The organism is Flavobacterium sp. GT3P67 (assembly GCF_004349155.1).
Lineage (GTDB): Bacteria > Bacteroidota > Bacteroidia > Flavobacteriales > Flavobacteriaceae > Flavobacterium > Flavobacterium ranwuense.
On sequence record NZ_SMLF01000010.1, the window covers coordinates 57672 to 115342 of the forward strand.

57 protein-coding genes (2 of these 57 cut by a window edge) are annotated in these 57671 nt (G+C 33.7%); 22 read left to right on the forward strand and 35 right to left on the reverse strand.

Annotation, left to right across the window (positions count from 1 at the left end):
* The 6 genes from E0H99_RS14905 to E0H99_RS14930 all read left to right on the forward strand — a co-directional run.
* Positions 1-41 carry the final stretch of a DUF1015 domain-containing protein gene (locus tag E0H99_RS14905; protein WP_131997307.1) on the forward strand. 1180 nt of this gene lie to the left of the window's left edge, so only the last 41 of its 1221 coding nucleotides appear in the window; its start codon lies beyond the left edge, outside the window; its stop codon occupies positions 39-41.
* A 33-nt stretch (positions 42-74) separates the two neighbouring features.
* The gene (locus E0H99_RS14910; protein ID WP_131997310.1) at positions 75-728 is read left to right on the forward strand and encodes a YggS family pyridoxal phosphate-dependent enzyme; all 654 of its coding nucleotides are present in this window, start codon (positions 75-77) and stop codon (positions 726-728) included.
* A gap of 91 nt (positions 729-819) precedes the next feature.
* Entirely contained in the window at positions 820-2181 is a 1362-nt protein-coding gene (locus tag E0H99_RS14915) for an exonuclease domain-containing protein (RefSeq protein ID WP_131997313.1), read from the forward strand.
* 27 nt (positions 2182-2208) lie between these two features.
* Entirely contained in the window at positions 2209-3039 is an 831-nt protein-coding gene (locus E0H99_RS14920) for an ion transporter (RefSeq protein WP_131997316.1), read from the forward strand.
* A gap of 159 nt (positions 3040-3198) precedes the next feature.
* Positions 3199-4125 carry a tRNA (adenosine(37)-N6)-dimethylallyltransferase MiaA gene (gene miaA / locus E0H99_RS14925; protein WP_131997319.1) on the forward strand — a complete coding sequence of 309 codons (927 nt, stop codon included), beginning with the start codon at positions 3199-3201 and terminating at the stop codon, positions 4123-4125.
* A gap of 58 nt (positions 4126-4183) precedes the next feature.
* Positions 4184-4924 carry an acyl-[acyl-carrier-protein] thioesterase gene (locus E0H99_RS14930; RefSeq protein ID WP_131997322.1) on the forward strand — a complete coding sequence of 247 codons (741 nt, stop codon included), beginning with the start codon at positions 4184-4186 and terminating at the stop codon, positions 4922-4924.
* 54 nt (positions 4925-4978) lie between these two features.
* Here the strand turns inward: E0H99_RS14930 and E0H99_RS14935 are convergent, their stop codons facing one another.
* The 13 genes from E0H99_RS14935 to E0H99_RS14995 all read right to left on the reverse strand — a co-directional run bounded on the left by E0H99_RS14935 (position 4979) and on the right by E0H99_RS14995 (position 17827).
* Positions 4979-5695, reverse strand: a complete 717-nt coding sequence (locus tag E0H99_RS14935; protein WP_091170468.1) for a response regulator transcription factor — start codon at positions 5693-5695, stop codon at positions 4979-4981.
* Positions 5696-5698: 3 nt separating this feature from the next.
* Entirely contained in the window at positions 5699-7282 is a 1584-nt protein-coding gene (locus tag E0H99_RS14940; RefSeq protein WP_131997325.1) for a sensor histidine kinase, read from the reverse strand.
* 59 nt (positions 7283-7341) lie between these two features.
* A complete protein-coding gene (gene coaE, locus E0H99_RS14945) occupies positions 7342-7938 on the reverse strand; it encodes a dephospho-CoA kinase (RefSeq protein WP_131997328.1) in 597 nt (198 codons plus the stop codon).
* A 1-nt stretch (position 7939) separates the two neighbouring features.
* Entirely contained in the window at positions 7940-8941 is a 1002-nt protein-coding gene (locus tag E0H99_RS14950) for a glycosyltransferase (protein ID WP_131997331.1), read from the reverse strand.
* A 121-nt stretch (positions 8942-9062) separates the two neighbouring features.
* Positions 9063-9872, reverse strand: a complete 810-nt coding sequence (locus tag E0H99_RS14955) for an enoyl-ACP reductase (protein ID WP_205728699.1) — start codon at positions 9870-9872, stop codon at positions 9063-9065.
* Positions 9873-9988: 116 nt separating this feature from the next.
* Positions 9989-11179 (reverse strand): enoyl-ACP reductase FabV, encoded by a 1191-nt coding sequence (gene fabV, locus E0H99_RS14960; RefSeq protein ID WP_131997337.1) that lies wholly within the window; start codon positions 11177-11179, stop codon positions 9989-9991.
* A gap of 95 nt (positions 11180-11274) precedes the next feature.
* A complete protein-coding gene (gene recN, locus E0H99_RS14965) occupies positions 11275-12927 on the reverse strand; it encodes a DNA repair protein RecN (RefSeq protein WP_131997340.1) in 1653 nt (550 codons plus the stop codon).
* Between the two features lie 54 nt (positions 12928-12981).
* Complete coding sequence (locus tag E0H99_RS14970; RefSeq protein ID WP_131997343.1) at positions 12982-13866, reverse strand: DUF4835 family protein; 885 nt, start codon at positions 13864-13866, stop codon at positions 12982-12984.
* Between the two features lie 62 nt (positions 13867-13928).
* Complete coding sequence (gene coaBC, locus E0H99_RS14975) at positions 13929-15155, reverse strand: bifunctional phosphopantothenoylcysteine decarboxylase/phosphopantothenate--cysteine ligase CoaBC (protein WP_131997346.1); 1227 nt, start codon at positions 15153-15155, stop codon at positions 13929-13931.
* 8 nt (positions 15156-15163) lie between these two features.
* The gene (locus tag E0H99_RS14980; RefSeq protein WP_026709525.1) at positions 15164-15481 is read right to left on the reverse strand and encodes a DNA-directed RNA polymerase subunit omega; all 318 of its coding nucleotides are present in this window, start codon (positions 15479-15481) and stop codon (positions 15164-15166) included.
* A gap of 8 nt (positions 15482-15489) precedes the next feature.
* Positions 15490-16284, reverse strand: a complete 795-nt coding sequence (locus E0H99_RS14985; protein WP_131997349.1) for an outer membrane protein assembly factor BamD — start codon at positions 16282-16284, stop codon at positions 15490-15492.
* A 129-nt stretch (positions 16285-16413) separates the two neighbouring features.
* Positions 16414-17301 (reverse strand): 4-hydroxy-tetrahydrodipicolinate synthase, encoded by an 888-nt coding sequence (dapA, locus tag E0H99_RS14990; protein ID WP_131997352.1) that lies wholly within the window; start codon positions 17299-17301, stop codon positions 16414-16416.
* A 7-nt stretch (positions 17302-17308) separates the two neighbouring features.
* Positions 17309-17827, reverse strand: a complete 519-nt coding sequence (locus E0H99_RS14995; RefSeq protein WP_131997355.1) for a DUF6913 domain-containing protein — start codon at positions 17825-17827, stop codon at positions 17309-17311.
* A gap of 47 nt (positions 17828-17874) precedes the next feature.
* On the opposite strand from E0H99_RS14995, the gene E0H99_RS15000 reads away from it, so the two are divergent.
* Together E0H99_RS15000 and E0H99_RS15005 are read left to right on the forward strand one after the other, a co-directional pair.
* Positions 17875-18654, forward strand: coding sequence for a 5'-nucleotidase C-terminal domain-containing protein (locus E0H99_RS15000; RefSeq protein ID WP_131997358.1), 780 nt, complete (start codon positions 17875-17877; stop codon positions 18652-18654).
* A 164-nt stretch (positions 18655-18818) separates the two neighbouring features.
* Positions 18819-19730: a bifunctional metallophosphatase/5'-nucleotidase gene (locus E0H99_RS15005; protein WP_131997361.1), complete on the forward strand. Its 912-nt coding sequence runs from the start codon at positions 18819-18821 to the stop codon at positions 19728-19730.
* A 700-nt stretch (positions 19731-20430) separates the two neighbouring features.
* On the opposite strand, the gene E0H99_RS15010 is transcribed toward E0H99_RS15005, so the two are convergent.
* The 5 genes from E0H99_RS15010 to E0H99_RS15025 form a co-directional block, all read right to left on the reverse strand.
* Positions 20431-20616 carry a hypothetical protein gene (locus tag E0H99_RS15010; RefSeq protein ID WP_131997364.1) on the reverse strand — a complete coding sequence of 62 codons (186 nt, stop codon included), beginning with the start codon at positions 20614-20616 and terminating at the stop codon, positions 20431-20433.
* A 28-nt stretch (positions 20617-20644) separates the two neighbouring features.
* Positions 20645-20755, reverse strand: a complete 111-nt coding sequence (locus tag E0H99_RS17660) for a hypothetical protein (RefSeq protein WP_410503714.1) — start codon at positions 20753-20755, stop codon at positions 20645-20647.
* Positions 20756-20985: 230 nt separating this feature from the next.
* On the reverse strand, positions 20986-21357 hold the full coding sequence (locus E0H99_RS15015) for a VOC family protein (protein ID WP_131997528.1): 372 nt from the start codon (positions 21355-21357) through the stop codon (positions 20986-20988).
* Between the two features lie 280 nt (positions 21358-21637).
* The gene (locus E0H99_RS15020) at positions 21638-22723 is read right to left on the reverse strand and encodes an acyltransferase family protein (RefSeq protein ID WP_131997367.1); all 1086 of its coding nucleotides are present in this window, start codon (positions 22721-22723) and stop codon (positions 21638-21640) included.
* Between the two features lie 28 nt (positions 22724-22751).
* Positions 22752-23258, reverse strand: coding sequence for a tetratricopeptide repeat protein (locus tag E0H99_RS15025; protein WP_131997370.1), 507 nt, complete (start codon positions 23256-23258; stop codon positions 22752-22754).
* 553 nt (positions 23259-23811) lie between these two features.
* Here E0H99_RS15025 and E0H99_RS15030 point away from each other — a divergent pair.
* The 5 genes from E0H99_RS15030 (at position 23812) to E0H99_RS15050 (ending at position 28030) form a co-directional block, all read left to right on the forward strand.
* Complete coding sequence (locus E0H99_RS15030) at positions 23812-25365, forward strand: response regulator (protein ID WP_131997373.1); 1554 nt, start codon at positions 23812-23814, stop codon at positions 25363-25365.
* A gap of 68 nt (positions 25366-25433) precedes the next feature.
* Positions 25434-25841, forward strand: a complete 408-nt coding sequence (gene tsaE / locus E0H99_RS15035) for a tRNA (adenosine(37)-N6)-threonylcarbamoyltransferase complex ATPase subunit type 1 TsaE (RefSeq protein ID WP_131997376.1) — start codon at positions 25434-25436, stop codon at positions 25839-25841.
* Positions 25842-25851: 10 nt separating this feature from the next.
* Positions 25852-26325, forward strand: a complete 474-nt coding sequence (locus E0H99_RS15040; RefSeq protein ID WP_131997379.1) for a GNAT family N-acetyltransferase — start codon at positions 25852-25854, stop codon at positions 26323-26325.
* 94 nt (positions 26326-26419) lie between these two features.
* Positions 26420-27619 (forward strand): alanine dehydrogenase, encoded by a 1200-nt coding sequence (locus E0H99_RS15045; RefSeq protein WP_165930236.1) that lies wholly within the window; start codon positions 26420-26422, stop codon positions 27617-27619.
* A 36-nt stretch (positions 27620-27655) separates the two neighbouring features.
* Complete coding sequence (locus E0H99_RS15050; RefSeq protein ID WP_131997382.1) at positions 27656-28030, forward strand: DUF4258 domain-containing protein; 375 nt, start codon at positions 27656-27658, stop codon at positions 28028-28030.
* A gap of 5 nt (positions 28031-28035) precedes the next feature.
* On the opposite strand, the gene E0H99_RS15055 is transcribed toward E0H99_RS15050, so the two are convergent.
* Positions 28036-28215, reverse strand: coding sequence for a hypothetical protein (locus tag E0H99_RS15055; protein ID WP_131997385.1), 180 nt, complete (start codon positions 28213-28215; stop codon positions 28036-28038).
* 43 nt (positions 28216-28258) lie between these two features.
* Positions 28259-28939 carry a uracil-DNA glycosylase gene (ung, locus tag E0H99_RS15060; protein WP_131997387.1) on the reverse strand — a complete coding sequence of 227 codons (681 nt, stop codon included), beginning with the start codon at positions 28937-28939 and terminating at the stop codon, positions 28259-28261.
* Between the two features lie 113 nt (positions 28940-29052).
* On the opposite strand from ung, the gene E0H99_RS15065 reads away from it, so the two are divergent.
* Both E0H99_RS15065 and E0H99_RS15070 read left to right on the forward strand, forming a co-directional pair.
* The gene (locus E0H99_RS15065; RefSeq protein WP_131997390.1) at positions 29053-31218 is read left to right on the forward strand and encodes an endonuclease MutS2; all 2166 of its coding nucleotides are present in this window, start codon (positions 29053-29055) and stop codon (positions 31216-31218) included.
* Positions 31219-31296: 78 nt separating this feature from the next.
* Complete coding sequence (locus tag E0H99_RS15070) at positions 31297-31710, forward strand: thiol-disulfide oxidoreductase DCC family protein (protein ID WP_131997393.1); 414 nt, start codon at positions 31297-31299, stop codon at positions 31708-31710.
* Between the two features lie 90 nt (positions 31711-31800).
* On the opposite strand, the gene ettA is transcribed toward E0H99_RS15070, so the two are convergent.
* The 5 genes from ettA to holA all read right to left on the reverse strand — a co-directional run bounded on the left by ettA (position 31801) and on the right by holA (position 38503).
* A complete protein-coding gene (gene ettA / locus E0H99_RS15075) occupies positions 31801-33495 on the reverse strand; it encodes an energy-dependent translational throttle protein EttA (RefSeq protein WP_131997396.1) in 1695 nt (564 codons plus the stop codon).
* A 104-nt stretch (positions 33496-33599) separates the two neighbouring features.
* Positions 33600-35417, reverse strand: a complete 1818-nt coding sequence (locus E0H99_RS15080) for a cytochrome-c peroxidase (RefSeq protein WP_131997399.1) — start codon at positions 35415-35417, stop codon at positions 33600-33602.
* Positions 35418-35486: 69 nt separating this feature from the next.
* A complete protein-coding gene (locus tag E0H99_RS15085; RefSeq protein ID WP_131997402.1) occupies positions 35487-36962 on the reverse strand; it encodes an alkaline phosphatase PhoX in 1476 nt (491 codons plus the stop codon).
* Between the two features lie 278 nt (positions 36963-37240).
* On the reverse strand, positions 37241-37423 hold the full coding sequence (locus E0H99_RS15090) for a CAL67264 family membrane protein (protein WP_131917268.1): 183 nt from the start codon (positions 37421-37423) through the stop codon (positions 37241-37243).
* Between the two features lie 75 nt (positions 37424-37498).
* Positions 37499-38503, reverse strand: coding sequence for a DNA polymerase III subunit delta (holA, locus tag E0H99_RS15095; protein WP_131997405.1), 1005 nt, complete (start codon positions 38501-38503; stop codon positions 37499-37501).
* 102 nt (positions 38504-38605) lie between these two features.
* Between holA and E0H99_RS15100 the strand changes: the two genes are divergently transcribed.
* The 3 genes from E0H99_RS15100 to E0H99_RS15110 are packed head-to-tail and all read left to right on the forward strand — an operon-like array spanning position 38606 to position 40954.
* Positions 38606-39055: a type I restriction enzyme HsdR N-terminal domain-containing protein gene (locus tag E0H99_RS15100; protein ID WP_131917266.1), complete on the forward strand. Its 450-nt coding sequence runs from the start codon at positions 38606-38608 to the stop codon at positions 39053-39055.
* A gap of 13 nt (positions 39056-39068) precedes the next feature.
* Positions 39069-40076 (forward strand): glycosyltransferase family 2 protein, encoded by a 1008-nt coding sequence (locus tag E0H99_RS15105; protein ID WP_131997408.1) that lies wholly within the window; start codon positions 39069-39071, stop codon positions 40074-40076.
* Between the two features lie 44 nt (positions 40077-40120).
* On the forward strand, positions 40121-40954 hold the full coding sequence (locus E0H99_RS15110; RefSeq protein WP_131997411.1) for a flagellar motor protein MotB: 834 nt from the start codon (positions 40121-40123) through the stop codon (positions 40952-40954).
* Positions 40955-41062: 108 nt separating this feature from the next.
* Here E0H99_RS15110 and E0H99_RS15115 read toward each other — a convergent pair whose 3' ends face one another.
* From E0H99_RS15115 to E0H99_RS15125, 3 genes are all read right to left on the reverse strand, one after another.
* Complete coding sequence (locus tag E0H99_RS15115; RefSeq protein WP_131997414.1) at positions 41063-41683, reverse strand: L-threonylcarbamoyladenylate synthase; 621 nt, start codon at positions 41681-41683, stop codon at positions 41063-41065.
* Between the two features lie 114 nt (positions 41684-41797).
* Positions 41798-44137 (reverse strand): ATP-dependent helicase, encoded by a 2340-nt coding sequence (locus tag E0H99_RS15120; RefSeq protein ID WP_131997417.1) that lies wholly within the window; start codon positions 44135-44137, stop codon positions 41798-41800.
* A gap of 165 nt (positions 44138-44302) precedes the next feature.
* Positions 44303-45070 carry a sulfite exporter TauE/SafE family protein gene (locus E0H99_RS15125; RefSeq protein WP_131997419.1) on the reverse strand — a complete coding sequence of 256 codons (768 nt, stop codon included), beginning with the start codon at positions 45068-45070 and terminating at the stop codon, positions 44303-44305.
* Positions 45071-45200: 130 nt separating this feature from the next.
* Here E0H99_RS15125 and E0H99_RS15130 point away from each other — a divergent pair, with 130 nt between their 5' ends.
* The gene (locus E0H99_RS15130) at positions 45201-45722 is read left to right on the forward strand and encodes a hypothetical protein (protein ID WP_131997422.1); all 522 of its coding nucleotides are present in this window, start codon (positions 45201-45203) and stop codon (positions 45720-45722) included.
* A gap of 87 nt (positions 45723-45809) precedes the next feature.
* Here E0H99_RS15130 and E0H99_RS15135 read toward each other — a convergent pair whose 3' ends face one another.
* Together E0H99_RS15135 and E0H99_RS15140 are read right to left on the reverse strand one after the other, a co-directional pair.
* Positions 45810-47873, reverse strand: a complete 2064-nt coding sequence (locus E0H99_RS15135) for a M1 family metallopeptidase (protein WP_131997425.1) — start codon at positions 47871-47873, stop codon at positions 45810-45812.
* Positions 47870-48469, reverse strand: coding sequence for a transposase (locus E0H99_RS15140; protein WP_131997428.1), 600 nt, complete (start codon positions 48467-48469; stop codon positions 47870-47872). The genes E0H99_RS15135 and E0H99_RS15140 overlap by 4 nt, the downstream gene beginning before the upstream one ends.
* A gap of 98 nt (positions 48470-48567) precedes the next feature.
* Between E0H99_RS15140 and E0H99_RS15145 the strand changes: the two genes are divergently transcribed.
* Positions 48568-49305 carry a diphthine--ammonia ligase gene (locus E0H99_RS15145; RefSeq protein WP_131997534.1) on the forward strand — a complete coding sequence of 246 codons (738 nt, stop codon included), beginning with the start codon at positions 48568-48570 and terminating at the stop codon, positions 49303-49305.
* 69 nt (positions 49306-49374) lie between these two features.
* Here the strand turns inward: E0H99_RS15145 and E0H99_RS15150 are convergent, their stop codons facing one another.
* The 5 genes from E0H99_RS15150 to E0H99_RS15170 all read right to left on the reverse strand — a co-directional run bounded on the left by E0H99_RS15150 (position 49375) and on the right by E0H99_RS15170 (position 54077).
* On the reverse strand, positions 49375-50859 hold the full coding sequence (locus tag E0H99_RS15150; protein ID WP_131997431.1) for an aminopeptidase P N-terminal domain-containing protein: 1485 nt from the start codon (positions 50857-50859) through the stop codon (positions 49375-49377).
* Positions 50860-51112: 253 nt separating this feature from the next.
* Positions 51113-51538, reverse strand: coding sequence for a hypothetical protein (locus tag E0H99_RS15155; protein WP_131997434.1), 426 nt, complete (start codon positions 51536-51538; stop codon positions 51113-51115).
* Positions 51539-51756: 218 nt separating this feature from the next.
* Positions 51757-52302, reverse strand: a complete 546-nt coding sequence (locus tag E0H99_RS15160) for a DUF1697 domain-containing protein (protein ID WP_131997437.1) — start codon at positions 52300-52302, stop codon at positions 51757-51759.
* Positions 52303-52462: 160 nt separating this feature from the next.
* Positions 52463-53053: a HEPN domain-containing protein gene (locus E0H99_RS15165; RefSeq protein ID WP_131997440.1), complete on the reverse strand. Its 591-nt coding sequence runs from the start codon at positions 53051-53053 to the stop codon at positions 52463-52465.
* Positions 53046-54077 carry a DUF262 domain-containing protein gene (locus E0H99_RS15170; protein ID WP_131997444.1) on the reverse strand — a complete coding sequence of 344 codons (1032 nt, stop codon included), beginning with the start codon at positions 54075-54077 and terminating at the stop codon, positions 53046-53048. Before E0H99_RS15170 ends, E0H99_RS15165 begins: the two co-directional genes overlap by 8 nt.
* A gap of 229 nt (positions 54078-54306) precedes the next feature.
* Here E0H99_RS15170 and recG point away from each other — a divergent pair, with 229 nt between their 5' ends.
* Both recG and E0H99_RS15180 read left to right on the forward strand, forming a co-directional pair.
* Complete coding sequence (gene recG, locus E0H99_RS15175; protein WP_131997447.1) at positions 54307-56439, forward strand: ATP-dependent DNA helicase RecG; 2133 nt, start codon at positions 54307-54309, stop codon at positions 56437-56439.
* Between the two features lie 292 nt (positions 56440-56731).
* Positions 56732-57671, forward strand: partial view of an efflux RND transporter periplasmic adaptor subunit gene (locus E0H99_RS15180; protein WP_131997449.1) — the 5' portion only. It continues 119 nt past the right edge of the window; 940 of the gene's 1059 nt are visible here — the first part of the coding sequence; the start codon lies at positions 56732-56734; the stop codon falls past the right edge of the window.

A 57671-nucleotide genomic window follows, 5' to 3' on the forward strand; every position in this document is an offset into this window, starting at 1 on the left:
AACCAAAGTTTAGAAGCGGATTGGTCGTTTATGAACTTTAGGTTTTAGTAACGCTTTAAAATCAAAACATTAAAATGTCAATAGCAAACAACTTACTCAAGATAAAATCAACCTTACCATCAGACGTAACCTTAGTTGCGGTTTCAAAAACCAAACCTGTTTCGGATTTAATGGAAGGGTATGAAGCCGGTCAACGCATTTTTGGAGAAAACAAAATCCAGGAAATGGCCGAGAAATGGGAACAAATGCCCAAAGACATTCAATGGCACATGATAGGTCACGTTCAAACAAATAAAGTCAAATTTATGGCACAATTTGTGAGCTTGATTCATGGAGTAGATAGCTTAAAATTAGTACAGGAAATCAACAAACAGGCGCTAAAACACAATAGAGTTATCGATTGTTTATTACAAATACATATTGCTAAAGAAGAGACTAAATTTGGTCTTGACGAGAAAGAACTCGCTTCACTCCTATCTTCAAATGAATTTCAAAAACTGAAAAACATTAGAATCGTTGGATTAATGGGAATGGCAACTTTTACAGACAATAAAGATCAAATCAAGAAAGAATTCACCCATTTGAAATCTATTTTTGATCAATGCATAATTCATAATTCACAATTTACCATTCTTTCTATGGGAATGTCCGGCGATTATCAACTCGCAATTGAATGTGGAAGCACAATGGTTCGGATTGGAAGTAGTATCTTTGGAGGAAGAAATTGATTTTTGATTGAGGATTAACGATTTTAATTTCAGATTTGAAAATTACTATTAAAAAACTGATTACTAAAAACTGAACACTGAATACTGAAATTTGTACGCAATACTAGACATAGAAACCACTGGAGGACAATTCAACGAAGAAGGAATCACTGAAATCGCCATCTATAAATTTGATGGTCATGAAGTTGTGGATCAATTCATCAGTTTAGTAAATCCGGAAATTCCAATTCAGCCGTTTGTAGTGAAACTAACGGGGATTAATAATGCTATGTTACATTCTGCTCCAAAGTTTTTTGAAGTGGCCAAACGTATTATCGAAATGACAAATGATTGTGTTATTGTGGCCCATAATGCTTCTTTCGATTATAGAATTTTACGAACTGAATTTAGACGATTAGGATATGATTTTGAAGCCAGAACACTTTGTACCGTTGAATTATCAAAAAAACTATTACCGGAGCAACCCTCCCATAGTTTAGGAAAACTGGTTCGTGCGCTTGGAATCCCAATGGCAGATAGGCACAGAGCCAGTGGTGATGCTTTGGCTACAGTCAAATTATTTAAAATTCTTTTAGAAAAAGATTTAGAAAAAGAAATTGTAAAAGATTTTATAAAGCTGGAAATCGAAAAAGGAATCGCTCCAAAATTACTGGATATTGTTTCTGGTTTACCCCCTAAAACAGGCATCTATTACATTCACAATGAAAAAGGAAATCTGATCTATATTGGCAAAAGTCGAAACATAAAAAAACGTGTCAATCAGCATTTTACGGGGACTTCCACAAAATGCAAGAAAATACAAGCCGAAGTTTTTACGGTAACATATGATGAAACCGGAAGTGAATTGATCGCTTTATTGAAAGAAAGTGAAGAAATAAAAATCAACAAACCTATTCATAACCGAGGACAAAGAAAAAATACTTCCCAATTGGCTTTATACGCTGAAAAAGATAAAAATGGTTATCTCAATCTAAAACTTCAAAAAGCAGACGGTCGAAAAAAAGAAATCACCTCATTTACTTCCTTACAAGAAGGAAAAAATGCGTTGTTCAGAATAACTTCCCATTATAATTTATGCCAAAAACTTACCGGTTTATATGTTTCAAAAACTAACTGTTTTCAATACAATATAAAAGAGTGTGACGGTGCTTGTATTGGAGAGATTTCTGCTAAAGAATATAACGCAAGAGTTCAGGCATTTATAGAAAATAATAGCTTCGAAAATCAAAATATGCTACTTGTTGACCGAGGAAGAACCATCAATGAACGCAGCGCAGTTTTAATTGAAAACGGAATTTATAAAGGCTATGCTTTCTATGATTTAAACTATCAAATAAACAACATCGAAATCCTTAAAAATATTATTATTCCCATGCAAAATAATAGGGATACACGTACTATCATTCAAGGTCATGTTCGAAAAAGTAAAACACTGAAAATTGTAAAATTCTAATCATATGCTAATAATTACAACATAATTATGCAAAGATTAAAGTCAAAATTTGATGCTTTTAGACAAAGAACTAATATCGTAATTTACGGAACAAATACCGCTTCCGGAAGATTATTTGACCTCATTCTTTTAGGCGTTATTCTATTGAGTGTCGTTATAGTGATGCTTGAAACAGTCAAAGGTTTTGACACAAAGTACCACCAACAACTCATTGTTTTGGAATGGATTATTACTATTTTCTTTACTTTAGAATACATTCTTAGAATTATATCGATTAAAAAACCCATAAAATATATCTTTAGTTTTTATGGAATAATTGATTTGATTGCAACATTACCTATGTATTTCTCCCTGTTTTTTGTTGGAACAAGCGTTTTAACAGTCGTTAGAGCTTTACGATTGTTGCGATTATTCAAGATTCTGAAACACCCAAAATTCTCCAGCCAATCCACCCACTTAAAAGAAGCGTTGATTGCCAGTAAAGGAAAAATACTTATTTTCATCTATTTCATGTTAATCAGCAGTATCATCATTGGCTCAGTAATGTATATCGTTGAAGGAAAAGAAGGCGGTTTTACCAGTATTCCTATCAGTATTTATTGGACAATCGTAACACTGACAACGGTAGGATATGGAGATATTTCGCCTATAACACCGCTAGGACAAGCCATAGCATCGGCAGTAATGATAATGGGTTATGGCATTATTGCGGTTCCTACAGGAATAGTTTCTGCGGAATTCGCAAACAGCAATCGTAAAAAAAATAATTTAGAAAAAATCAATCCTTGCCCAAGTTGTGGTACTGAAGGACATGAACATAACGCAAAATACTGCTACCATTGTGGTGCAGAACTATAATTTATTAATTTGAAGCAATTCCAGCTGTACACTGCAACTCCTCGTTATTCCAGTTGTTTTTCTAAGGCATAAAAGGAGCTTCCTTTGGTCGCTCTTTTACACCAAGAAAAACAAACTTTCATAACTCCGGGGTTTCCGTTTCCATCTGGGCTAAGAAATATGAAATACTTAATAACCATTATCGGGCCCACGGCTATAGGAAAAACTTCCTTGAGTATAGTATTAGCTAACTATTTTAAATGTGATATTATTTCCTGTGACAGCAGACAGTTTTTCAAGGAAATGACCATTGGAACCGCTGTACCAAGCAAAGCCGAGTTAGCAGCGACTACCCATCATTTCATCCAAAACAAATCAATATTAGAGAATTATACAGTTGGTGATTTCGAGAAAGAAGCTATTGCTAAACTTGACCAATTATTTTTGACAAATGATTATGCCATTCTGGTTGGCGGTTCCGGATTGTATGTAGATGCCATTCTAAAGGGTTTTGATGAATTTCCCGAAATAGATGCTGCAGTACGTACTGAAATAACCACAAATTACGAAAAACTAGGAATTGGGTATTTGCAACAAAAACTGGAAGTTTTAGATCCTGATTATTACAAAAGTTTGACCGCCGAAAATCCTCAAACATTGCAAAACCCACAACGAATGATGCGTTTTGTAGAAGTATGCTTGGGTTCTGGGAAACCCTATTCTTCTTTTTTAAACCAGAAGCAAAACACACGCAACTTTACTCCTATTTTAATTGGTTTAGAAGCCGACAGAAAAATCATTTACAGTCGAATCAATCAACGTGTTGATGTCATGATGAATGAGGGGCTTCTGGCTGAAGCCAAAACATTATTTCCAAATAAAGAGTTGAATGCTTTGCAAACTGTAGGTTACAGAGAATTATTCAGCTATTTTGACAGAGAAATTTCATTAGAATTTGCTATCGAAGAAATAAAGAAAAACACTCGAAGATTTTCAAAACGCCAGTTGACTTGGTTCAAAAGAAATGAAAACACCAAATGGTTTGATTTCGAAACTCCGTATGAAGCTATTGTGGATTACATTAATTCAAAAAAAGTAAAACAATAAATCTTATATCTAAGAATACAAATTCATAATTTATAATTCACAATTAATAATTCTCTACATGCCTATCTCTCCAAATTTTACTTCTGTTCTTAGCAAAGACTGGGAAATCAATTTTACACAATGCGCGCCAAATGGATTTTTAAAATACACTGATTTGTGTAATATTTTACAATTAACAGCTGCGGCACATTCAGAAATTGGTGGAATCAGTTTTACTGACATGCAGGAATTTGACCAAGCATGGGTCTTGAGCAGAATGCGTGTTGAAATCTCAGAATTACCAAAATGGGGAGACACTGTAACCGTAAAAACATGGATCAATTCCTTGGAGAACTCCCGTTCAGTACGGGCGCTGGAAATGCACATAAATGGAGATAAAATTGTAGGCTCTGAGACTTTTTGGGCTGTTTTTAATACTAAAAAACGTCGGCCGGAAGGATTAGCTTTACCGTTTGAACATTTTGAATTATATCCCGAAAAAAGAGCCACTATAGAAGGTTTTTCTAAAATCAATTTCAATTATGAAAAAGAAATAGTTTTTGAAAGAAATGTATTTTTATCCGATCTAGACATTGTAAATCATGTCAATAATGTCAAATACCTGGAATGGTGTTTGGATCTGGTTGACGAAAAATTAATCCTGAATCAAAAAATTGAAAGTTTTGAAATGAATTTCTTAAAGGAATTGTCATTAAAAGAAAAAGTGATTATTCACGAAAGTATTTCTGAAAGAGAGACTGTTTTTAGTATTACAAAAGAAGATAAGACGAGTTTCGCTTTACAATTGAACTGGAAATAAAAACGTCCTTTCGCTCCAAAAAAAAAGCCTCAATTTCTTGAGGCTTATATCTATTTATTCTGCTACTTTATTCTTAACAACTAATCTGAATCCTTCTCCGTGGATGTTTAAAATTTCCACATCTTCATCAAGTTTCAAATACTTTCTCAACTTAGCGATGTACACATCCATACTTCTGGAAGTAAAATAGTTGTCATCTCTCCAAATTTTCGTCAATGCCAATTCTCTTGGCATCAAATCATTTTCGTGAAGAATTAACATTTTCAATAATTCATTCTCTTTTGGAGATAATTTTATTGGCTCTTCATTATTAAAAGTTAAAAAACGAAGTTTTGAATTCAAATGGAATTTACCAATATTAAATTCAAATTGTACTTGCTCTGCTTTGGTATCCGATGATTTTCTTTGAATTATCGCTTTGATTTTCATCAACAATACTTCAGAATCAAACGGTTTATTCAAATAATCGTCAGCACCCGCTTTATATCCTTTCAACACGTCTTCTTTCATCGATTTTGCTGTTAAGAATATAATTGGCACTTCATTGTTTTTTTCTCTGATTTCTTTCGCCAAAGTATAACCATCTTTGTAAGGCATCATTACATCCAGAATACATAAATCATAAGTATCCTTTTTGAATTTTTCGAACCCTTCCATTCCATTTTTGGCTAAAGTCACATCAAAATCATTTAGCATTAAATAATCTTTTAAAACTGCTCCAAAATTAAGGTCATCTTCAACTAAAAGTATTTTTTTATTTACATTTTCCATATTCTAATTTATTAATGGTAATTTTATTATGAAGGTACTCCCTTTTCCCTTTTCACTTTCAACATATACTTGACCGTTATGGTCGTCAACAATTCTTTTTACGTAAGCTAAACCTAAACCGTGTCCTTTAACATTATGAATGTCTCCGGTGTGTTCTCTGTAGAATTTTTCAAAAATTCTTTTCTGAGCTATTTTACTCATTCCCAGACCACTATCTTTTATTTTGATAATGACCATATCTTTGATATTTTCAGTAAAAATTTCAATTTCAGGAACATTTGGCGAGTATTTTATCGCGTTTTCTAAAATATTCACAATGACATTGGTAAAATGAACATCATTGATTAAAACTGTGGTTCTAATCGCTTTAAAATGGCAGGTAACTGTTCCTTGCCTGTCTTCTAAAATCAAATTCACATGATCTATTGCATCTTCAATAATCTCATGAATATTATTTGATTCCTTTGTAATATCTAATTCTCTCTTTTCTAATTTAGAGATTCGCAATACATTTTCTACTTGTGCATGCATACGTTTATTTTCGTCCTTTATCATTTGAAGGTATCGTAAAACCTTCTCTTTATCATCTATTATTTTTGGATTTTTAATCGCATCCAAAGCTAAATTTATCGTTGCAATTGGTGTTTTAAATTCATGCGTCATATTATTAATGAAATCATTTTTGATTTCAGAAATTTGACGTTGACGAATTAATTGATTCAATGCACTCGTATACGCGATTAAAATAATCAGAGTAAAAACAATAGAAAGAACTGTTATACTAACGAGCTCTGATAATAAAAATTTCTTTTTTAGAGGAAAAGTTACTAACAATTGGTACTTACTATTCCCTTCATTATCTGTAAAAATAGGTATTGAATAGGTGGCATCTTTATCATATTTAAACTCGTTTGATTTAATTTTGGTAGCTAAATTATTGCTGTAAATACCAAACTCAAATCTTGTTTCAATACCATATTCTTCTAATTCTTTTTTAATCAGTTTCTGTAAAACATCACTAGAAACACGTTCATCAATTGGAACTACCAACAATGCATCCTTGGCTGAAATTTCAAAAATGGCATTGTCTAAAACTGCAAGATTACCTGATTTTTCAATTCTAACATCAGGAATCAAACTTTGACTCACTCCTGATTTATCCATAGAATTATTATTGTAAACTTCCGTTACACGTTTAGAACTAAAGCTTTTAAATTTTTTATTATCAAATTTTTTATCAAAGAACGTTGGCGAAATATTATAATTTTCAGAAATTATACTGTTAGAATATATGATGGTTTGTTTTGTTTCTGGGTTTTTTTGAACATAGTAAAACTCCAATAGTTCTTCCTTTTCAGGTACTTTTCCCGTACTGTCTTTATAATGATTTAATCTATCGTAAAAATCATAGGTCTCTTGCTTTTGAAGTTTATCTGCCACATTACCAATAACTTGCTTGACATGAAATTTAAACTGCTCGTCATTGTTTTTGAATGAAGTATTAAACCAATATACTTGAACAAGAATTATCCCTATTAAGGACAGACTCATCAATAAAACAAGTAATCTAAAAAAAAGTTTATTCATCGAAACAAATTTAGTATTTTAACAATATATTAAATAATAGATTAACCAAACATTAACACCTATAGCACATTTTGTTTAATCTTTAAAATTTTAAGAATTTTAACAACTTCCAATTTTGTAGTTTCTAAGGAAGTATTTTCTATGATAAAATCGCTTTTTGAGATGCGTTGTTCATCAGTCCATTGTGCATTTATTCTTTTTAAAACAAGTTCCCGTGTCGTTTTATCACGCTCAACAACCCTCTGAATCCTTGATTCTATTGGTGCTGTGACAGTTATAATCAAATCGCAATTTTTATAACCTCCACTTTCAAATAAAATAGCCGCTTCATAAATAGCATAAGGATTTTTTTTGTGCAGTAAAAGCCATTGGTCAAAATGCTTTTTTACGGCAGGGTGAACAATATTGTTAAGTTTTTCCAATTTTTCAGGGTTACTAAATACAATTTTAGCCAATTCTTCTCTATTCAACTTCTCGTTTTCAAAAATTGCATCGCCAAATACCTTTTTGATGGCTCCAATAATTTCTGATGTTTGCATGATTTTTCTGGCTTCGTCATCAGCAATGTACACCGGAACACCAAATGATTCAAAATAATTTGCAATGGTAGTTTTCCCACTTCCGATACCGCCAGTTAAACCAATTATTTTTGTCATATTAAACTTTGAAAAATAATTCAGGAAAAGCTTCTTGGGGTTTTTGCTTCAAAATGATAATTTTATAAAAAGATTTTATAAAACCCGTTCCGTAACCATAAAATTGTTTCCAAACGGCTATCAATGATAAGAACCCGATTTTTAAGCTTTTATTTTGATAGGAAGACGTGAAAAACAGTATCAAAAAGTAAACAAAATACAATTGAAGCAGCAAATCAAAATTAAAAATCAACATTAATAAAAAGGAACTAAAAAATCCAATTATGAATACCGAAGGAAAGAAAAAAGTAAGCTTATTGTATTTTGGATACCAACTATTTAGAATTGGTCTTGCTTTTCCAAATTTATTTACCTGAATAGAAAACTTATCCCAATCAATTCTTCTCTTGTGATACACAAATGCATTGGGGAAAAGTTTGGTTTCAAAACCTAGATTCCACAAACGAATTGACAAATCCGGATCTTCGCCAGGATGAATATTTCCAAACCCTTTTGATGCTTCAAAAGCTTTTCTGGATAATCCCATATTAAAACTTCTAGGCTGAAACTTGTCTATTTTTTCTGAACCTCCACGAATTCCGCCAGTGGTTAGAAACGAAGTCATCGCAAAATTAATAGCTTTTTGTATATCCGAAAAACTGTCTAAAGCCTTATCAGGTCCTCCAAAACAATCTACATAATTCTGTTTTAAAGCTTTATCAACTTCTGATAAATATTCCTTTGGAATAATACAATCCGAATCAAAAATGATAAAATAATCACCTCTGGCTTTTTTCATTCCATAATTCCTTGAATCTCCAGGTCCTGAATTTTCCTTGTAGTAATAGGAAATATCCAATTTGTCACCATATTTTTGAGCTACATCTTTGCAAACTATGGAAGAACCATCTTCAATAATAACAATTTCAAAAATTTCGTTATACGTTGAATGAGATAAGCTTTCTAAAAGTTCATCAACTTCGTCTGGACGATTGTAAACTGGTATAATTAGGGAGAATAACATAAATTAAAAATGTGGTATTAAAGAGGTTTTTTAGACTTAAAAAATTTTAACAAATATAATCTTTATCCATAAAAAAACCATCAACTATTAATCGATGGTTTCATAAATAATTTTCTGCTTTTTATTCAAACATTTCCATCACTTCCTGGCTTACTCCCATATTTGAGAAACCACCATCATGCAATAAGTTTTGCAAAGTTACTTTTCTGGTCAAATCAGAAAATAGTGTTAGGGTATAATTAGCACAATCTAAAGCAGATGCATTCCCTAAAGGTGACATTTTTTCGGCAAAATTTATAAATCCGCCAAATCCTTTTACACCCTGACCAGCCTTTGTAGGTGTTGGAGATTGAGAAATAGTATTGACTCTTACTTTTTTATCTCTACCAAAGAAGTAACCAAAACTACGTGCTATAGACTCTAAAAACGCTTTGTTATCCGCCATGTCGTTATAGTCCGGAAACACGCGTTGCGCTGCCATATAAGATAGCGCAACGATACTTCCCCACTCGTTCATGGCATCTTTTTTGTATAAAACCTGCATTACTTTATGAAAAGAAACAGCCGAAACATTCCATCCTTTCTCCGTATAATCGTAATTCTGATTGGTATAATGATTGCCTTTTCGAACATTTACAGACATTCCGATAGAGTGCAAAACAAAATCTATTTTACCTCCCAAAATTTCCATAGCTTGATCTACTAAATGCTCTAAATCAGCCACAGATGTAGCATCAGCAGGTATAATTTGAGAATTTGTTTTTTGTGCCAGCGCATTAATTGTTCCCATTCGTATGGAAGCCGGAGCATTTGTAAGAACAAAAGTTCCTCCTTCTTCAAACACTCTTTCTGCTGTTTTCCATGCAATTGAATTTTCATCCAAAGCGCCGAAAATGATTCCTCTTTTTCCTTTTAATAAGTTATACATAATACAATTAATTTAAGTCAATTCTTTAAAAAAATAATGCACCTTAAATTTCGAAATGAATAAACCATTGTGAAATTTAAGATGCATTACAGAAACTAAATATTTAGTTTAGTATAGAATTAAGCAATACTTTCGATGTTTACCACTTCGTTTGTATCTGCTTTATAATCTACTCCTTCTACGTCAAAGCCAAACAGATTATAAAAATCTTTTCTGTATCCTTCTAAATCTCCTATTTCAGATAAATTTTCAGTTACAGCTTCAATCCACAATTTAGCCACTTTTTCTTGAACATCAGGACGCATTTCTAAATCGTCAATACGGATTCTTCCTTTCTCATCAACTGGAATTTCATTTCCGGTATATAATCTTTCTTGATACAAACGTTGAATTTGTTCGATACAACCTTCATGAATTCCTTCTTCTTTCATTATTTTATACAACAAAGAAATATACAATGGAATAACCGGAATGGCTGAACTTGCTTGTGTAACCAATGCTTTGTTTACTGAAACAAATGCTTTCCCATTAATACCAGCTAAACTATCAGTGATAGCAAATGCAGTCGCTTCAAGATGATCTTTAGCACGACCAATGGTTCCTTTTCTATAAACGGCTTCAGTCAATGATGGCCCAATATAAGAATAAGCAACAGTTGTAGCGCCTGGAGCCAATAGATTTTGAGCTTTTAAAGCATCAATCCACATAGCCCAATCTTCACCGCCCATTACTGCAACGGTATTTGCTATTTCTTCTTCGTTACAAGGCTCAATTGAAATTTCTGAAACTTTACCAGAATGAAAATCAACTGTTTTATTGGTAAAAGTACTTCCGATAGGTTTCAATACAGAACGATGCAAAACACCGGTAACCGGATGCATACGAACAGGAGAAGCTAAACTATAGATTACTAAGTCCACTTGCCCTAAATCAGCTTTTATAAGATCTAATGTTTGTTGTTTTACTTCATTCGAAAACGCATCTCCATTGATACTTTTTGCATATAAACCCGCAGCATGAGCTTCATTTTCAAAAGCTGCAGAATTATACCAACCTGGTGAAGCTGTTTTACCTTCTGTTGGAGGTTTTTCAAAAAATACACCAATAGTTCCTGCACTAGATCCAAAAGCACTTGTAATTCTCGAAGCTAAACCAAATCCGGTTGAAGCTCCAATTACTAATACTTTTTTAGCCCCGTTGATAGGTCCTTTTGATTTAATATATTCAATTTGATTTTTAACATTTTGTCCGCATCCTTTTGGGTGAGATGTCGTACAAATAAATCCTCTCATTCTAGGTTCTATAATCATACTCTTGGTTATTCGTTTTTTTATTTATTCGTGTAATCGTTTTATTGCTGATGCAAAAGCCTTGCTTTTAAAGGAAACAAATATAAAGTAAATAATTAGTTCAGCAAGGCTTTAGCGTGATTTAAGGCCGAATCAGAAACAACAGTTCCAGATAACATTTGAGCAATTTCGACAACTCTTTCTTCTCCATTTAATAACTTCAATTCAGATTGCGTGTCCTCGCCAACAGTTGATTTAAATACTTTAAAATGTGCATTCCCTTTTGCTGCAATTTGAGGTAAATGGGTGATAGCAAAAATTTGCATTTCCTGGCTCATTTCCTTCATGATTTCCCCCATTCTTATGGCAATCTCTCCGGAAACACCGGTATCAATTTCATCAAAAATCAATGTTGGTAATTTTGAGTATTGTGCCAATATCGCCTTAACAGCCAACATAATTCTTGACATTTCTCCCCCCGAAGCCACTTTTTTCAATAAACCGAAATCAGTTCCTTTATTGGCCGAAAATAAAAACTGAATCTCATCTTTTCCGTTTTGGAAATAAGTTTCAGTAGTATTAACGTCGATATTAAAGCGAACATTTGGCATTCCCAAAGTTTCTAAAATAGTAATCAACTTTTGAGATAAAACTGGAATCGAATCCAATCTATTAATATGAATTGTGGTCGAAAAAGCATCTAATTCAACTGTTTTTTGTTCAATAGAAATCGTCAGTGCCGCAATTTCTTCTTCCATATTGCCTAATTCTAAAACTGAATTCTCAAGATTAGCTTGAATTTCCAGTAGTTCATCTACAGATAAAACCTGATGTTTCTTTTGCAAATTAAAAATTACCTGAAGCTTTTGACTGATTAAATCCAATTGCTCCGGATCATTAATAAGTTTTTCGGAACAGCGATTCATTTCATCCGAAATATCATCAAACTCAATTGTTACGCTTGCAATCCTGTCTAACAAAGAATGATATTCAGTCGAAAAAGAGGCGATTTTTTGTAATGAAACCTTAATTTCATTCAAATTATGCATAACACCAATTTGTTCTTCATTGGCAATAGCCAAAGACCTATCGATAGATTCTTTTATAATCTCAACATTATTTAATTTTTCAAAATCAGCCTCAAGAGATTCTTGTTCGCCTGATTTTAATTGTGCAGCAACTAATTCATCCAATAAAAAAGTATTGTATTCTTGCTCTTTCTTAGATTCGCTTTGTCTTTTCAGCAGCGAATTCAATTTAGATTTATCCGATTTATAACTTTTTAAAAGCGATTGATATTCCAGAATTGTTTCTTTATTATTGGCAATTGCATCAATAATTTCGAACTGCACATTTTCATCCGAAAGTTCTTGGGTTTGCTGTTGCGAATGAATATCAATCAAGAACAAGCTCAGTTCCTGCAATTCCTGAAGATTTACAGGACTGTCATTTATAAAAGCTCTGGATTTTCCTGAAGGAAGGATTTCACGTCTAATTATGGTGTCATTTTCATAATCCAAATCATTTTCCTCAAAAAAAGGAAGCAAATTATACTTAGAAATTTCAAAATGAGCTTCAATGATACACTTTTCTTCTTTGCTTTTTAAAGAAGTTAAGTCGGCTCTTTTTCCTAAAACCAATCCTAATGCTCCTAAAATTATTGATTTTCCTGCACCGGTTTCTCCTGTGATTGTTGAGAAACCTTTTGAAAAATCGATTGACAATTTTTCTATTAAGGCATAGTTTTTTATCGAAAGTGACGTTATCATTTACTATATTTTTTTGTGATGTGAAGCTGGATTAAACTAAAAATTGAAAATCAATTAATATTTTATCAGCATCCATTTACTTGAATTCAAAGGAGAAATTTTATTCAGATTATCTACTAAATCTGAAATTGTAATACTGGGTCCACCAGAAAAAATAGAAACAATTTCATCTGATTTAGCATCAAAAAAGACACGGGTTAAAAATGCGTTGGGTCTGGAAGCATTTAGTTTAGTCAAATCGATTAGTGATCCTTTTATTTTTTCTTTAGACGCTTTTAAATCCTTACTCATTAGGTCTAAACCAGTATGATAATCGAACATGGATTGTCGCACTTGTTTGAATGCCGGGGATAAAATATCGTTTATTAAAAAGTAACGGTTTTGGTTTCCATCAGTTTGACTCCATCCTTTGGAACCGCCTTGTTGTGCTACATTTGAGATATTTTGAGCCGTTTCAAAGTAAGAATTCCCAGATTCGGAAACAAAAGTATCCGCATCCATTCCTAAAATCATATAACTGTAAAAAGCCAAAACAGAAATTAAATTAGAATCGAATGTAGTTGGACTAAAAATTAAATTTTCAAATTCTGCATATCTAAAATTAAAGTCTTTATCATTGTAATTTAATACTGGAGATGAATAAGAGGAATTAAAAATAGGCCTTGAAGATTGCACTTGAATAGTTGCAGTAAATTGATCTGAGCTATTCGAAGAAACGGTAATGTACATCGAACAATTAATTTTCTCGTTTTGCTTAACCGTTTGCCCCGTCCAATCCGTTTTATTTACAAACTCACTTATTGAAGTTTGTAAGGTTTTAAAAACTTGCTGATTTGTAACACTCAATTTTTGTGAATCAACCGTTACCGTACAGTTTAATTGTTGCGCTTGCGTAAGCCCAGAAGTAAAAAGCAGAAAAAAAATAATTATTTTATTCATCTGTAGATTTGTATTATTTCTTAACGGTTATCAGTAATTCAAACACCAACATTGCGTTTCTATTACAATCCGTTACCCAATTTCATAAAATGTACTTTCACCTTTTCTAGAATATCATCAGCAACAGCTTCTTTCGATTTCAATTCCATTGGCTCAATATTGAAATATTTATCAATAAAGGTAACTTTATTCGTTGCTTTGCCAAAACCAGCACCCTGATCTTGAAGCGAATTTAAAACAATCAAATCTAAGTTTTTTTTCTGAATTTTCAAGGTCGCATTTTCAATTTCATTTTCTGTTTCTAAAGCAAAACCTATCAGAAACTGATTTTTCTTTAGTTCACCCAAAGAAGCTAATATATCCTTCGTTTTTTCGAGTTCGATTGTAAAATTATCAGCGGCTTTTTTTATTTTTTGTTGTGCAACATACTTAGGTTTGTAATCCGCAACGGCCGCAGCAGCAATCGCAACATCCACATCGGCATAAAACTGATGGCAAGCCACATACATTTCTTCTGCAGATACAACATTAATCATATTAATCAATGGATTTGAAACTTTACAATGTGTAGGTCCCGAAACTAAAATCACCGAAGCACCTAGATTTGCAGCGCTAATTGCTATATCAAAACCCATTTTACCCGAAGAATGATTTCCTATAAAACGCACAGGGTCTATTGCTTCGTATGTGGGACCGGCAGTAATTAATATTTTTTTTCCTTTAAGAGGTAATTTACTGTTTAAATCTGCTTCCAGAAAAGCTACAATATTTTCAGGTTCCGCCATTCTTCCTTCACCGGATAATCCACTTGCCAATTCACCGCTTTCGGCAGGAATTATGACATTACCAAATTGAGTCAGAGAAGAGAAATTAGCGATTGTAGAAGGATGTTTATACATGTCTAAATCCATTGCAGGAGCAAAATACACCGGACATTTTGCTGATAAATAGGCTGCAATCAAAAGATTATCACAAGTACCGTTTGCCATTTTAGACAAAGTATTTGCTGTTGCAGGAGCAATAACCATCAAATCAGCCCAAAGTGCTAATTCAACATGATTATTCCATTTTTCATTTTCTTCGTCTTGATTATAAAAACTGGAATGTACAGGATTTTTGGATAACGTAGATAACGTAAGAGGAGTTACAAAATCCTTAGAAGCAGGTGTCATTATCACTTGGACATGTGCACCTGCTTTTATGAAAAGTCGTACTAATGTGGCTGTTTTATAGGCTGCAATTCCACCAGAAACTCCTAGTAGAATTTTTTTACCGCTTAAAACTGACATAGTAACTATTATTTATTTGAATCTCTGTGGTATATTTTACCATCTAACCATTCTTGAACTGCTAAAGCGTGTGGCTTAGGTAGTTTTTCGTAAAATTTTGAAACCTCAATTTGCTCTTTGTTTTCAAAAACTTCTTCAAGACTGTCATTATATGTAGCAAATTCTTCCAATTTCTCAGTCAATTCTTTTTTAATTTCAGAATTGATTTGGTTTGCTCTTTTAGCCATAATGGTTATCGCTTCATACACATTACCAGTAGGTTCTTCAATAACAGTTTTGTTGTATGTTATTGTATTTACTGGAGCATTCGTCTTTTTTAAATCCATGACTTTATTTATTTAGTAAATTTTTGTAAATCTTTATCTATTCGAGCTAACATTTCGTTTGCTTCTTGCTTGTATTTCGTATCCGCTTTAAACTTAATCAAGTTCGATTGCGCTGTTTTTGCAACATTTAATCGCTCTTCCATTTTTGATGGAATACTATTAATAGCCAATTGATAGGCTGAATCTAACTTGTAGTATAAAGCATCTTCTTTGAATGGTGTTCCCGGATAATCCGCTACAAAGTTATCTAACGCAACCATCGCTGATTTATAATCAGAAATTGTATTGTATCCTTTAGCATTTTCAAAAACTTTTTTCTCTATTTTTTCGCTAAGCACTTTTACGGTCGCATTCGCTTCTGCCAAATACTCTGAATTAGGATAATTATCTATGAATGATTGCAATTTATCTAATGCTTTTGTGGTATCTGTTTGATCTAAACTATAAACAGGAGATAACATAGAGTAGCTTTTTGCTCCCAAATAGGCTGCTTCCTGTAATTTTTCACTTTTTGGATATCCCGAAACAAAGCTTTCAAATTGATAACCTGCCAAGTAATATTGTTTTGTTTTGTAATAGGATTGAGCAAACATGTAAAACAATTTTTCCGCTTGAGGCTTCCCTCTGTAAGCTGGAGCAATTTGTTCAAAAATACGAATCGCTTTAGAATAGTTCCCTGCGTCGTATAATTTAGTGGCCATTTCAAATTTAACAGCAACATCTTCGGTTTTTAATGCTTTTTGGTATTCACCACAAGAACTGAATAAAGCTACAAGAAGCAATAGAGATATGATTTTTTTCATTTTTTTACTTTTTTTATGATTTCTTGGTTGAAACAACCCATAAAATCATACCGAAGTTTCGGTGGCAAATTTAGTTATTAATTTAGCGACTTCAAAATATATTTTTTGTTTAAAAAAAGACTCTTTTTTTTATCCTTGTTTATTGACTTTTTTGACAAACTGATCGATTCTGCTTGCGAGCGAATCATCAACTTTTACTAATGGCAAACGCACTGTGTTTTCTGAAATCCCCAGTGATAGGAACACTTGTTTGATTCCTGCCGGATTTCCTTGCTCAAAAATCATATCAATGCAATCCGCCAAGAGGTATTGCATTTTGAATGCTTCATCCACTTTACGATTCAAACCTAATCGAATCATTTCAGAAAATTCTTTAGGAAAACCTTGCCCAATTACAGATATAACGCCTGATCCACCAGCCAAAACCATCGGCAAAGCAATCATATCGTCACCTGAAATTACGAGAAAATCTTTTGGTTTGTTTTTCAATAATTGCATGGCTTGAACAATATCTCCTGCTGCTTCTTTTATTGCAACGATATTTTCAAAATCATTAGCCAAGCGTATAACGGTTGAAGGAAGCATGTTGCTGGCTGTTCTTCCCGGAACATTGTATAAAATTACTGGAATTGGCGATGCTTCAGCAACTGCTTTAAAGTGTTGGTAAATGCCTTCCTGAGTGGGTTTGTTATAATACGGCGAAACCGATAAAACTGCCGCAAATTGAGACAAATCTCTTGTTTTCAACTCTTCTGTCACTTTTAAAGTGTTGTTTCCTCCTACTCCAAGTACTAATGGCAAACTTCCATTATTAGCCTCGATTACGGTACTAATAACTAATTCTTTTTCGTCTTGAGACAATGTTGCATTTTCTGCAGTTGTACCCAATACTACAAGATATTCAATTCCTCCATCGATTGAAAAATTTACGATTCTTTTTAATGCTTCGATGTCAATTGAAAAATCTTCTTTAAATGGGGTTACAAGAGCAACACCAGTACCTATTAATGATTGCATATTATATTTATATTTTGTTTAATAATTTTAAATATTTGAATAGTTCACTTACAAAAAGTGTATAATTGTCGACATCCGTTTTAATCATAAAATGATTTAATCTTTTGTCTATTGATGAAAAACCGACTTTGAATTGCGCTTTTGAATCATGATTAATTTTTAATAAAATTGCTTTTTCTATGTCGTAATAACTGATTAACAAATCAAATTTTTTATTGATGAAATCATTTACTTCCGGAGAAGAAATTTCTCCACTCCATTTTAAATGCCCTGAATTGAATACCGGAAATTTTTTATCTGCTGTTTTCTTAAATTTATCTCTATAAAGAATTGTTGTTATATTTTTTGGTGCGATTCCGTATGCTGTTAACGCTGTAATCAATGCTTCCGTTTGGGCAAAACGAGTGGCATCAACCAGTAAACCAATTGTTTTTACAACATTAACTGACTCAATATTTTTTAAATTTTGAAAGCTTTTTTTTAATGTTTTTTTTACAAAATAATTCTTTATATAATTCAAAAACATATTACTTTTACTTGATTACAAAATTACTTAATTAAGTCACATTTAAAATGGTAAATCTAAAAAAGTATAACGATGTTTCTAAACTTTTTGTTATATTCTTAACATTTTTTTTTGTTGCCTCATGCAGCAAACAAAATTACTACGTTACTAAAATAGAAGGCAAACGAATTCCAATCACTGAAAAGGAAAATCAAGTTCCTCAAATTGAGAACTTCATAAAACCATACAGAGAACACATCAACAAAGATTTAGACAGCGTTCTGGCTTATTGCCCGGAAACATTAGATAAAAGCACAGGCAAATGGCAAACTACAATTGGTAATTTGATGGCTGATGTTACTTTGATGAGAGGAAATATTGTGTTTCAAGCCAGAGAAAAAAAGGACATCGATATTTGTTTGCTTAATAACGGGGGCATTCGTTCTATACTTCCAAAAGGAAATGTAACTGCAAGAACGGCTTTTGAAATTATGCCTTTTGAAAATAGTTTGGTTGTGATTACTTTAAAAGGAGAACAAATTCTTGAAATGGTCGATTATTTTATCGCCGAAAAAAAACCACATCCGCTAACTGGAGTAACGTTTACCATTGACAAAAACAATCTTCCAAAAAACATATTAGTACAAGGAAAACCAGTTCAAAAAGAGACTATTTATTATGTAGGAACCAATGATTATTTGTCTAATGGCGGAGACAACATGAATTTCTTTAAAAAAGGGGTTCAGAAATTTGACTTAGACTATAAACTACGAAATATTCTTATTGATTATTTTAAAGAAGTAGATACAATTCCTGTGATCAGTGACATTCGAATTACGGTTGAATAAAAATAATTATTCCGTGCTGAGCAGCAACACTCTGCTTTAAACAACTAGATAACAACACTATAAGCACATAGCCCTAGCCCTGATGGAAGCAACATCCTTTATGTTTTTTCTTTAAAAACATAAAGATACAGCGGACAGCGGGAAATAGCTCCAAAAAATATAAAATGAAAAGAAGAGAATTTATAGAAAAAACAGCTGCGAGTTCAGCTTTACTAGGTTTAGGTGTATCGTTGAGCAGTTTTGAGTTTTCAAAAACCAAACACTTGACAGTTTTACATACAAATGATGTACACAGTTATATAGATCCATTTCCTGCGGATCATCCCAGAAATGCAAATATGGGTGGCGTGGCGAGAAGAGCAGCCTTGATTGAAACGATACGAAAAGAAAACCCAAATGTACTATTGCTGGATGCGGGCGATATTTTTCAAGGAACGCCTTATTTTAACTATTATGGCGGAGAATTAGAATTCAAATTGATGAGTATGATGCAATACGATGCTTCTACCATAGGAAATCATGATTTTGATAATGGGGTTGAAGGTTTGCATGCGCAAATGCCACATGCTAAATTTGAGTTCCTATCCGCCAACTACGATTTTAAAAACACCGTGATGGATGGTTTTGTAAAACCGTATAAAATATTCAACAAGAATGGAATTAAAGTTGGTGTTTTTGGTCTTGGAATAGAGCTTGCCGGTTTAGTCGATAAAGGAATGTATAAAGAAACCGTTTATAACAATCCAATCGAGTCTGCTCAAGACATGGTTCAGATTTTAAAAAAAGAACAACATTGTGATTTAGTTATTTGCTTGTCTCATTTAGGGTATAAATACAGAGACGAACCTAATAAAATATGTGATTTAAAATTAGCCGAACTTACTCAGGATATTGACTTGATTATTGGTGGACATACACACACTTTTCTAGAGAAGCCTACTGTTGTAAAAAATCTTGCCGGCAAAGAAGTTCTAGTAAACCAAGTGGGTTGTTACGGTATAAATCTGGGAAGAATTGATTTTTATTTGGATAACGATAAAGCAAAAGCTTTTGAGGGGAAATCGATTGTTGTATAGTTTTTTTTGTGATTATCGTTTACTTCTACCAAATCACATCTTATAAATAAAATTTAGCTGTTTTGTCATTTCGACGAAGGAGAAATCACAAAACGAGAGCAACTAATGAGATTTCTCCTTCGTCGAAATGACAAAATTAAATATATTGGTATTAGTTATGGGCAAGCATATTTCTTTTTAAGGACTTATCATTCTCAATAAAATAATTGACCATAAAATAATACGAAAACACCTGTGCTATCATTTCAATTAAACTAAAGGTAAAAAGTGACAGATAAAAACCATTTAGAACATAAAAAACATCCGAAAGCAAAAAACAAGTTGACATTAACCCCAAATTCAAAAAAGCATAATTGCTTTTTGTAATATGATTTACAACCGAAATACAAATTAGTATACCCAATATCATACTGTAAATTATAATTATTAAAAAATCTGTTTTCATTTTCTCAAATTGCAAACTCAAAATAGCAATTGATAAAATGAGCATTACAAGAATTACACTTAGTATGGATAAAACATCCGTTTTATTAAATTTTAATTTTTTGAACCCATTAACAAGATGAATTATAAACAGCTGATAAACGGTCAAAAAACTCAGTACTGAACCTACTTCCAAATTATTGTCGCTCATCAAGATAAAAAACATCCCCTATAAAAGAAAATAAAAAAATTCCTCCTTTTATTAAATCAATTGTAACTATTCAGATTGCAATACAGCAATAGTTTTAAAAGCAGCTAAAACATTTTGTCCGTTTTTGATACAGGTATCTGTTACTGAACGAATGACAGCATAGAATTGCGCCCCGTTTTCGGTTTTGAAAAGTCCAGAACCATCCCTTTTTCCATTGACTTTAACGCCTGTTTCAAGGCTGAATAGTAACATCGCTCTCAAAAGTCTCTTGATATTCTACTTAGCCGTTTCTGTCATACCGAATAAAAGAACCGTTTTTCTTGCTGTTTTTGAAATTTTCAATTTGCCAAAGTTGCCCAGTTTCTAGATTAAACAGCCACTCTCCTTCCATCAGTCTATTTATAAAAGTACCTTTTCCTTTTACTTTTCCATTTTAAAAAAATAAGTTAATTCATCCCCAACTAACTCATGGGCAATTTGTCCGCTTACGCAGTATTTTTTATCTAACATTTGAATTTAATTATATTTTTGGATGGAAAATGGGTTCTATTTATAAATACGAAAAGTTTTTCTATTATCGAATCGAAAGATATATTTCAACTTTAATAGTGTGAAAAAAAATTAACGATGTTGGTCAATCAAAATAACATTTCCGTCCGGATCAGTTATCATAAAACCAGCGGGGCCAGAAGTTTTCTCATCCACTTCAGGGTCTATTTTGAGGCCTTTGCTTTTTAGTTCCAGTTGAATTTCTCTAACGTCGTCAAACTTTGTGATGTTGTTAGCATTCTCGTCCCAGCCTGGGTTAAAAGTTAAAATGTTATTCTCAAACATTCCTTGAAAAAGCCCGATTAATGAATTTTCATTTTTCATTATGAGATAATTTTTTTCTAAACCACCGGCAAATACTGAAAATCCCAGCTTCTCATAAAATTGTTTTGATACTTGAATGTCCTTGACACTAAGACTCACTGAAAATGCTCCTAATTTCATATTTTCCTCTTTTTTTATATTGTTTTTATTATTTGATTGCTTAATCTCACTCTTATTGTCGCTTTTATTTGAAACCAAAATATTCATATAGAAACCAAGTCCAAATGAGATTAGAAACCCTATAATTAACACTGTTTTCTTTTTCATTTCATACTATTTTAATGTTAATCGTTTCGCTGGTTTTACTTGCAACTAATAGTTTCCTGTCAAGGTTCATAATCGAACCGCTTACCTATTTGAGCAATCAGGTATCTAAATTACAAATAACTGTATTAATAAACTAAACCTTCTTCCTCCTATCCGTTAAATACTTTCGGATTGGAATATCATAAAAAACCATGGTCAAATAAGCGAAGTAAACTAACAACAGTGTTCCTATTGTGACGATAAAAAACAGCTCAGTCGTTTCCGGTTTGTAGGTCGTATAATAGTTCGCAAATATCCACATCACAGCATAATGTGTCATGTATAAAGGATAAGAAATTTTTCCGGAGAAAATACAGATTTTTTTAAATCCTTCAGTTAGCTTGGCTCCGGCTCCCAATACAATCAATAACGGAAAATAAAACAATACCACGAAAGGTTGCGTCAGCCAATTCCATTCTTCCGTAAAAGGCATTAAAAACGCTAACAACAATAATACAGATAAGCCCAGGAAACCGATGTTTGATTTAATAATCCAATTGGAACGAAAAATCAACATTCCGGCTAAAAAAGAATAGGAAATACGGGCAAAACCATCCCAAAATGTTTCTCCACTCCATCCGCCCAGCAAAGAACCTCCCGCACGACTGCTGGCAAAACAGAGTCCTGCTGCTGCAAAAACGGTTAATAAAAAGAGGGAACGACGGCTTAATTTGTAAAGGAAAAGTGCATACAAAATATTGGCAACATACTCCCAAAACAACGACCAGGCTGGCGCATTTAAACCGAACAAGTTAAAATAACGATCCGGCATACCCGGAAAAGGAATTAGAAATACGGAACTTAGAAATATCAGAATCAATTTACCGGCTTCGTAGGTTTCAGGATGACTGCTAAAAGGGTCATAAAGAAAAGCTAGCAAACCCAATACCGAACCAAAAATAACCAAAGGATGTAGTCTGATTAGCCTTGTCTTAAAGAACGCCGCAAGTCCCATTTTTTCAATGCGATCCTGATGATAGGCATAAGCAATTACAAATCCGGATAGACAAAAGAAAAAGTCAACAGCAAGAAAACCATGCGCAATAAAATTTTTGTTGGGCAAATAAACAATTTCCATAAAATGAAAAATGACAATAGCCAAAGCGGCTACTCCCCTTAATCCATCAAGCATTTCAAAATGTTGTTTTGTCTTTAAAATCTCGGTATCAATTTTTGCCATAATTTATTATTAGTGTTTTATTTTTATTTCAATTCTGTTTGTGGTTATGAGCGGGGGTATCTTCGCAAACACCATCCTTTAGATGAACTTTTGCATCTTCGTCGCCTAATTTGGCTGCTTTTTTCAAATCTTCACAACCGCCAGTTTTGTCATTCAATTTAGTATATTTTAGAAGCGCTCTATTTGAATAGGCATATCCAAAATCTTTATTCAAATTAACTGCTTTTTCAAAATCATCTTTGAAACTTTTCAAACTGTCAATTTCATAATAAGCTCTTCCTCTGTATGCATACGGCTCTTCATTTTCTGGAGATAACTTTATCGCCATTGTATAATTAGCGATTGCTTTATCATATTTTTTTAAGTCTAGATATGCACTTCCACGTGATATGTAAGCTGTCGGATATTTATTATCTATTTCAGTTGCTTTATCGTAACTTTCGATTGCGCTATCTAAATTTCCATTTCGTTGTTCAATGAAGCCTTTCCAATAATGGAATTTTACTAAAGGAAAATTTTGCCCATATATAATCATTGATAGTGCAATGAGAAGAAGAAGAGGGACAATTGTTCCTGCAATAGCTATTATACAATTTTAAAAATTCGATTCTTATTCATAAAACAAAAGTTTGATGATATAGTTGCTAACTTGAATATATTAAATCTGATAAAATCATCCCAATCGACCCGAATTTGGATCACACGCTCTAACAAATATCAGATTATTGTTATTTACACGAAAATATAAAAAAACAACTACAAGTTATCGAACACATCTTTTATTTTTCGAAAGTTTTCTTACTTAAAAATAGTGGTTTCAAAAATAACTCGTTCTCGCAAGTGCGTGAGGGATAGAAACGGCATCCTTTCCTTTTTTCTTTAAAAAGGAAAGATACAGCGTACAGCCCGACCCGGACGGAGTTTACGCAGGATGGGTCACGCCCAAAACTGACCTAAAGCGAATTGTAATTTTATAAAATGTAGTGTAAGTGTGTTAAAAAATTATCATAATATTAGCAGGTAGCCGTTACAAAAAAATGTAATTTGGCACTTTAATTTTGTACTTTAGAACACTTGTTTATACAATTATGGATAAAATAAAAATACTTTGGGTGGATGATGAAATCGACCTTTTGAAACCACATATCTTATTTCTGGAAAAGAAAAATTACGAGGTAACTACCTGTAACAACGGGCTGGATGCGATTGCAATTTTTGAGGAAAACAATTTTGATATTGTTTTCCTGGATGAAAATATGCCTGGAATGAGCGGTTTGGAAACCTTGTCAGAAATGAAGGAGAAAAAATCTTCGGTTCCTATGATTATGATTACTAAAAGCGAGGAAGAATACATTATGGAGGAAGCCATAGGTTCTAAAATTGCCGATTATTTGATTAAACCCGTGAATCCAAACCAGATTTTGTTGAGTTTGAAGAAAAATCTGGATCATTCCCGATTGATTTCGCAAAAAACAACGTTGGATTATCAGAAGGAATTTAGAAAAATCACCATGGAAATGGCGATGGTGAATTCCTATGAGGACTGGATTGAGCTGTATAAGAAATTGATTTTTTGGGAACTGGAATTGGAGAATATCGACGATCAGAGCATGGTTGAAATTTTGGAATCCCAGAAAACAGAAGCCAATTCGCAATTTGGAAAATTCATAGAGCGTAATTACGAGGATTGGTTTGCACCAAAAGCGGATAAACCGGTTCAATCGCACACGTTATTCAAAGAATTAGTGCTTCCTGAACTCAAGAAAAAAGACAAACCTATTTTGTTTGTAGTGATTGACAACTTGCGTTACGACCAATGGAAAGCCTTTGAAAGCGTAGTGGGAAATTACTATAAACTGGAAAAAGAGGTTCCGTATTACGCTATTTTGCCTACGGCTACGCAATATGCGAGAAACGCTATTTTCTCTGGTTTAACGCCTCTTGAAATGGAAAAACAGTTTCCTCAATATTGGAAAAATGACCCGGAAGAAGGAGGAAAAAACCTTTTTGAAGCAGAGTTTTTGACGGCACAATTGAAACGATTGGGTTTGAATATCAAGGAAGATTATTTTAAAATTACGAGTCTTGCCGGCGGTAAAAAACTGGTCGAAAGTTTTAAAGCTTTAAAGAATAATGATTTGGTCACTGTAGTCTACAACTTTGTGGATATGCTTTCTCATGCCAAAACAGAAATGGATGTCGTGAAAGAACTTGCCTCCGATGATAAAGCGTATCGCTCGCTGACATTGAGCTGGTTTAAGAATTCTCCACTGTTAGAAATCATTCAACAGGCTCAAAAAATGGGTTTCAAATTGATTTTGACTACTGATCACGGAACGATAAACGTAAAAAATCCATCGAAAGTGGTGGGTGATAAAAACACCAGTTTGAATTTACGTTACAAAACAGGACGTAGTTTGACATACGAACACAAAGATGTCTATGCGGTAAAAGAACCAAAAAATGTAGGCTTGCCTACCATAAATATGAGCAGTTCTTATATTTTTGCAAAAAATGATTTGTTTTTGGCGTATGTCAACAACTACAATCATTATGTGAGTTATTACAAAAACACATATCAGCATGGTGGAATTTCATTGGAAGAAATGATTATTCCTTTTTTGGTTTTTAACCCAAAATAAAAAAAGTGGTCAGTTTGCAGAAAAAAAAGCACTGAACACTAATTACTGAACACTGAACACTTAAAATTATGAATATCATTTTTTCTTTGGACCAACTCGAAGAAGTAGCCAAACAAATTATTGCGCATAACCCCAAAAAAGTGATTCTTTTCCATGGGGAAATGGGCGTAGGAAAAACGACTTTGATCAAGGAATTGTGTAAAACGCTTGGCGTAACAGGCGCTACAAGCAGCCCAACCTTTTCTTTAGTTAATGAATACGAAGCTAATGACAATCAACTAGTTTATCATTTTGATTTTTATAGGCTGAATGATGAAGTAGAAGCTTTGGACATGGGTGTTGACGATTATTTGTATTCCGGCAATTGGTGTTTTATAGAATGGGCCGAGAAGATTCCAAATTTGATTCCTGAAACACATTCGGTTATAACTATTTCACTGCTTCCTGATGGAAAACGTTCTTTAGCATTAAGTTAAAAAAGTAATTATGAGTTTAGAAAATATTGTAGAAATCATACCTTATTCAGCCGCTTTAAAAGAACCCATAAAAACCTTAAACCTGGAATGGCTGAAAAAATATTTCAAGGTGGAATCCAAAGACGAAATCGTGCTTTCGGATCCGCAAGGTCAAATTATAGACAAAGGCGGAATGATTTTTTATGCTAAATACAATGATGCCATCGTAGGTACCGTTTCCTTAATGAAAATTGATAACACGACCTATGAATTGAGCAAAATGGCGGTAACGGATGGTGTTCAAGGTTTGGGAGTTGGAAAAAAATTGATGCTGCATTGCCTTGCTGTTACTGAAGCAAAAGGAATTGAAAAGCTGATTTTATATTCGAACAGGAAATTACTTCCGGCGATTCATTTGTATGAAAAATTTGGTTTTACAGAAGTGCCTTTGGAAGATGGTATTTATGAAAGAGCCGATATAAAAATGGAAAGAATAACCAATTAATTTCAGCATTAAATGCGGGGACATTTATCAAAACGGATAATGCACTTTTTTTAAAAGTTTTTACGTAAATTGTACCCTTAATTTAACAACAGCAATGTCAATTACTATAACTCCATTCACAAAACAACAGCTATTGCCACAAGAGGAAAAACTTGAGGTTGCAAGAAAAAAAAGCGAGCTTTTTATAGGTGTCCCAAAGGAAACCAGTTATCAGGAACGCCGTATTTGTCTTACTCCAGACGCTGTAAACTCGCTGACCTATCATGGGCATCGGGTAATGATTGAGGCTGGCGCAGGACTAAATTCCAGTTATACAGATAAAGAATATTGTGATGCCGGTGCCGAAGTTACCAGTGATACCAAGAAAGTTTTCAGTTGTCCGATGATATTGAAAGTAGAGCCGCCAACGCTTACCGAAATTCAAATGATGAATCCTGAAACGATTGTAATATCAGCCATACAATTGAAAACCCGAAAGAAAGTCTATTTTGAGGCTTTGACAAAAAAGAAAATTACCGCTCTTGCTTTTGAATATATAAAAGATGAAGACGGTACGTATCCTGCAGTGAAATCGTTAAGCGAAATTGCCGGAACAGCCTCCATTTTAATTGCTGCCGAGTTAATGATTACCAATGAATTTGGAAAAGGGTTATTATTCGGGAATATTACAGGTGTTCCCCCTACCGATGTTGTAATTCTGGGCGCAGGAACTGTTGGAGAATTTGCCGCTAAAACCGCTATTGGTTTAGGTGCAAATGTCAAAGTTTTTGATAATTCTATTACAAAATTACGCCGTTTACAGAATAATTTGAATCAGCGTATTTTTACTTCTACCATACAACCAAAATCTTTATTGAAAGCATTGAGACGATGTGACGTAGCAATTGGCGCTATGCGAGGAAAAGAGCGTTGTCCCGTGATTGTTACAGAAACCATGGTCGAACACATGAAATACGGCGCTGTAATTGTGGATGTGAGTATTGATACCGGCGGTTGTTTTGAAACTTCGGAAGTGACTTCACACGAGAAGCCTACGTTTATCAAAAACAATGTGTTGCATTATTGCGTGCCCAATATTCCTTCCCGATATTCCAAAACCGCATCGCTTTCCATAAGCAATATCATAACACCTTATTTGATGCAAATTGCCGCAGATGGTGGTATTGAAAGAGCTATTCGTTGTGATAAAGGATTGAAAAATGGCGTTTATATGTACCACGGAATCCTCACAAATAGTGCCATTGGCGATTGGTACGATTTACCAAACAACGACATTAATTTAATTGTTTTTTAAGAAAACTTTCTTCTACCTTTGCCAAAAATTTAATTCATGAAGTTTATACATCGTTTTGCTTATTACTTAGTAGGCCTAGTTATAGGATTGTTTTTTGTAGCATTAGTTTTTAGTGGTAAAGATACCCGTTGTAATTATTTTCCAAATGCAAGAGTCTTAAATGATTTGAGAAATAAACCCTTCCATTATTCTGATAAAGCATCACATATTTTGGCTGAAAAATGGATTGACACTTCTGATATAAAAAACACCTTACAATTTGGCGATGTAGATTTTGATAACAGTAATATTGAACTTAAAAAAGGAAAATTATATATCATCGAAGGAAAAACAATCAAAAACCAAGAGATTACTTTGAAGGTGATTAATTACTCCGATAAAGCCGTTTTAGAAGATATTATAAAAAAATAGACACTTTATAAGTGTTCTTTATGGTTGAATCCTACCAATAATAATAATAATATAGCAATTTGGGCGTGACCCTGCAGATTGCTTCGTCGTTCCTCCTCGCAACTTCGGGTCGTGCTGTACGTTCCCGCTTTTTTTTGAGAGGCTGAAACGCCTCTCAAAAAAAGAGCTCCACTTCCATCACTCACGCAAAGCAGTGTGAAATACCTATTTGCTTTTCAAACAACATGATTAATCTAAAGAAATCCAGTTAATTAATCCTATTCCATTTTGTTTTAAATACTCATTCGTTTTACTGAAATGTTTATTCCCGAACCATTTCCCTTGATTCGCGCTCATAGGCGAAGGATGCCCCGATTCTAAAACCAAATGCTTATTTCGGTCAATTTTCAATCCTTTTTTATGGGCGAAATTACCCCAAAGCAAGAAAACAACATGTTCTTTTTCTTCCGAAATTTTTTGGATTACTGCATCGGTAAAAACATTCCATTTCAAGTGTTTATGACTGTTCGCATTGTCTTCTCTAACGGTCAGCGAGGCGTTCAATAATAAAACGCCCTGCTTTGCCCAAGCTTCTAAATTACCGGAAGTGGGCATGAAAATAGCCCCCAAATCATCACTCATTTCCCGAAAAATATTGCGCAACGAGGGCGGAATTCGGACACCATCATTTACCGAGAAACACAAACCATTGGCTTCGCCTTTACCGTGATACGGATCCTGACCAATGATAACCACTTTTACATCTTTGAAGCTGCAATAGTTAAACGCAGCAAAAATCAATTCTTTGGGAGGATAACAGGTATGATTTTTGTACTCCTCAGTAACAGTTTCCATTAAATCCTGAAAATAGGGTTTCTTAATTTCATCAGATAAAATAGATTGCCAAGAGGAATTGAGATTGATTTGCATGTAATTTATTTTGCCGTAAAGTTCGCAAAGTTTTTCGCAAAGTCCACTAAAAAAATTAATGCATTTCACTTTGAATCTTTGTAACTTTGAACCTTTACAACTTAGATTATAAAATGATATCCATCACCGAAAAAACATTACAAGATTTACAATTTCCGACTGTTCTCGAAACCATATCGACAATTTGTAATACTGACATTGGAAAACAAAAAGCATTAGAAATCACCCCTTTTAAAGACAAGGAAACGTTGATGCAAGCATTAATGCAAACCTCAGAATATGTTTCGTCTTTCCAAAATAACAATGCCATTCCCAATCACGGTTTTGACGCGATCACGCATGAGATAAAATTTCTGGCCATTGAAGACAGTTTCTTGGAAGTGGGCAGTTTTAGAAAAATTGCCACGATATCTTCAACGGTAAATTTCCTATTGAGTTTTTTGAGAAAATTTGAGGATTATTATCCAAATTTAAATGCCAGAGCAAATCAAGTCGAACTGACCAAAGAAATCATAACGATGGTCGATGAAATAGTCGACAAATATGGTGAAATAAAAGACAATGCCTCTCCGGATTTATTAAGCATCCGCAGGAATATGAATGTAGTCCGTGGCAAAGTCAACCAAAGTTTCGGATCAGCATTGACACAATACAATTCGCTTGGCTATTTGGATGATATCAAAGAAAGTTTTGTACAAAACAGGCGTGTTTTGGCAGTTTTAGCGATGTACCGTCGTAAAGTAAAAGGGTCGATTCTGGGAAGTTCAAAAACAGGAAGTATTGCCTATATCGAACCTGAGGCTACCTTACAATATTCTCGGGAACTGAGTAATCTAGAATACGAAGAGAAAGAAGAAATCACCCGAATTTTAAAACAGTTATCCAATCAGATTCGTCCTTTTTTACCGCTGTTAATCAAATTTCAGGATTTCCTGAGTGATATTGATGTAATTGCTGCTAAAGCAAAATATGCCGACAGAATAAATGGGATTTTGCCAAAAATTACGGAAGAGCGCCGACTTTATTTTAGAGATGCCTATCATCCTATTTTGTATTTGAATAACAAACAGAAAAACGAAATTACGCATCCGCAAACCATAGAATTACATCAGGAAAGTAGAATAATTGTTATTTCGGGGCCTAATGCCGGAGGAAAAACAATCTCGTTAAAAACTGTTGGATTACTGCAATTAATGCTGCAATCAGGAATATTGATTCCCGTTCATGAACGCAGTGAAACCTTTTTATTTGATAGAATTTTAACGGATATTGGAGATAATCAATCTATTGAAAATCATCTAAGTACCTATAGTTACCGATTAAAGAACATGAACTACTTTCTAAAGAAATGCAATAGAAAAACAATGTTCCTTATTGATGAATTTGGTACGGGCTCTGATCCTGAATTGGGTGGCGCATTAGCCGAAATATTCCTGGAAGAATTCTACCATCGTGAAGCTTTTGGGATTATTACCACCCATTATTCAAACCTAAAAATTCTAGCTAACGAATTGCCTTTTGCCACCAATGCCAACATGCTTTTTGATGAGAAATCATTGGAACCCATGTATAAATTAGCTTTGGGTCAAGCAGGAAGTTCATTTACGTTTGAAGTTGCTTTAAAAAACGGAATTCCTTTCAGCTTAATCAATCGAGCCAAAAAGAAAATTGAAGTCGGAAAAGTACGTTTTGATAAAACCATTGCAACCCTTCAGAAAGAACGATCTAAGATGGAGAAAACTTCGCAAACGCTAAAAGAAGAAGAAACCAAAGCGCGTGAAGAAGGTAAAAAGATGGAAAATATTAATGTGAAAATAAAGCAAAAACTGGAAAGCTATCAGGAATTGTATGACAGTAACCAGAAGACAATTTACATTGGTCAAAAAATTGAAGACATCTCGGAGAAATATTTCAACAATAAGAACAAGAAAGAACTGCTTGGTGAATTTTTGAAAATCATTGAAATCGAAAATTCAAAACGCAAAAAAGCGACACCTAAAGAGGCTAAAGCGATTATTGAAAAGAAAAAAGAAGTCATTGAAGAAATTACGGTTCACGTAGAAGAAATCCGCAAGGAGAAGAAAGAAAAGAAACTGAAACCCGTAGTTGTAAAACCGAAAGCGATTTTAAAAGTAGGCGATCGTGTGCGAATGCTAGACGGAAAATCAGTGGGAAGCATTGATAAGATTGAAAAAAACAAAGCGGTGGTGAATTACGGTGTGTTTACTTCGAAAGTGAGTTTGGATGAATTGGAATTCGTTGAAGCAGGGAAAAAGTAAGCAGTACTCAGTAATCAGTCTTTAGTATTCAGACGAAAAATAAATTTCGACTTTGTTAATAATTTTAAATTCTAAATTATGCTCGATATTCCTAAAGACAAAAAAATTATTCTCTTTGATGGCGTTTGCAATCTTTGCGATATAACTGTTCAAAAGATCATTAAGCATGATACAAAAGATGTTTTCAGGTTTGTTGCCCTGCAATCTGATTTAGGTCAAAAAATCATCAAACATCTGGGTATTGATATTAAAAAAACGGATAGTATTATATTGTATCAGCCTGGTTTTGCATATTATTATAAATCAGAAGCGGTTTTGGAAATTGCAAAAAATTTAGGTGGAATATTTTATTTCGGCTCCTTATTTTCGATATTACCCACTTCATTCAACAACTACATTTACGATTACATTGCTAAAAACCGCTACAAATGGTATGGAAAAAAGGAAACTTGCCTGATACCCACAAAAGAGCTTCGAGCTAAGTTTTTATAATAAATGAATCAATTAGGATAAAAAAATAGTACAAAAAAAGAGGATGACCAATGGACATCCTCTTGCTACTATTAAATTAATTAGAATGAATTAACTTCTAATTAATTTTCTGTATTTCAATCGTTTTGGAGTTAAATCACCACCTAAACGTTTTTTCTTATTTTCTTCGTATTCAGAGAAACCACCTTCAAAATAATATACTTCAGAGTTTCCTTCGAAAGCTAAAATATGCGTACAAATTCTGTCCAAGAACCATCTGTCGTGCGAAATTACTACGGCACAACCTGCAAAATTATCCAAACCTTCTTCCAAAGCTCGAAGCGTATTGATGTCCAAATCATTCGTAGGCTCATCCAGTAAAAGTACGTTTCCTTCTTCTTTCAAAGTCATTGCAAGGTGCAAACGGTTGCGTTCCCCTCCAGAAAGTGTAGCTACTTTTTTGTTTTGATCACTTCCACCAAAATTGAAACGGCTCAAATAAGCTCTCGAATTCACTTGACGTCCGCCCATCATGATTAATTCCTGACCATCAGCAAAGTTTTCCCAAATTGACTTATTAGGATCAATATTAGAGTGCGCTTGATCGACATAAGCGATTTTTACCGTGTCTCCAATTGAAAATTCTCCAGCATCTGGTTTTTCTTCGCCCATAATCATCTTGAAAATAGTGGATTTACCAGCACCGTTTGGCCCGATAATCCCAACAATTCCTGCTTGTGGCAAAGTAAAATTTAAATTATCATATAACAATTTATCGCCAAATGCTTTAGAAACATTTTTGGCTTCAATTACATTTGTTCCTAAACGAGGACCATTTGGAATATAAATTTCCAGTTTTTCATCCAACTGTTTTTGATCTTCATTCAAAAGTTTGTCGTAGTTCTGCAAACGTGCTTTTTGTTTCGTTTGACGGCCTTTGGCACCTTGACGAACCCAGTCCAATTCGCGTTCTAAGTTTTTTCTACGTTTTGAAGCTACTTTTTCTTCGAGTGCCATACGGCTTGATTTTTGGTCCAACCAAGAAGAATAATTCCCTTTCCAAGGAATACCTTCTCCTCTATCCAGTTCAAGAATCCAACCTGCTACATTGTCCAAAAAGTATCTATCGTGCGTTACTGCAATTACAGTTCCTGAGTATTGTGCTAAATGCTGTTCTAACCAAAGTACACTCTCAGCATCCAAGTGATTCGTAGGCTCATCCAACAGTAAAACATCAGGTTGTTGCAACAACAAACGACATAAAGCTACGCGACGACGTTCACCTCCTGAAAGGTTTTTAATAGGTGTATCTCCTTCTGGCGTGCGTAAAGCATCCATAGCGATTTCTAGCTTGGTGTCGATTTCCCAAGCACCCAATGCATCAATTTTATCTTGTAAAAGCGCTTGACGATCCATCAATTGCTCCATCTTATCTGCATTTTCATAGACTTCCGGCAAACCAAAACTATCATTGATTTTATTGAATTCGTCCAGAACAGCCATCGTTTCAGCAACACCCTCTCTTACAATTTCGATAACGGTTTTACTATCATCTAAAATAGGATCCTGTTCTAAATAACCCACTGTATAACCCGGTGCAAAGACAACATCGCCTTGGTAGTTCTTGTCAACTCCGGCAATAATCTTCAATAAAGAAGATTTCCCTGAACCATTTAAACCCAAAATACCAATTTTTGCTCCGTAAAAGAAACTCAAATAGATGTTTTTAAGAACGGGTTTGTCTGCTCCTTGATAGGTTTTACTCAATTTTTGCATTGAGAAAATCACCTTTTTATCGTCTGACATATTTATTTATGGTTTTAATTTTTAAAAGAATACAAATATAGCATTATTAAAGAAATAATAAATATGTTGTCAAGACATTTGAATTTAAAATTTTAAACAAATTGTTATTGATACGCCTTATCAGTCAAAGTTTTCATGAACGCAATTAATCCTTTTACCTCTTTTTCGGTTAATTCTAATTTATCCGTTGGTAATGTTTGATTTTCAACGGATATCCCCATACCAACTCCGCCTCCTTTATTGTAAAAATCAACAACTTCTTCTAAAGTTGAATAAACACCATTGTGCATATAAGGTGCGGTTACGGCAACATTTCGCAACGATGGAGTTTTGAATGCATTCCTTAATTGAGGCATTTGGTATTGCAAATATCTTCCCAAATCTGGGCTGATTTTTTTACCATTTTTGTCCGCTGGTGTTCCTATAACTTCTTGTTCTGTTTTTTGATAACTAGGCGGAACAGTTCCATTAAATAAAGGGATAAAGTGACAAGTAGCACATTTTGCTTTTCCTGCAAAGACATTAAAACCCAGTTTTTCTTCATCACTGAAATCATCTGAATTGCCTCGCATATAATTGTCAAATTTACTGTCGAATGCATTTAAAGAACGAATGTAACTGGCCAAAGAATTTTGAATTTGCCATTCTTCTATTTTTTTTGATGTTGGAAACGCCTTTTTAAATAACTTTTGATATTTCTTGTCTTTATTTAATGTTTGAATTGCATTGGAAACATTCCCGTGCATTTCATCTTTATTTTGAATAACATCTAAACTTTGTTTTTCTAAATCCAATTGTCGCATGTCCCAAAATTGGGCGTTCTGCAATGAGGCGTAAGTTAATGTTGGCGTATTTCTACTTAAATGACCGCCATTTAAAGATTGATTTGTTTTTAAACCATCGGTAAATGCTTTTTCAGGATTATGACAAGAAGAACAACTTCGGGTTTTACTATCAGAAAAAGAATTTTCGTAAAATAATTGCTGCCCCAATGCAGCTTTTTCTTCAGTATATCGATATTCTTCAGAAGGAATAAACGCATTTACATTAAACGCCTCTTTTTCAAAAATAGTGGCTGTGTTTGGATTAATCACGCTATTTCTATTCGTGTTTTTTATGGCGTTAATTTTTTGAAAAGCAACTAATTTTTTACTAATTGTATTTAGAAAATTTTTAATAAAATAAGTTCTGTCAAAAGTATTAAAATCAGTATTCGATTGACAATAGTTTTCAGCCTGATTAATTATAGTTGCTATTTCCTTTTCGCAATTTTTAGATTCAGGAGAATTGAAGTTCATTTTTGGAAGCAATTTTTTTAAAGAACCTAAACTACTTTTTGTTTCTGGTATGGATTGCAAAGCTATTGGCGAATCAAATCCCGTTATTCCAAGGGCGAGAATTCGGTTTATTTCCATTTTAGAGGCATCTAAAACATGAGAATTTGAAATCGTGATAGCGCTTAAATGTTGTTTAATTTGTTTTAAATTTCCATTTAATATTTTAATTTCCCGAATCAAATCGGTTTTATTTTCAATGCTATAATGAGGAAAAATGAGTTCTTCCATCACTTGAAAACCATTAGGAGAAAAGAATGTATTTTCGGCAACTTCTAATTCATCCAAAGCAGGACCATTGATGAATCGTGCAGGATCTGGAGTGAAATATTCAACAGCCCATTCAATTTTTTTATAAGATAATCGTGTTGAATTAAAGGCCTGCTGTATCTTTTTTTCATCATTAGTATTGGCTACTATTTTTTGAAAATCAGTTACTTTTTGATTTAATTTTTCAATATCTGAAAGTAGTTCTTGTTGAATCGTTAGCTCACTGTATTTTTTTTCGCATCCAAAAAACACAAGTACAAGCGCTAAATTCAAAGCAAGGATTAATATTTTAGTGCAATTACTTTTAAACAATTTCATTTTTTTAGGTAAATAAAAACAAAGAACAACCCTATGAAAGGGTTGTTCTTTATTTATTAATATCAAAAATTATTTTTGAACATTTCTTATTATAACGGTTTGTCCGCCTTCATTGTTGGTATTTACACCGCTTCCATCCGCATTTTTGAAAGCGTCTTTTTGCCAAGTATGAGGGTGAACATTCACAATAAATGTATTTGGAACCCCAATAACATCAGAAATATCTTCCATAGCACCATACTCCCAACTTCCAAATTTCATTACGCCACTTTGGTTATAAGTTGCATTCCAAGCTGCGTCATCACGTTTGTGATTCATTGTCAACCATGGTTTATTACTTTTTGTAGCGATGTTGTATTGCCAAATATAGGAATCATGTTTAGCAGCGGTATAATAAGAATCACCATCTTCTTGTATGTAAACATAATTTTCGGTCACACAAAGGTTGTCTGGATTTATAATACCAGTTCCCGGAGTAGAATCGCCTTCAACTACTAACTCTAATTTACCCAGTAATGGGTTGCTATCGTTTAAAACTAATTTATAAACTCTTCCCCACATAGTATATCCATCAACTGGAGCGTTATTACTTGCTTGACCCGTTGCTGTAAAATAAATTTCACGATTATTTTTAGCAGAACCTTTTCTGTAGTCTATATCTTCTACTCTTGAAAAACGAATAGCTCCTAGTTTATTTACAGTTGTATTAATTTCTGCACCTGTTATGTTTTTAGCATTCGGAATTTCTACAAAAGACACGTCAAAAGAACTTCCAACATTCATAGATGTTTCAACTTGCACGCCATCATTTCTTTTTAAAGCATATAGTTTACCATTCGTAAGATCTCCAACAGTATTGCTTACATACATAATCACCTGACCAGCACTGATGTGAGAAGTTGCATACGATTGATCTTCACCAATAATAATAACCGTTTTACCAGAATAAGCCTCTTTTGTAAGTGGAACTGCATTTTCCATACTTGCTTTTCCTAATGCTGGTAAAACTCTGTCTGTTCTGCTTTTTTGACTAGATAAACTAAAAGGATCTATTCCGTGAACCATACTTTCTTCACCGCTTTCTCCGGCGGTTAAAAACATTGGACCAAATCCATGAATACTTGCAGTCGCTAATGTAGCAGAGCATAATCTGGTCATACCTCCAATTCCATCAACAATATATTCTCCTTTTACAGCTTTTAGTGTTTTATCAAAATAGACTCTGGAAACTGATTTCAATATTTCATGATTAGTTATCATCATATAACCATCACTGTTTGGGTCTTTCATAAACCCGGCACCATCCGGTTGAGCTCCATAAACAAAACCAGGGGATTGTGACAATACATCCGGACTACTAATTAATGAAGTAATCATCAAATTTTCGAAACCTTCTTTAGCCACAACCAAAGCTGGAACTGAAGAAGTTTTTGTGAAATCAATTTCAGAATTTATTTTTGTCTCATTTTCATCATTTTGACAGCTTAAAACTGCTAAGCTCAATAAAGACAGGAATCCTACTTGTTTTAGGGAATTAAATTTCATGATTTTTTTTTAAAATTATTATTCACAAAACTATGCTGTAAAACTTTCGGAGAGGTTAATTGATTTTATTGAAATGATGACTATTAGGTTAAGACAGCTTAATCAAAAGATTAACAAGTTAATTTTGAGTAAAGTTTAATGAAACAGTTTTGAAATTGAAATTTTAAATAGTATTCTATGAACAATCTTGTTAAAATTGCATAAAAAAAGCCATTGCAAAATACAATGACTTTTATATAAATTAGCTAATTACAACTAAAGTTTTTTATTTAAAACAATTATAACCTTCCTTTAAGTGAGCTAAAAACCCATGCGTTAGCCAAAAAACCAACACCTACAGCTCCAAACCCCCAGCCCGCTACATCATCATATCTAAAAGCGCCTAATGCAATAAGCAATAACCCCATTACAATCATTATCAAGGTAGCCCAACCTAAAATAGTATTTTTATTCATTCCCATAATTGTGGTATTTAATTTTAATATCCCGATTCCGAAGCCTCGGAATGGAAGTACAAATATCGGAATTTTTGTCCTTTAATTAAATATTTTATAAAGCATTTCTCGTAACAAATCGGATTGTGACATCGCATTAGCGCCAACACCCTTGCTCTTTACATCAATATCTCTTAAAGCACCAACAATTTGACTCACTTTTTTCATGGGATAATTTTTCAAAGCCACATCATATTCTTTCAAAAAGAATGGGTTTACGCCTAATATTGCCGACACATTTTTTGGATTTCGGTCTTTTAAACCGTGGTATTTCAGCAATTGAATAAAAAATCCAAAAACCAAACTTGTAGTTACCACCATTGGATTGTCTTTTGGATTTTGGGCAAAGTTTTCAGCAATAGTGTAAGCCTTTAACTGGTTGCGTTCGCCAAGTGCTTTTCGTAATTCAAACACATTAAAATCTTTGCTGAAACCTATATTTTCCTCAATATGCTTAGGAGTTATAGTGCTTCCAACAGGAAGAATAATTTGCAGTTTTTCCAGTTCATTGTTTATTTTACTCAAATCTGTCCCAAGAAATTCTACCAACATGGCATTTGCTTTAGGCTCAATCGAATATTTTTTACCTGACAAAACACGTTTAATCCACTCTCCTACCTGGTTTTCATATAGTTTTTTACTTTCGTAAACGATACCGTTTTTCGCTAATAACTTAGTTACTTTTTTACGTTTATCCAACGTTTTGTATTTATAACAAAAAACCAAAACCGTTGTTGCCATTGGATTTTCAGCATAACTTTCCAGTTTATCTATAGTTCTGATTAAATCTTGGGCTTCTTTTACGATTACCACTTGACGTTCTGCCATCATTGGATAGCGTTTTGCAGTCGAAATAATATCTTCTATAGAAACATCTCTTCCATATAAAACGGTTTGATTGAATCCTTTTTCCTCTTCGGATAAGACTTTTTCCTCGATATAATCCGATAGTTTGTCAATATAATACGGTTCTTCACCCATCAAAAAATAGATGGGTTTGATGTTGCCGCTTTTTATATCATTTACAATTTTTATAACCTCGTCCATTTTTCTAGTGTTCAGTGTTCAGTTCCAATGTTCAGTCTCGATGTTCTAAATAACTCGAAATTTTAAACCTCAAACTTTAAACTTATTTTATATTTTTGCTTTATGCAAAAGCTCAATTTTCAACTTTATAATTTTCGTTTCAAAAATAGCGAAAATAAAGTCTCCATTTTTGATGAAATCAGGAAAAAATTTATCATTCTCACTCCCGAAGAATGGGTTCGTCAGCATGTAGTCCAGTTTTTATTGGAAGAAAAAAAATACCCGAAATCGTTGATAAATGTAGAGAAAGTTTTAAAAGTCAATGGCTTGCGAAAAAGATACGATGTTGTGGTTTTCAATTCTGATGGTTCCATTTTCATTTTAATCGAATGCAAAGCGCCTGAAGTAAAAATTGCACAAGCGACTTTTGACCAAATTGCAAGATATAATATGACAATGAAGTCTGAATTTTTGATGGTAACCAATGGATTGAATCATTACTTTTGCCAAATGGATTTTGAAAATGAAAAATATCAATTCCTCCCCGAATTACCAATGTATAAAATCGTATAATCAAACAATCTAAATGAAAATAGCTGTTGTCATCCTGAATTGGAATGGAATTTTATTGTTAGAAAAATTTTTGCCTTCGGTGCTGAAATGTTCTCCGGAAGCCACAGTGTATGTTGCTGATAATGCTTCTACAGATGATTCCATTTCCTATGTGAAATCTTTTTTTCCTTCGGTTAAGATTGTAAAAAACGACACAAATTTAGGATTTGCAGATGGATATAATGAAGCTTTGAAGCATATTGACGCAGAACTGTATGCCTTAATCAACTCCGATATTGAAGTGACAGAAAATTGGTTGCAACCCATTCTTAAAACTTTCGAAAAAGAACCTAATACTGCCATAATTCAGCCTAAAATACTCGACTTTAAAAACAAAGAATACTTTGAATATGCCGGTGCCGCCGGTGGTTTTATAGATCAGTATGGATATCCGTATTGTCGTGGTCGTATTTTTGATACTTTAGAAAAAGACAACGGACAGTACGATGATAACTGCGAAATATTCTGGGCAACCGGAGCTTGTTTTTTTATTAGAAGTACCGTTTATAGAGAATTAAATGGTTTTGATGATGTTTTTTTTGCGCATCAAGAAGAAATTGATTTATGCTGGCGTGCCTTTAATAAAGGATATAAAATAAAATACATTTCAGAATCAGTTGTGTATCACGTTGGTGGAGCAACTTTACAACAAGGAAACCCGAAGAAAACATTTTTGAATTTCAGAAATTCATTATTGATGCTCACTAAAAACCTTCCTAAAGATAAGCTGTATAAAATTCTTTTAGGAAGAATGGTTTTGGATGGAATCGCTGGAATACAATTTCTTATGAAAGGAAAATTCAATCATTTTGTAGCAATATTGAAAGCACATTTTTCTTTTTACAGACTTTTTATTGATCATTATAAAAAAAGGACTAAATTTCAAGAACAAAAATACTACAATACAAAAAGTATCGTTTACATCTATTTTATTAAGAAAATCGTTGTTTTTAACGATTTATTTAGAACAAAACAAATATAAAAAAGTAAATTTGCCTTTAACATTTAATTAAATTAATACCATTTATGAAAAAAATAGTTATTGCCTTATCTGTATTAGCACTATTGACTTCATGTGTTTCAAAAAAGAAATACACTGATTTAGAAGCTAGAAATAAAGAAACTCAAGACTTATTAAATACTGCAACAGTAAAATTAAATTCTTGTTTAGAAGAAAAAGCAGCACTTTCTGCTACTGCGTCTCTATTAAAAGAGCAAAATCAAGGATTGATAAGTACTTCTAAAGACATGACTATCTTGTCTACAAAAGGAGCTGAGAATATTGAAAAAGCTTTAGAATCTATCAAAGAAAAAGATTTAAAAATCAGCAGAATGCAAGATGCTTTAACTAAGAAAGACAGTGTAACACTTGCTGTAGTTACTAGTTTGAAAAGCGCTGTAGGAATCTCTGATCCAGATATCGAAATAAATGTTGAAAAAGGAGTTGTATTTATATCTATTGCTGACAAATTATTGTTTAAAACAGGAAGTTACGATGTAACTGATAAAGCAAAAGGTGTTTTAGCTAAAGTGGCTAAAGTAGTAAATGACAAACCGGATTTTGAATGTATGGTTGAAGGTCATACTGATAATGTTCCTTATAATGGTTCAGGTATTTTATTGGACAACTGGGATTTAAGTGTAAAACGTTCTACTTCTATCATTCGTGTATTAACAACTCAATTAGGTGTTAAACCAGAACAATTGATTGCAGCAGGAAGAAGTTCATATATTCCTTTAGTAGGAAATGATTCTGCTGAAAACAGAGCACGTAACAGAAGAACACGTATTGTTGTTTTACCTAAAATCGATCAGTTTTACGACATGATTGAAAAAGAGATGAAAAAACAAAGACCATAATTCAAATATAATTTGAACTAAAAAACGTCTTGAGAAATCAAGACGTTTTTTTTATGGTTTTTACTGAACACTAATCCCGAATCGTTGGGACTGAACACTGAATACTAATTAAAGAATATCCAAACTTCCCTTCCCTTCCCTAACAACTATTGGCTCGTCACCGGATAAATCAATAATTGTTGATCCAATATTATCACCATAACCGCCATCAATAACCATATCGACAAGGTTTTGCCATTTCTCAAAGATGAGTTCCGGATCAGTCGTATATTCAATCACATCATCATCATCGTGAATGGAAGTAGAAACAATTGGATTCCCTAGCAACTTTACAATTTCTAATGCTATCGAATTATCAGGAACCCTGATTCCGACAGTAGTTTTCTTTTTGAATTCCTTAGGTAAATTATTATTTCCGGGTAAAATAAAAGTATAAGGTCCAGGCAAAGCTCTTTTTAATAGCTTAAAAGTCGCCGTGTCAATTTGCCTCACATAATCGGATAAATTACTCAAATCGTGACAAATAAAAGAAAAATTAGCTTTTTCCAGCTTTATCCCTTTAATCTTCGCAATACGTTCCAAAGCTTTGGTATTGGTAATATCACAACCCAAACCATAAACGGTATCTGTCGGATAAATAACCAACCCACCGTCTTTTAAAACCTTAACAACTTTAGCAATTGCCGCTTCATTAGGTTTGTCTTCGTATATTTTTATAAATTGAGCCATCGGATTTAAGATTTTTGATTAACGATTTTTGATTTCCTGATTTAAAACTTCAGTCATCTGATTGTAAATTTACTCAAACTGTCACTGAACACTGAAAAACTGACCACTTAGGTACTATCCAATAATATCCAGTTTCGCAAAGCGCAACAATAATTTCTTTATTCCACCAACCTCAAATTTGATTTCGGCTTTTTTATCAGCGCCAACACCTTCAAGGTTTAATACTTCGCCTTTACCAAAACGTTCGTGCATTACAATATTTCCGGCAACTAATTTATTATCAAACAAATTCGCACTACTGCTTGTAGCAGCGTTACTGCTAACAGGCTTCAATTTACGAATATTTATATCCGATTTGGGTTCATTATCGGTATTGTGTTTTTGAGGTGGCGTTCCATTGGCTGGTTTTGCAAGACGCAATTTGGATTTATCCACATCACCAAAAATATCACTGTCAATCATTGGTTTATACCTATAATTCGATTCGGCCGGAGTTAAATATTCTAAATATTGTGCGTCAATTTCCTCAATAAATCGGGAAGGTTCGCTATCAGTCAATTTTCCCCAACGATACCGTGATTGCGCATACGTCAAATACGCCTGATGTTCCGCACGAGTCAAAGCCACATAAAACAAACGACGTTCTTCTTCGAGTTCACTTCTTGTACTCATACTCATCGCACTCGGAAACAAATCTTCTTCCATTCCTACTACGAAAACATGAGGGAATTCCAATCCTTTTGCCAAGTGAATCGTCATCAATGCCACACGATCTTCATCGCTGGTATCTTTGTCTAAATCTGTTGCCAAAGCCACATCTTCCATAAACTCAGATAAGGCGCCACGAGCCCCATCAATTTCTTTTTGTCCTTCGGTAAAATCCTTGATACCGTTTAATAATTCCTCAATATTTTGGATTTTAGCCATTCCTTCCGGAGTAGCATCTTTCTTTAATTCTTGTACTAATCCTGTTTTTTTAGCAACGTGATCGGTGATGTAAAATGCATCTTGGTTTTGATCAATAACTTGAAAACTCTGAATCATCGTTACAAAATCTTGTAATTTTTGTTTGGTTCCCGAATTCAATTTCAAGTCAATTTTATCAATATTCTGCATCACTTCCCAGATGGAACGTTTGTAGTGATTGGCGGCAATCGTAAGTTTTTCGACTGTTGTATCTCCAATTCCTCGAGCCGGATAATTGATTACACGAACCAAAGCTTCTTCATCTTTTGGATTGATAACCAATCGCAAGTAACACAATACATCCTTGATTTCTTTCCTTTGATAAAAAGATAAACCACCATAAATTCGATACGGAATATCTCTTTTTCTAAGCGCATCTTCCATCGCACGGGATTGCGCATTGGTGCGGTACAAAATTGCAAAAGAGCCGTTGCTAAGCTGGTTTTGCATTTTTTGTTCGAAAATAGTACTGGCCACAAACCGCCCTTCTTCAGCATCAGTCATGCTGCGGTGCACTTTTATTTTTGGACCAAAATCATTGGCAGTCCAAACTATTTTATCCAGCTTTACTTTATTCTTATCGATAATAGTATTTGCGGCTTCCACTATATTTTTTGTCGAACGGTAATTTTGTTCCAGTCTAAAGGTTTTCACACCTTCATAATCTTTTTGAAAATTCAAAATGTTATTGATATTCGCACCACGAAACGCATAAATACTTTGCGCATCATCACCCACCACACAAATATTCTGGAATTTATCCGATAAAGCACGAACAATCAAATATTGAGAGTGATTCGTATCTTGGTACTCATCTACCAATATATAACGGAAACGGTTTTGATATTTAGCTAAAACTTCTGGAAAACGAGTCAATAGTTCATTGGTTTTCAACAATAAATCATCAAAATCCATCGCTCCGGATTTAAAACATTTATCAACATAATTTTGATAAATCTCTCCTAATCTTGGCTTTTTAGCCATTGCATCCGCTTCTTGCAATTCAGGATTGTTGAAATAGGCTTTTACCGTAATCAAGCTATTTTTATAACTGGAAATTCTGCTTAAAACCTGTTTTGGTTTATACACATCTCTGTCTAATTGCATTTCTTTGATAATCCCGGAAATGCAACGCAATGAATCTTGGGAATCATAAATCGTAAAATTCGAAGGATATCCCAAATGATCCGCTTCGGAGCGTAAAATTCTGGCGAAAACCGAATGAAATGTCCCCATCCAAAGATTTTTAGCTTCACTTGCACCTACAATTTGAGAGATTCGGGTTTTCATTTCCCGCGCCGCTTTATTGGTAAATGTAAGCGATAAAATATTGAAAGCATCAACACCCTGATTCATCAAATAAGCAATTCTAATAGTCAACACACGTGTTTTCCCTGAGCCCGCACCAGCAATGATTATCATTGGCCCGTCTTTTTGAAGAACAGGTTCACGTTGGGCTTCGTTGAGTTGATCGATATATTTATGCATGGAGATTTTTCTGTTTATGCAAAAATAAGAATTTCTTAGTAGTATTCAGTGGTCAGTGATCAGTATTCAGTATTAAGATTCCAGAAAAATTTGAAAATACAATTAATATTCTCCAAAAGGTTTAAATCTCAACATTAAACTTTAAACCTGAAACTTTAAACTTTTTTATTTAAAAAAGACATCGTACGCAAAACGGATTAAAGTACCGACAACCACAACCAAAAAGAAAATCCGAATAAAACTGTTTCCTTTATTGATGGCTAATTTAGCACCAATCCAACCCCCAAGCGCATTACTGGCAGCCATAGGCAATGCAACTGCCCAAATTATTTTACCTTTTAAAATAAAAAGACAAATAGAACCAAAATTAGTCGCCAGATTCACCATTTTGGCATTTGCGGAAGCATGCAAAAAATCAAAACCCATAATTGCAATAAAAGCCACCACCAAAAAACTTCCGGTTCCGGGACCAATAAATCCATCATACAAACCAACAACAAAACTGATTCCTATTGCATTCCAAATTTGGGTTCTTGAAGAATGATTCTTTTCAATATGTTGACCAAAATTTTTCTTGGCGTATGTATAAATCACTAAAAAAGAAAGAACAACCAGCAATAACGGCTTCATGAAATCATTGCTCACATACGTCAATAAAGTAGAACCTAAAAATGCCGAAGGAAACGCTAAAAGCATCATAATAGCCAGCAATTTCCAGTTCATATCCACTTTTTTAAGATACTGATATGCCGCAAACGAAGTTCCACTAAAAGCAGGAACTTTCAAGGTTCCAATTACGGTTGAAACAGGAAGATTAGGCAATAAAATCAGTCCCATGGGTGTTTGTATTAAACCGCCCCCGCCAACAATGGCGTCTATAAATCCTGCAGCGAAAGCAGCCAAACAAAGTAAAATTAATATATAGGTTTCCATTTAAACTCTTATTTTTAATATTCCCGTAGTCATTGGCAAAAATACTATTCATATTGATGTATTGCTATTAAAATGGAATTGATTTATAATCAAAAAAGTATATTTTTGCTTTTATAAATTTTATCAAAGCATGGATACTACAAAAATTATAGAATTACTAAGTTATACGTTACCGGCAATTGTCACGGGTCTTGTTGCCTATTATTTTTTTGATTTACATACCAAAAACGAAGAAGGAAGACGTCGCTATTTGCTAAACAAAGAAGCACAAAAAAATGCTTTGCCTTTGCGTTTACAAGCGTATGAGCGTATGTCATTGTACATGGAACGCATCAATCCAACTAAATTATTAATTCGGATTGCTCCAATTTCTAATGATAAAAACGATTACGAGAATCTGATAATTTCCCAAATCGAACAGGAATTTGAACACAATTTAACCCAACAAATCTACATGTCAGACGAATGTTGGACAATAATTGTCACGGCAAAAAATGCAACAATCCAAATGATTCGAAAAGCGAATATGAGTGATCGTGTCGACAATGCCGATAAATTGCGGGAAGTAGTTTTAAGTGATTTAATGGAAAAGCAATCCCCTAGCAATGCTGCTTTGGCTTACATTAAAAATGAAGTGGGGCAATTGTGGTAGATAATTAATTCTAAATTACGAATTACGAAATGCTTCGTCAGTTGCTTTGCTCGGATCAAAATCGTAATTCAGAATTCGTAATTAAATTTATTCCTTCAACAATCGATTCAATTGAAACTGTTCGGCTTCATTTAAATCAAGCAAAATCCTTCCGAAAGAAACTCTCATTTCTGGATTTTTTAATAATTTTCGAATGTTATCTCTACCAAATTTCGAGAACTGCCACATGTGATGGGTAGTTGCATTTACCAAATTCCCCAAAACATCATCATTTATTATTTTGAAAGCAAGCAATTTCTCCAAAGCATTTTGTCTTGTATTCGCTTCATAATTAACTGATGAATACTGTATTAATTCGTTTGCCAAAGCTACTTTATCTGCCGTATAATTGGGCGTAGATAAGGCAAGTGTCAGCCACAACGTCCTTAAATTATAATCATTAAAGCCCATCCAGTTTTTTGATTTATCTAAATATTGATTGCGTTGCTCCAGAAAATTATTCCATAAATTGTATAGCGCCATTTCTTGGGTTTGATACGATTTATCTCCCAATAAAGTTTCATATTGTATTCTGAAACTTTCTGGAATTTCATTCAATGCAGCCGCAACTGTTTGACGTAATTGTATATTTTTAGTTTCTAAAGCTAAAATATAAAGGCTCGCTACATCTTCCAATTTTTCATTTTTAAATTGATTTACTATTGCTTCTTTTACCGTAAAATGCACCTCAGAGTGCAGTGTTTTTTCAAAAAAATCTTTTTTCTCTGATAACGGCTTACTCTTTAATTTCTCGACTTCAAACAAAACCTGAATTGATTTATTTTTAAGTAATAAACTATTGGCTTGTTGCGTATTAAAATCAGTTTTTTCAAGCCATACTTTACTAAAATTACTTAAATCATAGTCCGAAAATTTTCTGATTTCAGCAAAGAAATCTTGTGTATTCACACTCTGAAACGCATGTTTTTTCAAATAGTTTTTTACCGCTTTTTTAAACGCTTTATCACCTATTTCTTCGTGTAAAACAAAAAGTGCCCAAGCGCCTTTTTGATAAAAAGTCAATGAACTGGCTTTGGCATTCAAAACAGGAATGGTATCCGTTCGGGAAGCAAATTTCAATTGTTGCGCCGATTCATATAATTTCGAATAAAAATAATCTTCTCCAAAGATTTCTTTTTCAGCTAACAACGCATAATAAGTCGCAAAACCTTCCTGCAACCAATGGTGTTTTCCGCTTTTGGCAGTGACTAAATTCCCAAACCATTGATGGGCTAATTCATGCGCATTGACATTTGTGTAACTTCTGTCTTCAAAACCTACCGAATCCACAACAAATCGCCTATTGAAAAGTGTTGCCGATGTATTTTCCATTCCGGCATACAAGAAATCCCGAACAGGAACTTGTTTGTAAATTCCCCAAGGATACTTCACTCCTATTTCCTTTTCTAAAAAATCAAACATTCTTTTTGAGTCTCGATAGGTTGGTTCAAACTTAGCAACGTCTTTTGGTTCCAAATACATTTCTAAAGGAACTCCCGACTTTGATTTCGGGATGTTTTTTTCAAATTTTCCGATGGCAAGCATTAATAAATACGAACTCATTGGTTTTTGCATTTGGTAGTGCCAAACTGAAAGTCCATCAAGTCCTGACTTAAATTCCAAAGTTCCATTTGAAATTACCTGATAGTCTTTATTAAATACAATATTCAAATTGAAAACCACTTTTTCATTGACATCATCAAAACTCGGAAACCAATGGCTGGTATATTTTCCTTGTCCTTGTGTCCAAATTTGAACATTATCATTTGCCTCTGAACCAACGAAATACATGGTTTGCTTTGGCTTTGCCGAATAATGAAAAGTCAGGTTATTTTTCCCTTTTTTAAACGGAGAAATGATTTGTAATTGTTTTTGTGTATTGCAAAAATTAATGGGTTTCCCGTTTAATTTTAAATCAGAAAATTCCATATTTTGCGCATCAATTTTAATAGTATCGATGTATTTTAAAACCTCAAAATCATAACCGATGTCACCAGAAACAGTTCTTTCAATTGGATTAATGGCAATTTTCCCTAGAACCGATTTAAAATCAACAAATTGGGTTTGTTGGGCAAATGTGAATGTCGAAATAAAAAAGAAAAGGTACTTCATTCTAAATTTGAATTTATGGAATCAGTATTCCAATTTTTTGGATTATTTTTTATGTAATGGTATATGGTATCGAATGAATTATAATTTCGGACAATATGATCGTGATAATTTGATTGCCAAATAATATTGGCGTCGTAATTCATCATTACATTTATTTGTTTGGTTGTAACCGATTTAAAAATCGCAACAAATGACGAAATGGAATTGGGTTTTCGAGATAATTTTTGTGGTTTTGATTCCGAATGGGATTCCGATTCCAATTGTAGAGACGCACTGCAGTGCGTCTCTAAGTCGTACGTCTCTACGTTGTGTGTTTCTACGGATGACGAAACAATTTCAACCAACAAATGAATATGGTTGGGCATAATAACCCAATTATGGAAAAACCAACATTCCCTAATTGTAATTGATTTCAATAATTCCGTTTCAATGATTTTTCCGTTATCGTTTAATATTATTTTATCATCATCAATGACACCAAAAATACATTCTCTATTTTGGGCAACTAACGTAACGAAATAGATTGCTTCACTGGAATAATCCCAATTTTTCAATCGATTTGATTCGGTTTGGTATCTATTTTTAAATAATGGCATTTAAAATAATTAGCATGATTTCCAAAGTTACAAAGGTTTCCCAAACTAATCCGACTAATTTTGTAAGTTTACCTCCAGAAAATCAGAAGAAAATTACATTGAAAAAGAAAGCACTATTTAATTGGAGCAGCGGAAAAGATTCTGCGCTGGCCTTATATAAAACCCTACAAAATCCTGAAATTGAAATCAGTTGTTTGCTGACCAGCGTAAACCAGCAGTATCAGCGTATTTCGATGCATGGCGTACGAGTTGAATTATTGGTACAACAAGCCGAAAGCATTGGATTACCACTTGAAATCATGCAAATTCCTGAAATGCCAACGATGGAAGTCTATGAAAATGTGATGCGCAAAACATTGGCTAAACAAAAAAACCAAGGCGTAACCCATTCTATTTTTGGCGATATATTTCTGGAAGACTTGCGTAAATACCGTGAAGATAAATTAGCCGAAATAGGTTTCGAAGGCGTGTTCCCACTTTGGAAAATACCAACTCATGAACTCATTCAAGAATTTATGGGTTTAGGCTTTAAAACGATTGTCGTTTGTGTCAACGAACGATTCTTGGATAAAAGCTTCGTTGGTCGCATTATAGATCAGGACTTCATTAACGATTTACCAGATAATGTAGATGTTTGTGGCGAAAACGGTGAATTCCATACCTTCACTTTTGACGGTCCCATTTTTTCTAAACCAATTGATTTTGAAATTGGTGAAATCGTGTACCGAAAATATGAGAAACCAGAAAAAGAAGATTCCTCTGATACCGCTTGCGATACGAGTGCTTCTGATGCATTTGATTTTGGGTTTTGGTATTGTGATCTGGTTCAAAAATAATTTAAATAAAAAACTCCGAAGTCATAAGACAACGGAGTTTCTTTTTTTTATATAATCTTAAAAAATATACTAATCTAAACTTGGCACAGAGAAAGTATCCAAAACACTTTTTTCATTCATAAGTGATTCAATTTCATTTGATTTTCTTGGTGCTTCCCCAGATAAATTTACGGGCCCCTTTGTGGTAATCAAAATATCATCTTCAATTCGCACCGCAATTCCCCACCATTTTTTATCACAATCACTACCGATAGGAATGTAAATTCCAGGTTCAACAGTAATTACCATATCCGCTTCAAGAGCATTGTATAAACCTGGATCATGAACGTCTAACCCAATGTGATGCGAAGTTCCGTGCGGAAAATATTTACGGGATTCTTGTTCCGTTTTAACAATTCCTAATTTCACTAAACCGGCACTGATTATTTTACGAGCCGCGGCATCGGGCTCATTAAAATTACTTCCCACTTTTGCGGCAGCAATTCCCGCTTCTTGAGCTTCATACACTAAATCATAAATTAGTTTTTGCTCGGCAGAGAATTTTCCGTTAGCAGGAATCGTTCGGGTTACATCAGCAGTATAACCATGATATTCCGCTCCTAAATCCATCAAAACCAAATCATTTTCGACTTTCATTTTGCTGTTCTCAATATAATGCAACACACAACCATTGTTCCCTGCGCCCACGATTGACGGATAACCCTCAAACTCGCTGCCGTACTTTTTATAGACAAATTCGTGAATTCCCTGTATTTCCGTTTCGGACATTCCGGGATGCATCGCTTTCATAATTTCACGTTGTCCCATTGCCGAAATCCGAACGGCTTTAGTCAATAAAACCAACTCTTCTTTGGATTTTTTCTCACGCAAACTCGCCATGTATGTCAAAATCGTTTTGGTATTAATTGTGGCCTTTTTTGAAGTGATGCTTTTTTTAAGCCCTAGTTCCTTTTGTAAATTCGAATCCGGTTGTGGACTTACTTTCTCGTTATAACCAATTTGGGATTTAAACGCTCCAATTAATTTGTATAGATCGGCTTTCTCATTTTTCGAATTTCGGGTATCTTCTTCAAATTCCTTAAAGAAAACAGTGTCAAAATTTACATAATCAATCCCCGAATTTAAAAACGCTGCTCCATTCAAAGCATTTTCAAAACCCAACTCTTTTTTAGCACCTTCCGTTCCTAAACGCACTCCTGTCCATTGTTCCGCTCTTGGATTTTTTTCTTGAACATACAGCAATTCATTGAATGACTTTCCATCTTTATTGGTTTGATTGTTCGAAAAAATAACCACAACTGAATTGGGTTCTTTGTATCCTGTTAAATAATAAAAATCCGGGTCTTGATGATAGATAAAATCCACATCATTGGCTCGGTTCCGAATGGGATTTCCAAAAAACACCGCTACACTATTCTCAGGCATTTTAGCACGCAAGGCTTCTCTGCGCTCTTTATGGAATTGAGCCGACAAATAATCGTTTGGATTTCCGTTTTGTGCCATTGAAACACAAACAAAAAACACAGTAAAAACAAAAGAAAGTTTTAAATTCATAGATCTAAATATTAGAGTTTTGCAAAATAAAGACGAGGTTTTGAATGAATTAATTAATACGTAAATATAATTTTTTTGTGCGTACAAACTAACATTTTTATTGAAAGACTGATTCTTTTATTCGTTTAAAAATAGAAAAAGAGCACCAAAAGTTTTTCAACTTCTGAGTACTCTTTAGCAAAAGTGCTTCATCATTCTAAAATTAACCAAAACTAAATTTTATGAAAAATGTTTTTTAATAAGCACTTATAATTTACCTTTTATATTTTAATTTGGGACCATCGCAATAACTCCAAGTGCTGGACAAGGAATTATTGCCAGTTAAATACAGTTGTTCTTTTTGATTTCCGTAACAACTTCCTATAATTTCGCTGTCATTAGGATATGTTAACTCAAAAAATATTCCATCTGATTGAATTGTAGTCGTGTAGGTTCCAGAAATAGAAGTTTTTACCGAATTTCTTTCTCTAGATTTTGTAAAAGTTCCGTTGGTGTTGAACAAATAAAATTCCTGCCATTCCATTGCTGTGCCCGTAGCTTCAGAATTAGGAATAGAACCCGACATCGAGACCAAAGTCCATTTCCCATAATAACTAGTGCTATCCATTGTTACAGCATCATCCTTTGAACAAGAACTAAAAACAGAAAGAAAAGCAACAAGAATAACAAGATTTTTCATATATCAGTTTTACAGATATATATGTAGATGATACATCATACAAAAGGTTGCGTCAAATTATAATTATTTTTTTTAAAGTGAAAAAAGTTAAAAATAGTATTCTGAAACATCTTTGTTTTACTCTAAAAAAATACCGCTAATTCGCAATTTTAAATGGATTACAGCATTTATAATTAGCAAATTAGCGGTTAAAATAGACTTATAAAGTCTTTATTATGTTATCGTTCCTCGTACAGTTGCAGTAACTGCGTCACCGTATTCCAATTGCGGATTGTTGCGGTAACATTCAGTTTTTTCTCGATGTATTTTTGATCAAACCGAGTTTTTCCGGCTCCAACAGCGTATTTAATAAAAATTCTACTCGCATCAATACTGGCTTCGTCCGGTTTGAATTGGCTAATTTTCAAATCATTCATACTGGTACTTTGCAAGGTTGTAGAAATAAACGCGACGTATAACTTTTTAATATCAATGTCTTTTTCCTTCAAGAAAGGATTGTTCTTGAAACACGCTTCCAAGTCTTCTTTGGCAATTACCACAATAGGCACTTCATGACCCAAAACCTTAAAAATTTCCTGCTTGATTAGAAAACCAACTTTCGCAGGACTTTCTTCTTCTGTATCCACAAAAACATTTCCCGATTGAATGTACGTTTGCACATTTTGAAAACCAATGGCTTCCAAGGTCGTTTTTAGCGCCTCCATTTTTATCATGTTGTGACCGGAAACATTAATGCCACGAAGCAATGCGAGATGAGTTGTCATTTTTAAGCTTTTAATTTTTGCGAAGATATTGTGTTTCGAGGGAATTTTATAAATTTAATTTTATTTACATTCAGCGTTTATAAGCTATACAAAAGCCCACTTAGATTTGCTATAAAACATTTTTTTTCCTAATCTACATGTTGACAGCAGTACATATAATTTAAATTTGACTGCATATTAACTTATCAAGATTTGTAATGTAGTCAGATAGAATTTTTATATTTCCTTTTAAATCATCGTTAGAAATATCAGAAGCATCATCATTATGATGAACAATTTTATTTCTTTTTAAAACTATATTATTTATACGTTCTTTTTGACTTAAAAAAATCGCATCTTGTTCTAAAATTATTCCAAATTTTTTAAATAAATCCCTAGTTCTAAATGGACTTCCTGAAATAAAATCATCTAATTCTTTCTTCTTTATTTTAATTTTTAATGGTTCTATCTTTGAATCTGCATCTTTAAATTCTTTATCAATGTTTAAACTCCATTTAATTAAATTATGAGGAATATTTCTTTGTGCTAATTTTTCATTTGTCTCATCTATTACAACCATTAAAGCATCCTTAAGATATGATTCAAGATATGCACACATTATTACAAGGAATGATTTGGTGAAAAAATTTGAATTATCTAGAAAAAAAACATCAGGTTCATCAGAAATTATTCGACTATTTGTTGTTTCAATTATTTCAATTAATTTATCCAGTTGATTAATGTAAGATTCTTTGTGTATAGTATTATCCATTTATTGATTCTAATTTTTCAATCCAGAGTTTTCTTCTTCTTAAAATTGAACTTTTTTGTTGAAGACCACCCGAAAGTGTTTTAGTAAAATTTTCGTCCTGGCATAGTTCTTTAAATTTTTCTGAAATTTCTATTTTTTTTGCTATTACAAACTCCTCTGATAAATTTCGAAAACTCCACATTAGTAAATCATAATAAACTAAACTTTGTCGTTCTTTTGTTTTAGTAGTATCAACAAAAGGGTTGTCGTCAAATGTCATCATACATTTATTTAAGGTTCGCAAAAAGTCTTCTCTTAAAATATTAATCTGCTCCTCTGCAATATTCTGATTAAGTAATATGTATTTGTCTAAATATTTTGACAATTTGTCTTCATAATTTGACAAATCACTTTGCATAGCAAAATATCTTAAAATCATTTCGTTCGTTTCGCGGCCATCTTTTTCTTTTTTTCCAGAAACGCCATTCCCAAAATCAATTATAAAAGGAATATTACTTAATTCAATTAATAAATTGTCCAATGTACCTGGATATATTGCATGTCTTATTTCTTGAGATGTCAGTTGAACTGCACCTTGATTTAATCGAGCAAAAATTTCTTGTATTAATTCCTTTGGGTTTTCTTTACGTAAAATGATACAACGAATTGTTGTATTCTCCAATTCATTTTTATAATCACCAAGTTCAGAAAATAATTTACCTTCTAATTCTTTAAAAACTGATAATCCTTCCAATTTAAATTCATCATTGAAAAATCTTTTGATCGTAGTAATGCGTTGCACACCGTCAATAACAAGATGATTTCCTTTATCATTTTCAGCAAAATAACAAGCAGGCAGAGGAATTCTCATTAAACATGATTCAATAAATTTAGAAGCTCGTTCGAATCCATCTTTATCCCATTTATATTTTCTTTGAAATTCTGGATCAAGCACTAATTTTGGTGGATTAGTATTGGTTCTTTGAATTAATGTTTCAAAAGGATAATCAATTGGATATAAATTTAAATTTTTATTTTCTGTCATAACATTAATTTATTCTTTTGGTGTTAATATTGCTTGTGCTGTTAAATATCATAAGTTTATAACAGTCTTTATTTCTCAAATATACATATTTTCTTACTCCATTTCCAAACATTCCAATTTCCAAATTTCCAAACAAAAAACTATCTTCGCTCCATCGAATTAAAAATCCGTTTTAATCTGCGTTTTTGCTTTTGCAAATCCGTTTTATCCGTGTCCAAAAAAAATTTAAATGCAAAACCTCCTACTCACTCCCATTGAATACCTCAAAGGCGTTGGTCCCAATCGGGGCGAATTGCTGCGTAAGGAATTGGGGATTTATAAGTACGTGGATTTGGTTAATTTTTTTCCAAATAGATACATTGACAGAACGAGGTATTACAAGATTAACGAATTGCAAAACAACATTGCCGAGGTTCAAATCATCGGTAAAATCATCAACATCAAAACCGTTGAATTTGGACGAAACCAAAAACGATTGGTCGCTACTTTTGTGGATGATACGGGACAAATGGAACTGGTTTGGTTTCAAGGCCACAAATGGATTCGGGAAAGTTTAAAACTCAACGAAATCTGTGTTATTTTCGGGAAATGCACGTCTTTTGGGAATGCGTTCAATATGGCACATCCAGAAATCGAACTGATGAGCGAGCACGAACAAAGTTTGCGTTCGGCGATGCAACCCGTTTATCCTTCGACAGAAACCTTGACGAATCGCGGGATTTCAAACAGAGTGATTAATAAATTGATGCAGCAATTATTTCTGGAAACACAAGCGTTGTTCACGGAAACTTTGCCTGATTATTTAATCAACGAATTGAAACTGATTCCTAAAAAAGCAGCTTTATTCAACATTCATTTTCCAAAAAGCACCGAAGTTTTGGCGAAAGCTAAATTCCGATTAATATTCGAAGAATTGTTCTTTATCCAGTTGCAATTAATTACGAAAAATATGATTCGAAAACATAAAATAAAAGGACATCCGTTTGCGACTGTAGGCGAATATTTCAATGATTTTTATCAGAATCATTTGCCTTTTCAATTGACAAATGCCCAAAAAAGAGTTATCAAGGAAATACGAACCGACATGGGAAGCAATGCTCAAATGAACCGTTTGCTGCAAGGCGACGTAGGTTCCGGGAAAACCATTGTGGCTTTTATGAGCATGCTTTTGGCACTTGATAATGGTTTCCAAGCCTGCTTGATGGCGCCAACCGAAATCTTGGCAAATCAACATTTTATTGGTTTATCTGAATTGGCAGAAACTCTAAATATAAACATCCGAATACTAACGGGTTCCACCAAAATAGCACAACGCAGAATTATCCATGAAGAACTGGAAAACGGCACGTTACACATTATCATCGGAACGCATGCTTTACTGGAAGACAAAGTAAAATTTAAGAATTTAGGACTGGCTGTGATAGATGAGCAACACCGTTTTGGCGTAGAACAACGCTCTAAATTGTGGCGAAAATCCACCCCTGACCCCTCCAAAGGAGGGGAAATAATTCCGCCACACGTTTTGGTGATGACCGCCACGCCTATTCCCCGAACTTTGGCGATGAGTTTGTATGGCGATTTAGACATTTCAGTAATTGATGAATTGCCTCCGGGACGAAAACCGATTCAAACCGTTCATCGTTTTGACAGCAACCGTTTGAAAGTTTGGAAATTTCTTCGAGATGAAATCGCTTTAGGAAGACAAATCTATATTGTATATCCGTTAATCCAGGAATCGGAGAAAATGGATTTCAAGGATTTAATGGACGGTTACGAAAGTATTTCTCGAGATTTTCCGTTGCCACAGTATTCTATTTCCATACTCCATGGAAAAATGAAACCCGCGGATAAAGATGCGGAAATGAAACGCTTTTCGGAAGGGAAAACCAATATTATGGTCGCCACAACTGTAATTGAAGTTGGTGTCAATGTTCCTAACGCCAGTGTAATGATTATCGAAAGTGCGGAACGTTTTGGATTGTCGCAACTGCATCAGCTTCGCGGTCGCGTGGGTCGTGGTGCGGAGCAAAGTTATTGCATCCTGATGACGAGCCATAAATTGAGTTCCGACAGTAAAACCCGAATGGAAACGATGGTACAAACGAATGATGGTTTCGAAATTGCCGAAGTCGATCTTAAACTTCGAGGCCCGGGAGATTTAATGGGAACCCAACAAAGCGGCGTACTTAATCTTCAAATTGCCGATTTGGTTCGAGACCGAGACACTTTGGCATTAGCCAGAAATTATGCTCTACAATTACTTAAGGAAGATGCAGGCATGCAAAAACCGGAACATGCTGCTTTGAGAGCTGTTTTTATCGAAATGACCAAAAAGAAAAACATTTGGAATTATATTAGTTAAATCAATATGTGACATACATTATTATATATTTCAAATTACTCCACTAAATTTATTTACTTAGAAAACGTCATTTTTTTAAATTCTTGATTAAACCATTTGCATTTTTAGCAGTCAATAAACTTTAGGAATTGTTTTGCTTGTGTTCATTTGTAACTACTGGATTTTCTATGTGTTAATATTTGTATGTACAAACGTTAAATAAAAATTAACAAGATCACAATTCCCATTTCTAAAACCTAAATTTGTTTTTAACTAAAATTACGGAAACCTAATCCTACTTTACTCTATATCTATGAAAATTAAATACCTAGTTTATGCCTTGTTAACTATCGGAATCATTGGATTTATTGGCTACCGAATCACAGAAAATAAAAATAAAAATGCCGATTCAAAAGATCAAAAAGGAAAAGGCAAGTCCATGAGCGTTAACGGAATTGTTGCAACCCCACAAACTTTTGACAATAATTTATCGCTTTCAGGTTCTATTGAAGCCAATGAGCAAGTCGAAATTCGCAGTGAAGTTTCTGGAATTGTTGAGGCTATTTATTTTAAGGAAGGAAGTAATGTGAGCAAAGGACAGGTACTTTTTAAAGTAAATGATTTGGAGTTAAGAGCGCAATTGAGACAAACTTCCACCAGAGAAGGATTAGCTTCGGAAAACGAAAGAAGAGCTAAATTGCTATTACAAAAAGAAGCCATAAGTCAGGAAGAATATGATTTGGCCAGAGCCGATTTAAAATCTGCGCAAGCACAAAGTCAGTTGATACAAGCACAAATTGCAAAAACATCGGTTAGAGCACCATTCTCAGGAAGAATCGGATTGCGTTCTATTTCACCAGGAACCTATATTACACCTGCCATTTTGGTGGCGAAATTAGTAAATACAGGAAAACTAAAAATTACTTTTTCTATCCCCGAAAAATACGCCAGTCAAGTAAAAACGAATACCAACATCAGTTTTACCGTTTCGGGTTCTACTGAAAAGTATACGGCTAAAGTATATGCTATCGAACCTGAAGTTGCAGTAGCTACCAGAACATTACAAGTTCGTGCGATTGCCGACAACAAATCTGGAAAATTATTACCTGGAACATTTGCTGATGTCGAATTGCCTTTGGATATCATAAAAGATGCTATCGTTGTGCCAACAGAAGCAATTATACCAGTACAAAACGGTAAAAAAGTTTTCATCTCCAGTAATGGTCAGGCCAAAGAAGTGATGATAGAAACCG

Bases quoted from the DNA above. Each gene is read 5' to 3' on its own strand.
- E0H99_RS14910 (WP_131997310.1), top strand. From the start codon at position 75: ATGTCAATAGCAAACAACTTACTCAAGATAAAATCAACCTTACCATCA.
- E0H99_RS14920 (WP_131997316.1), top strand. From the start codon at position 2,209: ATGCAAAGATTAAAGTCAAAATTTGATGCTTTTAGACAAAGAACTAAT.
- miaA (WP_131997319.1), top strand. From the start codon at position 3,199: ATGAAATACTTAATAACCATTATCGGGCCCACGGCTATAGGAAAAACT.
- E0H99_RS14930 (WP_131997322.1), top strand. From the start codon at position 4,184: ATGCCTATCTCTCCAAATTTTACTTCTGTTCTTAGCAAAGACTGGGAA.
- E0H99_RS14935 (WP_091170468.1), bottom strand. From the start codon at position 5,695: ATGGAAAATGTAAATAAAAAAATACTTTTAGTTGAAGATGACCTTAAT.
- E0H99_RS14940 (WP_131997325.1), bottom strand. From the start codon at position 7,282: ATGAATAAACTTTTTTTTAGATTACTTGTTTTATTGATGAGTCTGTCC.
- coaE (WP_131997328.1), bottom strand. From the start codon at position 7,938: ATGACAAAAATAATTGGTTTAACTGGCGGTATCGGAAGTGGGAAAACT.
- E0H99_RS14950 (WP_131997331.1), bottom strand. From the start codon at position 8,941: ATGTTATTCTCCCTAATTATACCAGTTTACAATCGTCCAGACGAAGTT.
- fabV (WP_131997337.1), bottom strand. From the start codon at position 11,179: ATGATTATAGAACCTAGAATGAGAGGATTTATTTGTACGACATCTCAC.
- recN (WP_131997340.1), bottom strand. From the start codon at position 12,927: ATGATAACGTCACTTTCGATAAAAAACTATGCCTTAATAGAAAAATTG.
- E0H99_RS14970 (WP_131997343.1), bottom strand. From the start codon at position 13,866: ATGAATAAAATAATTATTTTTTTTCTGCTTTTTACTTCTGGGCTTACG.
- coaBC (WP_131997346.1), bottom strand. From the start codon at position 15,155: ATGTCAGTTTTAAGCGGTAAAAAAATTCTACTAGGAGTTTCTGGTGGA.
- E0H99_RS14980 (WP_026709525.1), bottom strand. From the start codon at position 15,481: ATGGATTTAAAAAAGACGAATGCTCCAGTAAATACAATAACATACAAC.
- E0H99_RS14985 (WP_131997349.1), bottom strand. From the start codon at position 16,284: ATGAAAAAAATCATATCTCTATTGCTTCTTGTAGCTTTATTCAGTTCT.
- dapA (WP_131997352.1), bottom strand. From the start codon at position 17,301: ATGCAATCATTAATAGGTACTGGTGTTGCTCTTGTAACCCCATTTAAA.
- E0H99_RS14995 (WP_131997355.1), bottom strand. From the start codon at position 17,827: ATGTTTTTGAATTATATAAAGAATTATTTTGTAAAAAAAACATTAAAA.
- E0H99_RS15000 (WP_131997358.1), top strand. From the start codon at position 17,875: ATGGTAAATCTAAAAAAGTATAACGATGTTTCTAAACTTTTTGTTATA.
- E0H99_RS15005 (WP_131997361.1), top strand. From the start codon at position 18,819: ATGAAAAGAAGAGAATTTATAGAAAAAACAGCTGCGAGTTCAGCTTTA.
- E0H99_RS15010 (WP_131997364.1), bottom strand. From the start codon at position 20,616: ATGTTACTATTCAGCCTTGAAACAGGCGTTAAAGTCAATGGAAAAAGG.
- E0H99_RS17660 (WP_410503714.1), bottom strand. From the start codon at position 20,755: ATGGAAGGAGAGTGGCTGTTTAATCTAGAAACTGGGCAACTTTGGCAA.
- E0H99_RS15015 (WP_131997528.1), bottom strand. From the start codon at position 21,357: ATGAAATTAGGAGCATTTTCAGTGAGTCTTAGTGTCAAGGACATTCAA.
- E0H99_RS15020 (WP_131997367.1), bottom strand. From the start codon at position 22,723: ATGGCAAAAATTGATACCGAGATTTTAAAGACAAAACAACATTTTGAA.
- E0H99_RS15025 (WP_131997370.1), bottom strand. From the start codon at position 23,258: ATGATTATATATGGGCAAAATTTTCCTTTAGTAAAATTCCATTATTGG.
- E0H99_RS15030 (WP_131997373.1), top strand. From the start codon at position 23,812: ATGGATAAAATAAAAATACTTTGGGTGGATGATGAAATCGACCTTTTG.
- tsaE (WP_131997376.1), top strand. From the start codon at position 25,434: ATGAATATCATTTTTTCTTTGGACCAACTCGAAGAAGTAGCCAAACAA.
- E0H99_RS15040 (WP_131997379.1), top strand. From the start codon at position 25,852: ATGAGTTTAGAAAATATTGTAGAAATCATACCTTATTCAGCCGCTTTA.
- E0H99_RS15045 (WP_165930236.1), top strand. From the start codon at position 26,420: ATGTCAATTACTATAACTCCATTCACAAAACAACAGCTATTGCCACAA.
- E0H99_RS15050 (WP_131997382.1), top strand. From the start codon at position 27,656: ATGAAGTTTATACATCGTTTTGCTTATTACTTAGTAGGCCTAGTTATA.
- ung (WP_131997387.1), bottom strand. From the start codon at position 28,939: ATGCAAATCAATCTCAATTCCTCTTGGCAATCTATTTTATCTGATGAA.
- E0H99_RS15065 (WP_131997390.1), top strand. From the start codon at position 29,053: ATGATATCCATCACCGAAAAAACATTACAAGATTTACAATTTCCGACT.
- E0H99_RS15070 (WP_131997393.1), top strand. From the start codon at position 31,297: ATGCTCGATATTCCTAAAGACAAAAAAATTATTCTCTTTGATGGCGTT.
- ettA (WP_131997396.1), bottom strand. From the start codon at position 33,495: ATGTCAGACGATAAAAAGGTGATTTTCTCAATGCAAAAATTGAGTAAA.
- E0H99_RS15080 (WP_131997399.1), bottom strand. From the start codon at position 35,417: ATGAAATTGTTTAAAAGTAATTGCACTAAAATATTAATCCTTGCTTTG.
- E0H99_RS15085 (WP_131997402.1), bottom strand. From the start codon at position 36,962: ATGAAATTTAATTCCCTAAAACAAGTAGGATTCCTGTCTTTATTGAGC.
- E0H99_RS15090 (WP_131917268.1), bottom strand. From the start codon at position 37,423: ATGGGAATGAATAAAAATACTATTTTAGGTTGGGCTACCTTGATAATG.
- holA (WP_131997405.1), bottom strand. From the start codon at position 38,503: ATGGACGAGGTTATAAAAATTGTAAATGATATAAAAAGCGGCAACATC.
- E0H99_RS15100 (WP_131917266.1), top strand. From the start codon at position 38,606: ATGCAAAAGCTCAATTTTCAACTTTATAATTTTCGTTTCAAAAATAGC.
- E0H99_RS15105 (WP_131997408.1), top strand. From the start codon at position 39,069: ATGAAAATAGCTGTTGTCATCCTGAATTGGAATGGAATTTTATTGTTA.
- E0H99_RS15110 (WP_131997411.1), top strand. From the start codon at position 40,121: ATGAAAAAAATAGTTATTGCCTTATCTGTATTAGCACTATTGACTTCA.
- E0H99_RS15115 (WP_131997414.1), bottom strand. From the start codon at position 41,683: ATGGCTCAATTTATAAAAATATACGAAGACAAACCTAATGAAGCGGCA.
- E0H99_RS15120 (WP_131997417.1), bottom strand. From the start codon at position 44,137: ATGCATAAATATATCGATCAACTCAACGAAGCCCAACGTGAACCTGTT.
- E0H99_RS15125 (WP_131997419.1), bottom strand. From the start codon at position 45,070: ATGGAAACCTATATATTAATTTTACTTTGTTTGGCTGCTTTCGCTGCA.
- E0H99_RS15130 (WP_131997422.1), top strand. From the start codon at position 45,201: ATGGATACTACAAAAATTATAGAATTACTAAGTTATACGTTACCGGCA.
- E0H99_RS15135 (WP_131997425.1), bottom strand. From the start codon at position 47,873: ATGAAGTACCTTTTCTTTTTTATTTCGACATTCACATTTGCCCAACAA.
- E0H99_RS15140 (WP_131997428.1), bottom strand. From the start codon at position 48,469: ATGCCATTATTTAAAAATAGATACCAAACCGAATCAAATCGATTGAAA.
- E0H99_RS15150 (WP_131997431.1), bottom strand. From the start codon at position 50,859: ATGAATTTAAAACTTTCTTTTGTTTTTACTGTGTTTTTTGTTTGTGTT.
- E0H99_RS15155 (WP_131997434.1), bottom strand. From the start codon at position 51,538: ATGAAAAATCTTGTTATTCTTGTTGCTTTTCTTTCTGTTTTTAGTTCT.
- E0H99_RS15160 (WP_131997437.1), bottom strand. From the start codon at position 52,302: ATGACAACTCATCTCGCATTGCTTCGTGGCATTAATGTTTCCGGTCAC.
- E0H99_RS15165 (WP_131997440.1), bottom strand. From the start codon at position 53,053: ATGGATAATACTATACACAAAGAATCTTACATTAATCAACTGGATAAA.
- E0H99_RS15170 (WP_131997444.1), bottom strand. From the start codon at position 54,077: ATGACAGAAAATAAAAATTTAAATTTATATCCAATTGATTATCCTTTT.
- recG (WP_131997447.1), top strand. From the start codon at position 54,307: ATGCAAAACCTCCTACTCACTCCCATTGAATACCTCAAAGGCGTTGGT.